Source organism: Oleidesulfovibrio vietnamensis (assembly GCF_055388115.1).
This window is the reverse complement of the sequence record NZ_AP042419.1, coordinates 2717860-2775065: the sequence shown is the minus strand read 5'-3', so window position 1 is coordinate 2775065 and position 57206 is coordinate 2717860. Positions and strand designations below refer to the sequence as shown.

The window sequence follows — 57206 nt, the reverse complement described above, 5'->3', positions numbered from 1 at the left end:
CGCAGAGCTGCGGACATGCTGCACGGTGTGCGTCAATGGGCGGAAGGACAGGGCGTTTTGCCTGCAGATATTGAAACGCTGGTGCTGCCGCGCCGGTACGGCGTGCTGCGCGACATTGTGGATACCGCCCGCAAAGGACTGTACGATGCCGTGGTGGTGGGGGGGCGTTATCTGAGCAGACTGGAACAGATGTATGAAGACAGTGTGAGCCGCGGTCTGCTGTGGGAGTCCGTTGATTTTCCCGTATGGATATGCCACCAGCCGGACGCTTCAAGACGTAACGTGCTGCTGTGTCTGGACGGCGAAGAGCCTTCTTACCGCATTGCGGACCATGCGGGGTTCATGCTGCGCGACTGTGCGGGGCATGCGTTCACTCTGCTGCATTTCAACCGTGCCCGGACCGCTGCGGAAGAAGTGCTGGAACGCGGCCGCATGCTGCTGGAAGAAAACGGTGTGGGCAAAGACCGCATTGAAACGCTGGTCATGGAAAGCTCCGATCATGTGGAGAGCATTTTGAATGTGGCGGACCGGGGGCACTATGCCGTTGTGGCGGCGGGCCGTAACAAACGTCAGCCGGATTCTTTTTTCAACAGGCTGTTCACGCGTTCCGTCACCATGCGGCTGCGTGATAACACCCAGCGGTTTGCCCTGTGGGTGAGCCAGTAGGGGACAGCGTGGACAATAACGGATATCTGACGCACTGCGGGCGGCCTGATACTGAACGGGAACGTCCCGGCGTGCTGCTGGACACCTCGCCCGTGGGGGCTTTTCTGGTGTCGTGTGACGGAGCACTGCTGGAGTGCAACCGGACCTTTGCATCACAGGCCGGGCTGGGTGCCCGGCAGGCTGCAGGACACACGCTGCGCTCTCTGCTGGGCGATGCCGACTGGCCGGTGCACGCAGCCGCGCTTAAACGGTGTGCCGAACATGCCGAGCCCGTGCGTTATGAAGTGCTGCTGCCGCAGGGCTGGAGGGCGTTCGCCCTGTATCCTGTGGCTGCCGCGCTGGGACGCGTGGCCTGTGTGGCCGGATATGCGCTTGATCTGTCAGGTCCGTCTGGGCGCCGTCCGTCCGGCTTTGCACCGGATTCCGCCTTGCATCCCGAGGAGTGTGCAGGGAGCGGTCAGGATGATGAACAGCCCCCTGAACCGGCTCCTGAACTGGCGGCTGCTCCGGCCGGTGTTTTGTCCGGCGGCGCAGTGCGCCGGGCTGATGCTGCCGGACAGCCGGTACATGCGGTGCAGAACTCCGGCGGTGCTGCGGTGGGGTATATTTCGCCCTCGGGGCGGCTGCTGCAGCTCAGCGCTGCCCTGTGCACCATGCTGGGCGGCTCGCACGACCAGTTACGCGGCAGCGATTTTGCGCTGTCGTTTAATGAGAATGACCGCCCCGCAGTGCGCGAGCGTCTGCGGGCCGGGGTGGGTTCCGGCGTGGAAGGAGTGGCTTTCGAGGCGCGTCTGAACGCTCTGCAGGATGAGGACAAATGGTGCCGGGTGCATTGTCTTGGCGTATGTGCCGCAGAAGACAAGCCCCTGTTCGGCATCGTGGTGGCGGAGGATGTTTCGCACATCCGCAGACTGCGGGCCGAAGCAGTGCGTGCCGGACAGCTTGCTTCGCTGGGCGAACTGGCTGCGGGTGTTGCTCATGAAATCAATAACCCCGTGAACGGCATCATCAATTACGCCCAGCTGCTGCTTGATGCAGCGGAATCGCGCAAGGCACAGGCCGAAGCGGGGATAGCCAGAAAAATTATCAAGGAAGGCAGCAGAATAGCAGATATCGCTCATAATCTGCTGTTTTTTGCCCGGGACAGGCGTCAGGAGATGACCCTGCTGCGTCCCGAAGCCGTGCTGCTTGAGTCGCTGGACCTTACCCGTGCCATGATCAGCCGTGACGGCATAACCCTGCAGATTGCCGTAGAGCCTGATCTGCCCATGGTGCGGGGACGCAGCCGTGAATTGCAGCAGGTTTTTCTGAATGTCATCAGCAATGCGCGTTATGCACTTAACAGGCGCTTTGCAACGCCGTGTCCGGAAAAGCACCTTGCCATATCGCTGCGCAGCCGCCGCGGGGGCGAAGGCATGGTGGTGGCGGAATTTGTCGATCAGGGCGGAGGAATTCCCGGGCATCTGCGTGCCAGAGTGCTGGAACCTTTTTTTCCACCAAGCCGGAGCGTGAAGGCACCGGGCTTGGGCTGTCCATCAGCCAGAGTATTATCAGAGCACATGGCGGCCTGCTGGAACTGTACAGCGACGGGCACACGTATACGCGGGTGCAGATCAGCCTGCCCACCCCCACAGGAGCGCAATAATGGCCTTTATTCTGGTGGTTGATGATGAAGAATCCATCTGTTTCACGTTCCGCCTGTTTCTGGAACAGGCGGGATATGACGTGCAGACGGCCTCGTCCTGCGCGGGGGCGCTGACGGTTATTGACGGGCAGACACCCGACCTGATTTTTGCCGACATCATGCTGGGCGGACCCAGCGGCATAGACCTGCTGCGCGAAGTGCGCCACCGCGGGCTGACAATGCCCTTTATTCTCATAACCGGTGAACCCAGCATGGAAACCGCGGTGGAGGCTCTGGCTCTGGGGGCGGACGAGTATCTGTACAAACCGGTGGATAAAGACAAGCTGCTGCTGGCTGCGGAGCGCTGGCTGCGCTACAAGTACGTGGTGGATCAGAAACAGCGGCTGGAACGGGAAAAAGACGAACTGCGCAGACATCTGGAAACGGTGTTCAATGCCGTGCCTGATGCCATTGTGACAGTCTCTTCGGGCTTTACGGTGCTCAGTGTCAATGAAGCCTGCCGGAACATACTGGGCATGGATACGGCAGCCGCAGGCGGACAGCCGTGTGACAAGGCGCTGGGAAGCGCTGCGGCGGAATGCATGCCGCTGCTGCGGGAGGCCGTGCGCGCGGGGCACATTGTACAGCGCGGCGGTGTGGCTGTTCAGCATGACCGTGGCGAGATAATTGTTGATATAAGTGCCGTGCCGCTGGCCTGTGCAGCGGCCGCTACTGAGCACCCCCCCGGGACCGACGCTGCCGGCGGAGTCATGCTTATAGTGCGTGATGTCACCAGACTGACCGGTCTTGAGCGTGCTCTGGCGGCGCAGCATATCCGGCGCAGCATGATCGGGCGCAGCAGCGTGATGCGCGGTGTCTTCCGTCTGGTGGAAAGTCTGGCCGACACGGACACCACCGTGCTTGTCACCGGTGAAAGCGGAACAGGTAAGGAACTGGTGGCCGATGCGCTGCACCATTCCGGTGCGCGGGCGCAGGGACCGTTTGTCAAAGTCAACTGTTCGGCTTTATCCGAAACGCTGCTTGAAAGTGAACTTTTCGGCCACGTGCGCGGGGCGTTCACCGGTGCCACAAAGGACAGAACCGGCCGCATACAGATGGCTCACGGAGGAACTCTTTTTCTGGATGAAATAGGGGATATTTCACCCTCGGTGCAGCTTAAACTGCTTCGGGTGCTGCAGGAAAAAGAAATTGAGAGGGTGGGTGAAGGGCGCCCCGTGAAAGTGGACGTACGCGTGGTGGCCGCAACCAATAAAAGCCTGCGTGCACTTGTGGCCCGCGGCAAGTTCCGCGAAGATTTGTATTACCGGCTGAAAGTGGTCGAGGTGCACCTGCCCGCACTGCGCGAACGGCGCGAAGACATTCCGCTGCTGGCAGAACATTTTATTGAGGAATTCAACGAGCATTTTCACCGGCGTGTGAGCGGGCTGGACAGCAGCGCGCAACAGCTGCTGGTGCAGTATGACTGGCCGGGCAATGTCCGTGAACTGCGGCACGCGGTGGAACATGCGTTCATCATGGCCGGCGGCAATGTCATTCCCGCTGCGGCATTGCCTGCAGAGCTCATGCAAAGCGGCCGTTTTTCGGCACAGAGCGCCGGTACGGGCGCCTTGCGTCATGATGCTCCCGATGCCGCCGCGCAGGGGGCGGAGTGGAAACAGCGTCTTTCGGCAGCGCTTAAGGAAACAGGCGGCAATAAAGCCAAGGCCGCCCGTCTGCTGGGTATTTCGCGCCAGACCATGTACCGCAGACTGCGCGAACTGGGTATGTGATTCCGCAGGGCGCCTGCGGCTGCAGCCGGTTGGCCGGTTGCACGGCCTGCCGGAGCTGGCAAGTCGGACAGCGGGCCTGTCAGATCTGGTAAGTCCGGCAGCTCCGCTGCTGCGGTGAGTACTGGTTTTCAGTTATGGCTGTTTTCCGGTGGCAGATGATATTCTGCCGCCGTTTTTCTGTGCTGGTCCGGCAGACGGAAGGCTGACGGGCCGTATCCGGATGCCCGGGTGCATAGCCTGTCAGATCTGGTAAGTCCGGCAGCTCCGCTGCTGTGGTGAGTACTGGTTTTCAGTTATGGCTGTTTTCCGGCGGCGGATGGTATTATGCCGCCGTTTTTCTGTGCTGGTCCGGCAGACGGAAGGCTGACGGGCCGTATCCGGACGGCATCCGGCTGTTTTTTCCGGTGCTGCCGCGGCGGATATGGTGTCATCGGCCGTGTTTTCGCCGGTGTTTTGCCTGAGAAGCCGGTTGCTGCGGTGGTGCATGTCTGAGGTCTGTGCCGCTTTTTTTTGTGCTGTTTGCGGAACGGGGAGGCCGGCTGCCGTTATCACATTGATTTTATAGTTGGTTGTGTAACCAAAAAAATACTGACTGCAAAAGTAAGTACTTGTATGGGGTGAGTAATCAGTCATTCAGGTAAAATATGTAAAAACATAAGCTTGTCGGAGTATGTTATTTTTTTCACATTGTGCTTGACTGATTTTTCGGGCGGTCGTATAAGGAAGTCAACGTGATTGAGCGCTCAGTTTGAAAGGTGTTCAGTCAGACTTCGCAGAATCAAAGTGAGGATATGCTCATGCGTACAAGAAGAAGAATGAACAGAGACGACCGTCAGCAGATTTACCGTTGGGTTACCCGTGCTGTCATGGGATGTCTTATTCTCGCACTGGCAGCCGGATGTTTCTCTTCCCGTTCTGACAACAGCAAGCTGGTTCACGGCATGCCTGTAGCTGCCATGTCGGCTTTGCAGTCTCCTCAGACAAATTTCTAGCAGTTTAGCCATTGCCGGCCATGGGTTTTTGTACCCGCCAGCCCGCCCGATGTTATCGGGCGGGCTTTTCTTATGCGGGTAAAAAATGGGGTACGGGCGGGTGATATCTGTACGCGGCACAGTGCATGCCTGAGGCGGGTGCGGCGCACGTGCACGCAGGGGTCAGATGTCCGTGCTCAGGGTGGAAAGGTCGCCGGTGGACTGTCCGGTACTTTCGGCGCGCAGCAGGCGTCGCATGATCTTGCCGTTTTTATTTTTCGGCAGGGCGCTGCGGAATTCAACCTCGCGGATGACGGCCACGGGGCCGAGTTCGCGCCGGGCGTGTTCTATGAGGTCCTGATCGGTTTCTCCGGTCATCATCATGGTGGCCACGGGGGGCTGGTCGTCATGCAGCACCACAAATGCTTTGGCCACTTCTCCGCGTATTTCGTCAGGCACGCCCACTACGGCGCATTCTGCCACGGCAGGGTGCGAAGCCAGTGCGGCTTCCAGTTCGGCGGTACCTATGCGGTGCCCCGCTATAAGCATCACATCATCGGCACGGCCCTGTATCCACAGGTAGCCGTCTTCGTCTTTGCGGGCCACGTCGCCGGAAAAATACCAGCCGGGAAAGCGCTCCCAGTACAGCCTGCGATAGGCTTCCGGATCGTTGAAGATGGTGGTCAGCATGGCGGGCCACGGTTTTTTGATGACCAGATATCCGCCTTGTCCGTGCGGTACCGGAGCACCGCTTTCGTCCACCACGTCCACTTCCACCCCCGGCAGCGGGCGTGTGACGGAACCGGGCTTGAGCAGCGATACCGGCAGCGGGGAAATCATGAACATACCCGTTTCTGTCTGCCACCATGTGTCGAGCACAGGGCAGCGGCTGCGGCCGATATGCTTGTGAAACCACGTCCACGCTTCGGGGCTTATGGGTTCGCCCACGGTGCCCAGCAGCCGCAGGGTGCCCAGCGTGTGGCGGTCGGGGTTCTGCCGCCCGAAGCGCATCAGCATGCGTATGAGCGTGGGCACCGTGTACAGCACCGTGACACCCCAGCGCTGAACGACGGACCAGGCCCGGCCGGCTTCGGGGTACAGCGGATGTCCCTCGTAAAGCAGCGTTGTGGTGCCCGCCATGAGCGGCCCGTATACCACGTAGCTGTGTCCGGTGATCCACGCGGGATCGGCCGTGCACCAGAAAATGTCAGTGGGTTTAAGGTCGAACACCCAGTCCAGAGTGCGGTTGACGCCTACCATGTACCCGCCGTGAGCATGTACAATGCCTTTGGGAGCGCCCGTGGTGCCCGATGTGTACAGGATGAACAGCGGGTGAGCGGCATCCAGTGATTCGGTGAATGCTTCATCGGGCTGGTCGCGCACAAAATCGTGGTACCAGACGTCTCTGTCTTCTTTCATGGCGGTTTCCACCAGCACGCGGTGCACCACCACAACTTTTTTCAGCACGGCAGCCGCCGCGCCGGAACATTTGGCCACCGCGGCATCCACGGTGCCTTTCAGCGTTATCACCCTGCCGTTGCGGTAGAACCCGTCTGCGGTGATTATGGCAGCAGGTGTGGCGTCATTAATGCGGTCGCGCAGGCTGCGGGCGGAAAAACCCCCGAAAACAACGGAATGTACCGCGCCGATTTTTGCCGCAGCCAGCATGGCTATGACGGTTTCCGGCAAAGGCGGCATGTGGATGAGCACCCGGTCGCCTTTACCTATGCCCGCGGCCCGCAACGCATTGGCGGCTTTATTCACTTCGCGGTACAGTTCGTAATAGGTAAGCTTGCGTGTGTCTCCGGGTTCGCCTTCCCATATGAGCGCCAGTTTATTTTTGTTTGCGGTTTCTATGTGCCTGTCCAGCGCATTGTAGACAATGTTGCAGCGGGCACCGGCAAACCAGCGGTAGAAGGGAGCTGCGGAATCATCCAGCACGGTATCCCATTTGCGGAACCACGAAAGTTCTTCCGCCGCTTCCTCCCAGAATCCCAGCCAGTCGCTTTCCGCGCGGGCGCGGGCGATGGCCACATCCTGCGGGTTCATGTTCGCCTCTGCCACGATGCGCGGCATGGGCCGGAACACACGTTCTTCGCACAGCAGGGTGTCCAGAGTTCCTGAACCTTCAGGGGCGGTGCATAGCGGTTGTTTGGCGGACATGGTTACAATCCCAGAACCTGTTTGAGTTCGCCGATGCGCCGGCGGCTGATGGGCAGTTCGATCCGTGTGCGGCCTGCGGTGCGCAGCATAAAGCTGGAACCGGGCAGCGAAGCGATTTCCGTGACCATATTCAGATTGACCAGATACTTGCGGTGCACTCTGAAAAAACGGTGCGGTTTGAGTTTGCCTTCAAGAATTTTAAGCCGGTACGAGGTCAGATACTTCTGCTCGGCCGTGTGTACATAGGTATAGTCTTCGTAGGCTTCCACAAAAACTATTTCGTCATAGGGCAGCAGCAGGGTTTTGCCTTCGTAAGTGATGGCCAGTTTTTCTATTTCTACAGGGCGGTAGGTGCTGTTGTAGTCCCATGCCTGTTTCAGCGCATCCAGAAAGCCGTCCTGTTCGTCGTCAGCCAGCGGTACCTGAACTGTTGCATCGTCTTCTGCCGTGGTATCGGTCTGAAGGCCGTGTCCCGCTGCACCGGCGGGTGCGGGCGCGGCTTTTTCGTTCCAGCGGGTTTCCGGGTCGGGCGCCAGCTTGAAGTGGCTGCAGAACTGCCGCAGCCGGGCAATTGTTCTGGAAAAACGCTGCGCCGTACATGGCCAGATGAGGTAGTCGGTGGCATCCAGCTCGAATCCGGCAAAGGCATGGGTTTCGTCGGAAGCAATGAACACCAGTGCCGGACGGTGCCTGCGGCCCATAAGTCGCTGGGCGAATTCCAGCCCCTGCTCCGGCTGCTGCAGGTCTACCCCGCAGAACACCGCACCGTAATGGATGGCGTTCAGCAGTTCCTGCGCCTCGTTTGCACATACCGCTTCGCCCACCACGCGCAGAAAGGGTACCTGCGAAACATGCGCACGCAGGCTGTGCCGGACGGCAGCGTCCGGATGCAGAATGAGCGATGTCAGTCTGGGCATTGATATCCTGACAGAAGAATAAGGTTTTCAAGACTGTACACGGCCTGCCGACTTCTGTGAAGCATAATGGACTGTTTGTGCAGGCAGTCACCTGTCTCGCAGCGGGATGGCGCACAGGGTGCCGGGCCGGTTTTTGTGACATTTGCGCGACATTCGCCCGCCGCCGGGGGTACGTTCTTTTGTTACGGCCTGTCGGGGTGTAAGCTGTACGGCATAACGCAAGGAGGCAGAGCATGCCGATGAAGAAAACCATATTGTTTCTCTGTACGGGCAATTCGTGCCGCAGCCAGATGGCCGAAGGGTGGACCAGAAAGCTGAAAGGCGATGAATTCGAGGTGCGTTCCGCCGGAGTGGAAACTCACGGACTCAATCCGCTGGCGGTGGAGGTCATGGCCGAGGCCGGAGTGGATATTTCCGGCCACCGGTCAAAGCTGGTTTCCGAACTGGATGTGGATACATTCGACTATGTGGTCACTGTCTGCGACCATGCCAGTGAGCACTGTCCGTTTTTTCCTGCCGAAAGCCGCAGAATTCATGCCGGATTTCCGGATCCGCCGGCTCTGGCGCGTACGGCGGCAACGCATGAAGAAGCGCTGGAGCACTACCGCCGGGTGCGCGACGCCATACGTGATTTTGTACAGAGCCTGCCTGCGCCTCTGCTGTAATCCGTGTCCGGAATTCCGGCCGCAGAAGCACGCAGAAAAGCCCCCTTGCGGGGGCTTTTGTTTATTTGCGGGCAAGACGGGGGCGCCGCGGGAGTTACAGTGCGAAAGAGACGGCCACAGGCTCTGCCGCCTGATTGCGGTGTCCGCCGTTGCTGCCGTGGCCCAGACCGTTCATGCGGGATCCGGAGCCGCCGCCGAGGCAGGCCACAAGATTGCTCTCTGCATTGTTCAGCTGTGCGGACTGTGCATTTTTATGCATCATGCCTTTCTGCATGTGTGCGCCTTTGTGCATCATGCCTTTCATGCCTTTCATGCCTTTCATGCCGCAGCCCTGCGCGCCGCCGGTCAGAAACATGCCGTGCCGCAGAGGCAGGCTGATACCCAGCGCCTTTTCCAGCTTGTCATTCATGTCCATGCGGGCAGTATCCAGAGTGGTACGCAGCCCTGCTATGGCGTCGGCCAGCGGAGCAAACATTTCAGGCGAAGCGTTGGGGTTCATACGCAGTGCATCCAGTTCAGCGGAACGTGCCCACAGTTCACTGCGTACCTTGGCCGTGTCGGCGTAGGTTTTTTTCACAATGGCATCGTACTGCTTCTGCTGTTCTTCCGTCAGCATGAGCCGGTGTGCGCCCATGCCGTGGCCCATCATGTGTCCGCCGGTTTCATGGTTCATATGCCCGGGGGCCTGCTGATGCATCTGGTGATTCATAGCGGGTGACTGGGCAGAACCGGTGGTGGTCTGTGCGGCCACGGCGGCACCGGCGGTGCCGAGAGTGAGTACGAGGGCAAAAGCGGTTACGTTGCGGCGAATGGTATTCATGGTGATACTCCTTGATGGTTGCTTAATGTTGGCAGCAATACAGCAACAGGTGTGCCAAATTGTTAATTGCATATAATTATTGAATAATGTTTTTCGTTGCATCGGGCGCGCATCAATTGTGTACAATTTTTATACACCGGACAGAAGAAGAGCCCTGTATAAAAACAAGACACTGTCTTTTTTTTATACACCGGCGGCCCGCGGCACGGCGCCGGTGTCATGCGGCAGGGCTTTCCTGAGGGCGGGGGTCGTAGTATTAGACTTTGAAAGGCAAATACCGTATGAATTCCTGTTCAACGCGGGGCGGCCATGTGTGCCGGTGCCGCGTTTATTGAATCTATCACCCAAGTCCACACAGGAGGCGTGCCGCTTCGCGCGGCCACCGACATATGGCTAAACAGTCAAATATCCGCAATTTCAGCATTATCGCTCATATCGATCATGGCAAGTCCACGCTTGCCGACCGTATTCTGGACGTGACCGGTCTGGTGACCGAGCGTGACAAACGTGACCAGTATCTGGACAGAATGGAACTGGAGCGCGAACGCGGCATCACCATCAAGGCGCAGGCGGTGCGCATTCCGTACAAGGCCGCGGACGGCAGGGAATATGTGCTCAACCTGATCGACACTCCCGGCCACGTGGACTTCAGTTATGAAGTTTCACGCTCGCTTGCGGCGTGCGAAGGTGCGCTGCTTGTGGTTGACGCCACACAGGGGGTAGAAGCACAGACGCTGGCCAACGTTTTTCTGGCCCTTGATCATGATCATGAAATCATTCCGGTGCTGAACAAGATTGATCTGCCCAGTTCGGATATTGCCCGTGTAAAGGCCGAAATCGAAGACGGCATCGGGCTGGACGCAGCGGAAGCCGTAGAGGTGAGCGCCAAGACCGGTCTTAATGTGGACAAGGTGCTGGAAGCCATTGTGGAACGTCTGCCCGCGCCCGAGGGTGACTCCGATGCGCCGCTTCAGGCGCTGATTTTTGACTCGTGGTATGATTCGTATCAGGGCGTCGTGGTTATGTTCCGCGTGATGCACGGCACCATCAGAAAGGGTGACAGCATCCAGATGATGGCCACCGGCAAAAAGTACGAAGTGACGCGGCTGGGGGTGTTTTCTCCCGAAGCAAAAGACGTCGACTGCTTTACCGCCGGTGATGTGGGCTTTTTATGCGCTGCCATCAAGGAACTGGGCGACGCCAAAGTGGGCGATACCGTAACCCATTCGTCCAGACCGGCCGCCACGCCGCTGCCCGGATTCAAAGAAGTCAAGCCCATGGTGTTCTGCGGACTATATCCCACTGATTCCAGCGAATACGAACAGTTGAAGTATGCGCTGGAAAAACTGCAGCTTAACGACGCGGCGTTTTCGTTTGAGGCGGAAACATCGCAGGCGCTGGGGTTCGGGTACCGTTGCGGCTTTCTGGGACTGCTGCATATGGAAATCGTGCAGGAGCGGCTGGAGCGTGAGTTCAATATAGGGCTTATCGCCACGGCTCCTTCTGTCGTCTACAAGGTGCTGACCGTGGACGGCGAGGAAAAATACATAGAAAACCCCGCAGCCCTGCCCGATCCCACCAAAATCGAAGGGCTGTATGAGCCCTATGTGCGGATGGAAATTCACGTGCCCAACGAATTCGTGGGCAACGTATTTAAGCTGTGCGAAGAAAAACGCGGTATCCAGAAGGATATGCGCTACCTTGCGGTCAACCGTGTGATCATCACCTATGAGCTGCCCTTTGCGGAAATCGTGTATGACTTCTTTGACAAGCTGAAGTCGCTTACGCGCGGGTACGCCTCCATGGATTACGAGATCATCGACTACCGCCAGTCAAACCTTGTGAAGCTGGATATGCTGATCAACGGCGACCCCGTTGACGCGCTGGCATGCATTGTTCACAGGGACAAAGCCTATTATCAGGGGCGCGCCATAGCGCTCCGGCTCAAACGTACCATACCCCGTCAGATGTTCGAGGTGGTGGTGCAGGCGGCCATCGGCAACAAGATTATAGCCAGAGAGCGCAACGCCCCCCTGCGCAAGAACGTGACCGCCAAGTGCTACGGCGGTGACATTACCCGTAAAAGAAAACTGCTTGAAAAGCAGAAAGAGGGTAAAAAACGCATGAAGCGCATGGGCAACGTCGAACTGCCGCAGGAGGCCTTTCTTGCCGCGCTGCAGGTGGATGACGAATAGCGGCAGGGCGCCCGGCACAGCAGAAAACGATGCAAAACAAGCACGGCGACTTCTGCGCCGCCGCGCGCATGAGAAAGGAAAAACCCATGTCGGAACCGAGAAAGCATCCCTTTGTGGAATTTCTGGAAGCTATTTCCGTGGCCGTGGTGCTGGCCCTTGTCATACGCACCTTTATTGTGCAGGCCTACACCATCCCTTCAGGCTCCATGCTTGAAACATTGCAGATAGGTGACTACCTGCTGGTGAACAAATTCAGCTACGGTGTGAAGATTCCCTTCACACATGACTATCTGCTGGAGCGTTCCGGCCCGGAACACGGTGATATCATTGTCTTTGAGTTTCCCGACAATCCCGATGTCGATTATATCAAACGTGTCATCGGCGTGCCCGGCGATGTCATAGAAGTGCGTGACAAAGAAGTATACCGCAACGGCCAGCGGCTGGAAGAACCCTATGCCGTGCACGGTGACCCCGGCTACCAGATGCGCCGGGACAACTTCGGCCCTGTGACCGTGCCCGGGGGCAGCTACTTCTGCCTTGGTGACAACCGCGACTTTTCGCAGGATTCGCGCTTCTGGCAGAACACCTTTGTGCGTAAGGAAGCCATCAGAGGCAAGGCGCTGTTCATTTACTGGTCCATGGACGGCTTCACCGACATCCGCTGGGGCCGCATAGGCTCTTTTGTGCATTGACCCCGCCTGCGGGGCGGCTGCCGTACACAGGTTGCAGCCGCCGCAGCCCCGCAGCATATGATACGACAACGCCCCGCCGTCCCGTGTGACGGCGGGGCGTTTCTGCATCTGCCGTACGGCGGTCACGTGGCGGAACACACTGCGACAGTTGCCGGTTATGCGCCTTACTCCGGCCGCAGCGGCAACGTACGGCAGGCTCGATTGCACATGCCGCGCGGGGCTGCAATGCCGTAATCTGCGATGTCCGCGTTTTTCAGACTGGCTGTGCACCGCGGACTGACCGTCCGCTGTTCATGGTGTGCCGTGTGCAAGCGCCCCGCGGGCTGTTCTGTCCTGTTGCGTGCTGCATGAGCGGAAGCAGAGTGCGGCGGCATGAAAAAGCCCCGCCAAAGCGGGGCTGGAAAGGCTGCGGAGTCTGTCATGCGCGTGCGGGGCGGCTGTTCAGCGCACGCCTTTGCGCACCAGATAGCCGCTGTATTTTTTGTCCGTGCCCTTGATATGTCCCGTGAGCCAGTTTTTAAGAAACCGCATGACATCCATGGTCACGGTAACCTTGCCCTGCTGCAGGTCTTTTTCAAAGGCCAGTACATTCTCCACGAACTTGCGGTGTTCCTGTATATGTTCCGCCGTGGCCGGGTAGCCGTGTTTGTGGAAGAGTTTTTCTTCGGTATCGAAATGGTACACGGTATAGTCTTTAAGCCTTCCGACTATGGCTATGAGATGGCTTGCGCTTTTGCGCCGGCGCATGGCTTCGTGCAGTTCGTTGATCAGGTTTACCAGTCCTTTATGCTGTTCGTCGATGGAACTGATTTTGACCGAGAGATCATCCGTCCAGCGGAAAAGCTGCCCTGTGTCCGCCGTGGCCGCACCGGTTACAGTCGAGCCGTTGCCCCGCGCGGCAAGGTCGCGCAGTATGCTGTCCAGCTCTTCCACAAGGCCGGATACCTCCATGAGGGCGTGCGCCGCCGCATTCATGCCGTCTGCTGTTTCCGTGGCCACGCGGGTCACGTCGGAAACGGCGCGGTTTATCTGTTCCGACGCGGCGGATTGTTCTTCCGACGCGGCGGCGATGGACTCCACCTGACCGGCTGTGTCTTCCACAAGATGCACTATTTCTTCCATGAAGCGACCTGATTCACTGGCGGTGCGGGTGCTGTTTTCCAGGTCTGCGGCGGTCTGTTCCACGGCGGTCATGTTTTCGCGTGTGCGTTCCTGAATCAGCAGCACGCTTTCGCTTACTTCCTTGGTGGCGGTCATGGTTTTTTCGGCAAGCTTGCGGACTTCATCGGCCACCACGGCAAAGCCGCGGCCTGCATCGCCGGCGCGTGCAGCTTCGATGGCTGCGTTCAGCGCCAGCAGGTTGGTCTGGTCGGCAATATCGTTGATGGTGGTGATAATGGTGCCGATGCTTCTGGCCTGTTCGCCCAGCTGCCCCATGGTTTCCTTGAGATGCAGAAAACGCTTTTCGATGATTGTTATGGATTCCACCGCGCTGTGCACACCCTTTGCGCCTGTCTGGGCGTTTTCTTTGGAACGCGCGGCGCTGCCGGCTGCATCGGCGGCATTGCGGGCCACTTCGTACACGGTGCCGTTCATTTCTTCCATGGCGGTGGCTGTTTCCATCATGCGGTCGCGCTGGATGTCCACGTTGGCGTTCACCTGCTCGATGCGTGCGGAAAGCTCTTCCACTGCCGCGTATACTTTTTCGGAAAAGCCTCTGGCATTGGTGCTGGCATTGTTTACCGCGGCAAGCAGTTCCTGCGCCTGTGCCTGATGTGCATGGGCTTCTTTCAGAGCTTTTTGCGCCTGCTGTGCGCTGGCGTCCGCTTCCTGATGATTTTTGCGGGCTTCCAGCATGGTGGCCTTCAGGCTTTCCACCATGGTGGTCATGTCGTGCTTCAGGTCGGCCAGTTCGCATACATATTGCCCCTGCGCCTGCGCGTCCAGATTGCCGCCTGCTATGTCGCGCGCGTAGGCCCGCAGCCTGTCCAGCGGCGCCAGCAGTGAACGCATGCAGGCATACAGAGTGACAAGCACCAGCAGAACAATGGCGGCAGACCCTGCCGTCTGCACGGCTGTGAGCGTAGATGTGCGCTGTTCTGCCTCCTGCTGCAAAGCCAGCACCACGTCGTTCAGAGTGGCACGCAGGCGCGGCGTTATCTGCAGCAGGTCCGGTACTGCACGGCTGTCGCCTTTCAGTGCGCGCTCCACCAGTTTTTTATGCTGCGACCACAGCGTGTCGGTTCTGTGCAGCAATGCCAGCGTGGCGGCGGAAGGCTGCCCCAGCGTTACCGAAGGGCCGGAAGGTTCCAGAGAAAGGGGCGCCTGCCCCCTGCCCGAAAGAGCATTGTGCGTGGTTTCAAAAGCGCTGACGGCCCGGCGGAGCAGCTTTTCGGAGGCGGTATCGTCAGTGCCGGACTGTGCGCTGTGTATCAGCGCCACGGCCCGTCCGGTAATCAGTTCGGCCAGCATGCGCTGCCGTCCTGCAAGGTTTATGGAAACACTGTCTGACCGCTGGCCGGCTATCACATACAGATTGGCCGCGTACATGACGGCGGTAAGTGCCAGCACGCCGGCAAGCGATGCTATGAATCTGGTTCGTATGGTCATGGTATCCTCGCGCAGAAGGGCAAGGGAGAGTGTGTTCGGCGAACTGTGGAACGAAGCGGCATTCCTCCCCCCGGAACGGTCTGCCTTGTTATATTATGAGAAGGTTTCTTGATTAGCACCGAAGCCCGCAAACCGCAACAATCCGGTAGGCGACAGGCAGGCGGAACCTATGTTTTAAGTCTTATTTTACGGTATGTTCTGTTCGCATGACGCGGTGGCGCAACCGATAGTGACGTATGTTGCGGCAAAAAGCTGCAATGTTACGGCGCATTGCGCATGGCGCAAAAAAAAAGTGCCGCCGGCGGTTGACGGACTGCCGTCGGGCGTGACCGGCAGGGCGGACAGTCCCGAGGCAGACGCGGACGGGCGGTTGGTTTTCTGCCGCTGAGTTGCGGACCGGACGCTGAAAAACTGCTGACCGGCTGCTGTCGGGCCTGCCTCATAAAGCCGGAATGTCATGCTGCGGGCAGGGCAGACGGATAACAGGCAGTTTTTTTATATTGCATGTATCCCGATGCGGGCTGTTGACGGAACCCCCGCTGCGACTTATCAACGGGTACGGGCGTGATCCGGCCAGTACGGCGGGACACCACATCGTACAGGTTCAGCCATGAAGTTACCACCGCAATACAGAGCATGCACCGGCGCCGTGCTGCTGATGCTGTACCTGCTGCCAGTGGCGGCGGGTGCCTCTTTTGTTGCGTTCCGCGGGCCTGATGCTTCTTCCGGTCCGGCGGTTCTGGCTTCGGCGTTTATGGATCATGCGGCCGGTATTACGGCCGTGAAGCCCCGGACAGACATCAGAGCGGCAGCGGAACTCTCCTGCGTCGCGCTGGTTTGCTCATTGGCCGGCGCGGTGCCCCCGTACGGATTTGTATCTGCCGTACCGGCACCTGCCCGTGTCCTTTCTTCCTCTGCTTTTTCCTCTCTTTTCCGGCCCAGAGCGCCTCCGGCATTTTCTGTGTGATTCAGACACTGAGAATGCGTCTCCGGCCGTGACGGGCGGAGAATTTTTTCCTGACGGAAGATAACGGAGGCATTATGCTGCAGAATGACAAAGCGTCTTCTGAAGCCGCTCCGGAGTCCGGTCCCCTTCCTGTGCCCGATTATTCGCCCCGCAGTTACTCCGCGGGCGAACTGCTGCGCATGGGTCTCAGACTGGCGGCGGCCGCAGGCGTCTTTTTCCTTATCATTTGGCTTTGTGAACGATAATGCGTTAGCCTGCCGGTAAAGGCAGGATGCCGCGGCCCGGACGGGTAACCTTCCGGGCCTTTTATGTCTTTCTTTTGCTGCTTACCGCCCGTACGGGCATAACTGATACGGAGAACACGGATGAAGGGTACCGGACCACGGGTATGGCTGACGGAATATGCGCTTACGGTGGCGGCAGGAGTGCTGTATGCCATCGCGCTGAAATATTTTGTACTGCCTTCCAGAGTCATTCTGACAGGCACGGAGGGAATCGCCTCTGCTCTTTCATACTATTTTGAAAGTTATCAGCTATTTATCATTCTGTATCTTGTTTTTCAGGCCATGCTGCTGCTGTTCGCCTTTGTGCGGGTAAGCCGGATTTTTGCCACCCGTTCTTTGCTGGTGGTGGGCACCGTGGTGCTGGGGCTTGCTTATCTGCCGGAACTTACCTTTGCCCAGCCGGAGCCGCAGAACGAGCGGATTATTCTGGTGCTGTTCGGCGGCCTGCTGGCTGGGGTGGCCAAGGCCATAGCTTTTCGCAACCGTGGTTCCACCGGCGACGAAGATATTCCCGGTGCCTATTTCGCCATGAAGTTTCTTAAGCCTGTCGGTTCGGTCTCTGTGGTGGCGGCGGTTGTTTCCACCTCGTTCGGCATGCTTATGGACCTGCTGAAAACAGGCGACTTTGAAACCGCGGTGAATACGTTGATGTACACCTGCATTTATATTTTTGCTTCCACCCAGACGCTGAATACGCTGTACCGCAAGTTCAAGATAACCATGGCAGTGGTGCTTACACAACGTTATGAAGCTGTGACGCAGGCCATCAGCGCGGCGTTCAGCCATCGCACCTATACCGTGCAGCAGGGCATAGGCGGCCGCAGCGGCGAAGTATTCTGGATGGTACGCTCCATCATCACTTACGAAGAACTGCCGCAGCTGGTTGAGGTCATCGAACAGGCAGACCCCGGCTGCTTCTATTACCACCACGATCTGGAAGGCATTTCGAGAGGATACTACATCGCGCCCATCGGCTGAAGCAGGGCATGCCGGGCCATGACAAAAACACCTTGTGCGGCACAACACCGCAGTTGTTGTCCGCCATAGTTTGGTGTACGTATGAATATCCATATGTTACAGCATTTTGTGTTTTGCGCGAGGGGTAGAAAAAAGTATGCTTGCCGGAATAGCCAGCGCCGCCCTGCTGGGTGTGGACGCTTTCAGGGTGGATATCGAGATTGATCTTGCCAGACAGGGTATGCCGTCTTTTTCCATGGTGGGGCTGGCGGAAGGTGCTGTGCGCGAGGCAAAGGAACGTGTTTTTGCCGCGCTGCGCAATACCGGCCACAAGCTGCCTCCTTCGCGCATAACGGTTAATCTGGCGCCGGCGTCATTGCGCAAAGGCGGCAGCGGATATGACCTGCCGCTGGCACTGGGCATGCTGGTGGCAGCCGGTGTGCTGCCACAGCAGCGTCTGGACGGGTTGTTTGTGGCAGGTGAACTTTCGCTGACGGGTGAAATAAAACCGGTTACGGGCATTCTGCCGCTGACGCTGCTTGCACGGGATTCCGGAGCGCGCGGTGTTATCGTGCCGCGGGCCAATGCAGCGGAAGCCGCCGTGGTGGAAGGGCTGGAAGTATGGGGCATGGAGACTCTGGGCGAGGCTGTGGAGTTTGCGGCGGGGCGGTCCGAGGCGCAGCCCGAACCGTGTTCGGCGTCTGACCTGTGGCGGCGCGGGGACAGCTGGCATGTGGATTTTGCCGAGGTGAAAGGGCAGGAGCACGCCAAAAGAGCCATCGAAATTGCTGCCGCCGGTGCGCACAATATGCTGATGATCGGCCCTCCCGGCAGTGGCAAGACCATGCTCGCGCAGCGTATTCCCACGGTTCTGCCACCGCTTTCGTTTACCGAGGCGCTGGAGGTGACCAAGATTTATTCCGTGGCGGGACAGCTGGGGGCTGAAACCGCGCTGGTAACGCAGCGGCCGTTCCGCACCCCGCATCATACCATATCAGACCCCGGACTGGTGGGTGGCGGTACGCATCCGCGTCCGGGCGAAGTTTCCATGGCACACAGGGGCGTGCTGTTTCTGGACGAGTTGCCGGAGTTTCGTAAAAGTGTGCTGGAGGTTATGCGTCAGCCGCTGGAAGACGGCACGGTAACCATCTCACGCGCGGCCCTGTCGTTAAGCTATCCCGCGGATTTTATGCTGGTGGCGGCCATGAACCCCTGTCCTTGCGGGTATCTTTCCGATGATCGCCATGTGTGCCATTGCACGGCGGCTCAGATACAGCGCTATCGTTCGCGTCTTTCAGGGCCTTTGCTTGACCGGATTGATCTGCATGTGGAAGTGCCTGCCGTGCAGTACGATGACCTGCGCCATACCGGCAGGGGGGATTCTTCTGCTGCCATGCGCGAGCGCATTCTGCAGGCCCGTGAACGGCAGGACAAACGGTATCAGGGCACACCGTGTGTGACCAATGCCGACCTTTCCGGCCGGTGGCTGGAAGAATACTGCCGGCTGGGCTCTGCAGAGCATGTCTTTCTGGAAAAAGCGGTCAGCGCGCTGGCTCTTTCCGCCCGCGCCTATACCCGCATTCTGCGCATTGCGCGCACCATCGCAGACCTTGCCGGGCACGATGCCATAACCTGTGCCGGACTGGCCGAAGCCGTCAATTGCCGGACTCTGGACAGACAGCGTCTGTAACCGGTCATCATTCAGAGACAGGCTGTTATGCAGGCAGGGTCTGTGCGGGGCAGCAAGAAAAAGCACCCGCCGGAAACCGGAGTGGCATGTGTCAGACGGTTGCGGCGTCTGCGGGCCAGATGCCCAGCCCCAGCGCTTTGTCATGCCGCTGCAGTTCAGCCAGCGTTGCATCGGGCGGCATGTTGAAAATGGCGTATGTATGCTTCAGGTACAGGCCTGTGGCTGCCGCGGCTTCTTTTTGTCCGTTTTTCAGCTGGGTGAGAAACAGCTGGTAGTAAGACGGTGCCGAAGGCTGCACGCGTATGAGCGTGCAGGCTGTGGCAAGAGCGGCTTCGGGTCTGCCCGCCGCAAGCAGTGCCAGCGTGGCGGCATGCAGATATTCAGGTACCTGTCCGTAGCGCTCTTCGGCCAGAATGACGTACAGCAGCGCACCGGCCGCATCACCGCGGGTCAGGCTGTCTCTGATGTGTTCGACAATTTCATACAGCTTCATGCCGTTAACCTGCCGCAGGGTGATGTGCTGCGTTGCGGAAGTCTGCGGTCCTTTGACCGCGGCATGTACCAGAGGGGCACGCCGCAGTGCCGTGTAGTCCTTTGCGCCGTCTTCGGCTGCCTGTTCATAAAATTCCTGCAGGCTGCGGCTGCTGCTGAGGGCAAAATTATCCGCCCTTCCTTTGTTCATTTTTTCTTCATAATCCTGCTGTGATTTATAGTGGTAGTGGTTCAGCTGCGCAGTGCCGGCGGTGAAAGGGGCCAGCGCGTTAGTGACGGGCATGCGGTTTTCGTCCACGCAGTGGCTGCCCGCGCAGAAGCGGAAGCAGTGCGGGTCGCGGACATCGGTTGTGCGGTCGGGCCGTACGATGCATTTGACATGCAGCCTTTTCTGTTCATCCCGCAGTGTCTGGGTATAATTTTCGATGACCAGCCCGTGCGGCCGCACGATGTGCCCGCCGGACCCGAAAGGAACCCAGTGCAGGGCCACGGCGGCATAGTCGTTGTATTCTGCCAGAAACAGCCGGACATCCTGATGGGCTTTCAGTACCAGAAATTCGTCGAGATCAAAGAACGCCAGCCAGCGGAAGCGGGCACCGTGCTGCTGCAGGCATTGCCTGTAGCTGGGAATCTGCATGCTTCTGCCGGCAACCTCATGCACGGTGACCAGCCCTGATTCGATATGGTGCCGCAGCGTGTCGCGCAACGGACGGGCACTTTCATTATCAAACAATATGAAATGCTCGAATCCGAGCAGCCGGTGATAGTGCAGCCACTCTTCCAGATACAGGTCTTCGTCTTTGACTATGGCGCATAATCCGGCTTGGTAGTCTGGCATGGACGGCTCCGCGGGGTGCAAAAAAAAGAATCATGCCCGATGGCTGAAGTATGGACTATAGCTGACTATATCAGGTACGCTGGCAGATGTATATTGTGCGGTGCCTGCCGGAGGCGGGGAAAAATCATCGACGACGTTTCTTTTTGTCTTAATTTGAATCATGTACAACGGTGCTGTTTCGTTCTGTAGTGATGCTTGGGGGATAGAAAGGGCTATGCCAGTTTCCGGTCATATCAAAGCAACCAACGGGAGGTTTCTACATGCAACACCACGACATACCCGGGGCCGCCCCCCAGCCCATCGACAAACTGCTGGCGCCTTTCAGGCGTTTCTTTGCCATCGAGGCATCCAGCGGCATTCTGCTGATGGCCGCCACCGTGCTGGCGCTGGTATGGGCAAACTCGGGCTTTTCTGCATCGTACCATGCGCTGTGGAGCAATAAAGTAACCGTGGGCTTCGGCGACTACGCCTTGTCCAAAGCTCTTATCCTGTGGATCAACGACGGTCTGATGGCCATATTTTTCTTTGTGGTCGGACTGGAGATAAAGCGCGAAATTCTGGCGGGTGAACTGGCATCACCCAGGCAGGCAGCGCTGCCTATTGCCGCGGCCATAGGCGGCATGCTGGTTCCCGCAGGCATTTATCTGGCGCTTAACGGCGGTACCGCTGCCGCCAGCGGCTGGGGCGTGCCCATGGCCACCGACATTGCTTTTGCCCTTGGTATTCTTTCGCTTCTGGGTGACCGTGTACCGCTTAGCCTCAAAGTGTTTCTTACGGCAGTGGCCATTGTGGATGATCTGGGTGCCATTCTGGTCATCGCATTTTTTTATACTGCAAACCTGTCGTTCAGCTTTCTCATGCTGGGGTTTGCGGCGTTTGCGGTCATGCTGCTGCTCAACTGGCTGGGCGTGCGCAGGGTAACCCCGTACCTGCTTGTGGGGCTGGTGCTGTGGTTTGCCCTGCTGAAATCCGGCGTGCATGCCACCATAGCCGGCGTGCTGGGTGCCATGGCCATACCGGCCCGCTCCGCACTGGCACCGGCTGTTCTGCGCGGTACTGCCCGTCAGGCGCTTTCCGTGTTTGAAAACGCCCTTCAGGGCGATACGCCTGTGCTTGCCAGTCAGGATAAATCGCATGCCATACATCATGTGGAAATGCTGACCGAAAAGGCGGGCACACCTTTGCAGCGGCTTGAGCATGCCCTGCATCCGTGGGTGGCATGGTTCATCATGCCTGTCTTTGCTCTTGCCAACGCAGGTGTCACCGTCAGCGCCGAAATGGTGAGTATGCTGTTTGAACCGCTTTCCCTCGGCATATTCTTCGGCCTGCTGCTGGGCAAGCAGGGCGGCGTCACGCTGGCGGTGTGGCTGCTGGTAAAGACCGGTATCGCCAAGCTGCCGAAGGGTGTCGGTCTGGGGATGTACTACGGTATCGGCTGGCTTGCCGGTATCGGCTTCACCATGGCCATTTTCATCGCCACACTGGCGTTTGAAGACCCTGCACATATTGAGGCCGCCAAGATGAGTATTCTTTGTGCCTCGTTTGTGGCCGGTTTCGGCGGGTATATGCTGATGCGTGTGCTGCTGCGCGGTCGCGAGCCTGAAAAGGCTTAGTATCCTCCTGGTTATGAAGGGCGCGGCAACGCGCCCTTTTTTTGTGTCTGCCGCCGGTCAGACCGGTGCGGAAGACCGGTGCCCCGCGCCGGTACGCCTTGCGCGGCGGGCCTGCTGCGGATACAGTCCGGTGACACATTCTGCCATAAGGAAGACAGTACCATGCATATAGCAACAATGGCTGCCAGCGGCCTCAGGCCCATGTATGCCGCTGAGCGGCTGGAAGATTTCATGGCCGCCCGGGGCGGAAATCTGGGCGGCACGTTTCATTGCGGGGTCTACATGGGCACAAGGGTGCTGTGGGATGCCCGGACTGACGAATGCCTTACCGCCGAAGGCGTGGTGGAAACCGCTGCCGGGCATCTGAAACCGCAGTTGCGGCTGATAGCGGAAAGGATTGCCGCCGAAACCGGCACGCTGCCTTCCATGGACGGTATTCTGGTAAGGGTGAAGGACAGCCTGTGCCAGTACCGCATTCTGGATATGGTGGCACCGCTGCCTGTGTGGCGGCAGGTCAATCTGCTTGCCGATGCGGCGGCATTGCTTGAGCCGCAGTTGCCTCATGTCCGTCCGGCTCAGCATTTTCACACTCCCGTGCTGAAAACGGAAAAGCAGATCGCCCGCTGGCTGAAAAGCTGGAAGCGCCCCGGTCTGAGCGGAGTGTTGGTGAAAGACGCGGAAATGTTGTACGCCGCCGGTGAGCATAGCCGCGGCTGCTGCCTCATACCGCTGTAGACGCTGTGCACAGGCTTCGCGCAACGGCTTCGCTGCTGGATTCGGCGGGGACGCTGCTGGTATGACCGGCCTTTGTGTGCCCGTACGGACATGCGGTGGCGCGGCCGGTATACCGTTTTGCCTGAAAGCTGCCTGCGGATGCCGTGCGATGGTTTCGGGCCGTGTATGGCGGGCGGCTGCCGGTGCCCTATTTTCAGTCCGCCTGCTTCGGCCATCTGCTGCCGGTGCCGCTGTCGTCTGAAGGCCGCCGGACAGCTGCTGCGGTTGCCGTGGGAGGGGGTGCACTGCCGGTGCGCGTCTGGCCGGTTGCGCCTCCGGCCGGTGCCCGGGGCGTACAGGCTGACCGTTAGGCGCCGGAACCGGAATGCGTGGCACCGCCGCCCGCACAGCTCTGCAACGCAGTCAGCAGTGCTTTGCGTGTGACGGGTTTTACCAGATGGCCGTCGCAGCCTGCCTGCCTGTATCTGATGATGTCCTGTTGAAAGGCATTGGCTGTCAGCGCTATGACCGGTGTGCGTCTGCCGCTTCCGTGTTCCTGCCTGCGCAGTTGCCGTGTGGCTTCCATGCCGTCCATCACAGGCATGTTGATGTCCATGAGCACAACATCGATATCGTATTGCCCGAAGAGGTGCAGTGCCTGCTGTCCGTCTTCTGCTTCAATGACGGTACAGGGGGTGTCCTGCAGCATCATGCGTACCACGGCCCTGTTGCTGGGGGTGTCTTCGGCCAGCAGCACGGTCAGGGCTGGCAGCGCGGTTGCGTCGTCGCCGGCGGTATCCGGCTGTTCCGCCTCATGGCCGGTCCGTGCTGTTTCTTCCGGCACGGCTGCAAAGCGGGCGGTAAAGGTGACGGTTGTCCCCACCCCGGGTTCGCTTTCCAGTCTTATGGTTCCGCCCATAAGGTCCACAAGGTGTCTGGATATGGCAAGCCCGAGCCCCGAACCGCCGTAGCGGCTGTGGATTGCTGTGGAAGCCTGCGAAAATTTTTGAAAAAGTCTGCTCTGTTCGGCAGGGGTTATGCCTATGCCTGTGTCCCGGACCGTGAAGAGCAGCTCTCCGTCGTGCACGGCATCGGGAGCACGGCTGACATGCAGTGAAACTTCACCGTTGTCGGTAAACTTGACCGCGTTGCCCAGCAGGTTCACCAGTATCTGCTGCAGACGCTGGGCATCGCCCATATGGTTTTTGCGCACATCGGGAGCAATGGTCGCGGCCAGCAGAATGTTTTTCTGACGGGCCTGCAGCGAGAGCATGTCACGCACGCCGTATACCACGGCATGCACGGTAAAAGGCGCACTGGCCAGTGCCAGCTGGCCGCCTTCCACCCGTGTAAGATCCAGTATGTCGTTTATCAGGTGCAGCAGCGATTCACCGGAATTTTTCAGCACATCCATACATTCTTTCTGTTCTGCCGAAAGCGGCGTGCGCAGCATCTGCTCGGCCATGCCCAGTACCGAGTTCATAGGGGTGCGTATTTCGTGGCTCATGTGCGCCAGAAAATCACTCTTTGCCTTGTCGGCTTCTATCATGGCGGTGCGGGTCTGCTCCAGTTCGCGCAGGCGTCTGTGTTCGGTGATGTCTTTGACAAACCCTTCGTAGCGGAATGATTCCGGCTGGCCGGTTTCTTCTTTTGCAATGGTGCGCGCCGAAACAGATATCCACGTGATACCGCCGCCTTTGGTGTAGACCCGGGTTTCGTACCCGTCCACTGCTCCCTTTGCGCGCAGCATCCGCAGCATGCGGGCCAGATCGCGTCTGTTGACCAGCGATTTAAGCGGGGTTGTGCCGCGTTCGGCCAGCAGCTCCATTACTGAAGAATATCCCAGCATGCGTGCAAGGGCGGGGTTGGCGTTAATCAGATAACCGCGGCCTGTGATCTGGAAAATACCTTCCAGCGCGTTTTCAAAGATATCTCTGTATATGGTCTGGGCGTGCCGCAGTGACGATTCGTTGCGTTGCAGTGTGGCTACCATGGCGTTGAATGATTCCGCCAGCCGGCCCACTTCGTCCTGTGCTTCGATGGGGGCGCGGTGCTGCAGTTCGCCGCTGCGTGCCCGGTGCATGGCATCGCGCAGGGCTGTGAGCGGCCGGCGTATGTGCTGCGTAATGAAATGACTGCACACCATGCCCGCGGCAATCACTGTGCCCAGCAGCAGGATTGTAAGCATGGCCGACAGCAGTATGGTGTCGCGCCGTACATGCGACAGGTCGTAGGCTACGGTTACAAATCCCTGCAGTTCGCCTATGACCATAAGTGCCGAAGTATGATAAAGCAGCGGGACACCGTTTTCTGTTCCGCGCGCATCCACATCGCCCTGTGCAAGGATGGCCATCTCGGCACCGGTGAGAGGCAGCGGGCGTTCGGGGCGGGTATGTATGAGCGGTTTACCTGATTTGTCGTACACGGTGATGGAATAAACATCGTCGGTTTCCTGCAGGTCGGCAGCGGTGCTGCGCAGCGCGCGGATGTGTCCCACGAAAATCTGATTTGCCAGATCATTTTCGCGCTGGAGCACAAGAGCATGCAGCAGCCGCTCGGTGCGGGAGGTTATCTGGGCGTTGTGATAATGTATGAAACTGCTTGCCGTCACAGTGTACAGAGCACAGCACAGCAGGGTGAACAGCATGAGGGTGACGGTGAATCTGCGTTTGAGAGGGGTTCGGTTCATTGAGCCTCCCGCGGGGAAAGCGTGACAGTCTGTACCGGCCGGGCCGAACCGTTGCGCAGCTGCAGGATATGAACAGGTCCGGGGGGCGGTGCACCGTCGGCGTCAAAGTGCAGCGGACCGGTCAGCCCGTGCCAGTAAGTCTGCGCCAGAGCTTCGCGCACCGCGCGCGGGTCGCACGAACCCGCACGGCGGGCGGCGGCCAGCAGCACACAGGCCGCATCGTAGCCCAGCGCTTCCAGACTGCCGGCAAAGTCTCTGCCCAGATAACGCAAGGCATGGGTGCGGGCCAGCAGCCACGGTGCCTTGCAGAATGCACGCATGGGAGTGATATGCCCGCGGCACCGGTCATGATGATTTTTTGCGGCACCGGCCGGTTCTTCGGGTATCCATTGTGCCATATAATAGGCATTTTCCGCAGCGGCGGCCGCGTAGCGGGGCAGGGTGGCGTCCCATGCATCGCCCCCTGCAAATACTGTCTTCAGCCCCATGCCGGCGGCCTGCTGAATGAACAGTCCGCTGGAACGCATGAAGTCGGGCAGGAAGACGCATTCCGGCTTCAGCCGCAGCAACTGGTGTATAATGACGGAAAAATCCTGCTGACGGTCCAGATATTGTCCCCGCCAGACGACTTCACCGCCCTGCCTGATGGCTTCATCCACAAACGATTCCGACATGGAAATGCTGTAATCGCTGCTGATGTTGGTTATGATGGCCACGCGTGAAAGTCCCAGATGCCGCGTGATGAACCGCGCCATGGCGTTGGCGTTGGCTGTGTCGCCGTTGCAGATGCGGAAAATGTACGGCCTGCCGCGGATGACAAGCGGGTGGGATGCCGAAGGCGTGATGGTGGGTATACGCGCGCGGTCCAGCACTTCGGCCATGGCAAGGGCCTGCGTGCTGGCAGACGGCCCGATGATGCCCAGCGGCGGTGTATGCACCAGTTGTCTGGCGGCATGGCGTGCTTCCAGCGGAGAAGACCCCAGCGGAATGAGCACGGTGCGTATCGGCTGCCCCATGAGTCCGCCCAGAGAGTTGAACACGGCCACGGCAACACGCACTCCGTGCTGGAAAGATACTTCGGCGGGGTCGGTCACGGGGGATACGGCGGCTATGCCCAGCACTGCCGGACCCTGTCTGCCGCCGGCAAAGGCCGGAAGAGCAGCCGCAAGGCACAGCACAGCCAGCAGGGCTGCCGTCAGAACATCTGCGGCCCTGTACCGGACAGAATATACCGTACTGCGTCCCCCCATTGTCACTCCCCACAAAAAAGAATCATTCTTAATACATGCAATGGCGGAATCAGGCAAGAGGGTTAGATACTTGCCTTGACCGGTGGAGTATGCCAAATGAGCGCAGCAGCTTTGCGCCACAATGTTTTTTATCAATATTCCGCAGCATACACCCGCAACTCAGGAGCTTTGCCATGACAGTCATCGGTACCCCTTTAAGTCCTGTTAGAACCAGAATAATGCTGCTCGGCTCCGGCGAGCTGGGCAAAGAGGTCGCCATTGAGGCAATGCGGCTGGGAGCGGAAGTTGTGGCGGTGGACCGCTATGCCGGTGCTCCCGCCATGCAGGTGGCCCACCGCTCGCACGTTATTTCCATGCTGGACGCGGATGCGTTGCGGCGGCTTATTGCCGAAGAACGCCCTGACTTTGTGGTGCCGGAGATAGAGGCCATCGCCACGGACGTGCTGGAAGAACTGGAAAGTGATTCTCTTACCGTGGTGCCGACGGCCCGCGCCGCCCGCCTGACCATGAACAGAGAAGGCATACGCCGTCTGGCTGCGGAAGAGCTGGGACTCAGAACTTCCCCGTACCGCTTTGCGCAGACAGAAGATGAATACCGCCGCGCAGTGGAGGAGCTGGGCATGCCCTGTGTGGTCAAGCCGGTCATGAGCTCTTCGGGCAAAGGCCAGAGCGTGGTGCGCAGTGCGGATGACATCGCAGATGCGTGGGCGTATGCCCAGTCCGGCGGCAGAGCCGGCGGCGGACGGGTCATCGTCGAATCATTCGTCGATTTTGATTACGAGATCACACTGCTTACCGTGCGGCACTGCAACGGTACTTCTTTCTGCGAGCCCATCGGCCACAGGCAGGAAGACGGAGACTACCGTCAGTCGTGGCAGCCGCAACCCATGAGCGCGGCCGCGCTGGAGCAGGCCCGGCATATGGCGCAGGCCGTGACACAGGCGCTGGGCGGTTACGGACTGTTCGGGGTGGAGCTGTTCATCAAAGGTGATACCGTCTGGTTCAGCGAGGTGTCCCCGCGGCCTCATGATACAGGGCTTGTTACGATAGCTTCTCAGAATCTTTCGGAATTTGCGCTGCATGTGCGTGCCGTTCTGGGGCTGCCGGTGCCGGTCATCCGCCAGTACGGGCCCGCTGCATCCAGCGTTATTCTGGCAGAAGGCAGTTCTGCCCGGACCCGCTTCGGTAATCTGCAGGAAGCGCTCGGCGAGCCGGATACTTCTCTGCTGCTGTTCGGCAAGCCGGAAGTGCAGGGCCGCAGACGCATGGGGGTGGCTCTGGCTCTGGGCGAAACAGTGGAGCAGGCTGTGGAAAAGGCGTGCCGCGTTTCAGACGCCGTCAAGGTCATGCTGTAATCCGCATTGTTCCGGAACGCCCGCGCAGCCGCGCGGGCGTTTTGCGTTATGCCGTGCTTTGTGCGGCACAAATGTTACTGACGCGGCAGGAGCCGTGCGGTACATGGTGCGTATGAAGATATTGTTCGTTCATCCCAATTTTCCGGCCCAGTTCCGCCATATGGCAGCCGCACTGGGACGGGCCGAGCACCGGCACGAGGTGGTTTTTCTTACCGCTGCCCCGCGTCGCGACTGGTCTATTCCCGGTGTGCGCACGGTGCGTTATGCGCCGGATTCCTGCGGCGGAGCGTTGCCGCAGCAGGGAACGGGGGCGTATTTCGCACGGTGTACCGCTGTGGGAAGCGGGGTTTTCAGCGCCTGCAGGGCGTTGCGTGCAGAAGGCTTCGAGCCCGATGTCATGGTGGCCCACTCGGGATGGGGCAGTTCATATTTTTTGCGCGACGCTTTTCCTCAGGCACGGCTGCTGTCTTATTTTGAATGGTATTACAACGCCGCGGGAGCCGATGTGGGCTTTGACCCGCAGGAGCCGGTCACGGATGCCATGCGTCTGGCGCTGCGCACCCGCAATGCTGTCATTCTCAACGATGCGGCGGAGTGCGACTGGAGCTATACCCCGACCCGCTGGCAGGCGTCGCAGTTTCCTGCCGTGGCCAGAGCGCGCATGAGCGTGCTGCATGACGGTGTGGACACGGGATTTTTTATCCCTGCCGCCGATAAAGCGCAGACCGCGGCCGCACTGCTGCGCGGGCTGGGTGTGGCGTGGACGCCGCGCACACGCCTTGTCACATGGGCGGGGCGGGGCATGGAGCCTTACCGGGGCTTTGTGCAGGTTATGGAAGCTCTGCCCGCCATCGTGGCGCACAATCCGGATGTTCATGTGCTTATGGTGGGTGAAGACCGCGTGTGTTACGGCAGGCGGCCGCCGTCGGGTAGCGGCTGGAAACAGGTCATGCTGGAGCGGATAGCGCCGCTGATGCCCGCCGGAGAAGCTGTGGAGCGGCGGATTCATTTTACCGGCGCACTGCCGTACGGCGTGTACAAAACGGTGTTGCAGGCTTCCGATGTGCATATGTACCTGACACGGCCTTTTGTGCTGTCGTGGTCAATGCTGGAAGCCATGAGCTGCGGAGCGTTGCTTGTCGGATCGGACACGCAGCCTGTGCGCGAGGTGCTGACCCACGGCGAAAACGGTTTTCTGGTGCCTTTTTTCGCTCCGCAGGCTCTGGCCGATACGGTGTGCGCATGCCTTGACCGGCTGGATGATCTGGCGCCGGTGCGTGCACGCGCGCGGGAAACCGTGACAGGGCGCTACGCTCTTGCGCGCACTCTGCCTGCCCAGCTGCGCATGCTGCATAATCTTGCAGAAGGAAAACCTGCGCTGGACGGCCTGCTGCCGGTTTCCGCAGGGCGGGGGTGAGGTGCGGGCACCGGCTTTCCGTAAATTGTGCAGGCTGATCTGCCATACAGGCAGGCGCCCCGTTTTCACAGGGCGCCTTTTTCTTTTCTGTCGGTGCGGATACGGGCAGTACATACTGCCGCAGCAGGCCTACATGACCAGATTGACTTTTTCCGGGCTCAGTCTGCGTTCCAGCCGCGCGGCGTATACCGACATGGCATAGCAGCAGACAAAATAGAGCACTGCCACGGTTGTCCATATTTCAAAAGGATAGACCATGAGCCTGTTATCCAGCCCCTGTGCCACAAAGGTCAGTTCAAGCACGCCGATGACAAAAGCCAGCGACGTATCCTTGAAGATGGCGATGAACTGGCCGACAATGGCGGGAATCATCTGTTTGAGTGCCTGCGGCAGTACAATTCTGCGCATGGTCTGAAAATAGCTAAGCCCAGTGGAGTAGGCGGCCTCCACCTGACCTGCAGGTATGTTCTGCACGCCGGCGCGCACTATTTCTGCCAGATACGCACCGGTGAATACGGTCAGGGCGATGGTTGCCGACCAGAACACATCAAAATATGCGCCGAACACCACCGGCAGGAAAAAGTAAATCCAGAAAATGACGATGATCAGCGGGTTGCCGCGGATTATTTCGATGTACACAAGACAGGGGAGCCTGAATATTCTGTTGCGGGCGCACCTGCCCAGCCCCACAGCCAGACCGATGAAAAAGCTGACGGAAATGGCGATGAGCGCCATGAGCAGCGAGCTGGCAAGGCCGCCAAGACCCATGAATATTTCGTTTTCTGAGCCGTTTGGAAAATGCCAGATAAGCAGTGCGCTGATGTTGTCGGCAATGACGCTCCACTCGAATCCCATCAGCCCCCGGACTGCCGTGTACAGCAGGCCCGCCAGCAGCGCCAGATATGCTCCCTTGAGTGAAAGTACAAGCATGCTGCGGGCCCTGACTGCAGCCGCACGCCATGCGCTGACTCTGGGGGCAAGCCCCCCTGCGCGGCGGCCTGCGCGGCGCGCGTTCAGGGCGCTGCGCACGGGCCGGTACAGCAGGTTGCGCAGCGCGGCAAGAGGTGCCAGCAGCGCGTTGATGAACATTACGGAAACACTGCGGCCCTGCATGGTATCCAGACGCAGCTTGCCGTTCACCCCGTTCATGATGAACGAGATGATGAGCGAGAGAGACAGATAGAGCACCGTGGCCGCGGTGGTGGCTTCAAAGCCTCTGAACGTCAGTGACTGAACCTGCTGTGAGTGCCATGTGAGTTCGGCAACGCCGATGACCATGGCCAGCGAGGAGTTTTTCATGTTGTTCAGAAACTCGCTGCCCAGCGGCGGAATAATGGTGCGGAAGGCCAGCGGCAGAATGATGCGTGTGAGCACCTGAAAATAGCTGAGTCCCGAAGAGTAAGCGGCTTCAAGAAGCCCTTTGGGAATGGATTGCAGGCCGGCCCGGATGACTTCGGCCATGAAAGAGCCTGTATATACGCCCAGTGCCGATACGGCGCACCAGAATTCAAAATTCTGCTCAAAAACCCATTGGCGGGCCGCTTCGGGCAGCACGTTGGGAAAAGCGAAATACCAGAAAAAAAGCTGTACCAGCAGAGGGGTGTTGCGGAAAAATTCCACCACAACGGATGCGGAAATACGCAGCGGTCTGAAAGCGGACAGGCGGGCCAGCCCGAGCATTGTTCCCAGCCCCAGCGCCAGCGCCGAACTGATAAGCGAAATGTTGACGGTGGTTACCAGCCCGCGGAGCATCTCCGCGCCCAGATTGAGCTTGTATGTTTCGTTCTGCGTGTACAGAACCGACCATTCGAACTGGTAGCCGAAGTTGAAGACCCATCCGAAATAATAGATGCCGAGCAGTGTCGTGGTGCACAGCAGGGTGTATTGCACCCATGTTTTATCAAGCCAGTATCGTAGCATGGTGTCGCCGGAACGTTGGGGAAGGGCAGCCTTCCGTTAGCCTTGAAAGCTGCGCAAGCCCGGCATGCCGGGCTTGCGCTGAACATTAATCGGGATGCGGCGCCGCAGAGGCTACGGCCACAGCTCGATCTGATCGCTCATGGGCATTTCAAAGGGGGTGCCGGGGCCGTACCACTTGTTGTAGATTTCCATGTAGGTGCCGTCGCGCCACATGTCCTGAATGGCCATGTTGACGGCGTCACGCAGGGCCGAATCATCCTGCGGCAGACCCATGCCGTAGGGTTCGTCGCTCAGGAAATCTCCCACCAGTTCGTAGGCGCCGGGGGTTTTGGATGCATAACCCAGCAGAATGGTGGCGTCGGTGGACCAGCCTGCCACGCGGCCGGACTGCAGTGCCTGAAAGCACTGTGATTCCTTCTGGTAGGAAATTACGTTTTTGTCGTAGTCAGGATCACCGGCTGCCTTCAGCGCTGCTTTCAGGTTCAGTTCCGACGTGGTGCCCTGCATGGTGGCTATTTTTTTGCCGACCATGTCGTTAAGCGAGGTGAACTGCCCTTTTTTTGCCAGCACTTTCTGGCCGTCAAAGAAGTAGGTGATTGAAAAATCGATTGATTTGTCACGTTCGCGGGTGTGCGTCATGTTGGCCACGGAAATGTCAATGCGGCCCTGCTGCAGAAACGAAATACGGGTCTGGTTGTTTACTGCCACGCGGTCGATTTCCACACCCATCCGCTTGGCCACTTCAGTGGCTATGTCGTAGTCAAAGCCGACCCATTCACCTTTTTCGTTGTAAAAGGCGCCGGGGATGGAGTCGGTCATGATGCCGACCCGCACTTTTTTGGTCTGCATGATTTTGTCGTATACGGGGCCTGCAAAGGCCGCCGATGCGACAAACATGGTCATAGCCACTGCCAGAGCGACAATTTTCGCCATACGCATGTTGAATAACTCCCTGTTTGGATTCCCTGTGCGGCGGACGGGCATGCCGTGCCGTCGTGGTAATGCGAAAACCCCGCCGCACCGGCGCGGACGGGGTGAATCACGTATTGCTAGTGCGCAAGGATTTTGCTCAGAAACTCCCTGGACCGTTCATGACGGGGATTGCTGAAAAACTCTTCCGGCGTGTTTTCTTCCACCAGTACGCCGTAATCCATGAATATGACCCTGTCAGCCACTTCACGGGCAAAGCCCATTTCGTGGGTGACACACACCATGGTCATACCCTCGCGTGCCAGTGTTTTCATCACGTCCAGCACCTCGTTGATCATCTCCGGATCAAGGGCGGAGGTGGGCTCGTCAAACAGCATTATCTTGGGTTTCATGGCCAGCCCGCGGGCAATGGCCACGCGCTGCTGCTGACCGCCGGAAAGCTGCCCCGGATAGGCATTGGCCTTGTCGGGAATGTTCACTTTTTCAAGCAGTTCCATGGCTGTGCGTTCTGCTTCGGCTCTGGGAATGCCGCGCACCAGCTGGGGCGCCAGTGTAACGTTTTCCAGCACGGTCATGTGCGGATACAGATTGAACTGCTGAAAAACAAAACCCACCTCGGCCCGCAGCAGCGTCAGATTCACCCGCGGATCGCTCATGTTCATGCCGTCGACAATTATGTCACCCTTCTGCACGGGTTCCAGTTTATTGATGCAGCGTATGAGCGTTGACTTGCCGGACCCGGAAGGCCCGCAGATGACCACGACTTCGCCTTTGTTGATGTGCAGGTTGATATCTTTGAGCACATGCAGCCCGCTGTCGAACCACTTGTGCACATGGTCAAACCGGATCACGTAATACTCCCTGTATTGAATGGAAGAAGCCTCTGGCCCTTCACGGAATGGAGAGGAAAAAATGTTCCCCGCTCAAAGCGAGTAGCAAAAACGCGGCCCTTGGGCAAGAAGTCATGAGCCTGAATTACAAATTTGTTATCACTTTGCAGGTGCGAAATATTTATGGGGAAATTCAGTAAAGACAAGGCGCTGTGTGCGCGATCAATGAATGGCCGGGCACACAGCGGCCGCACCGGGCGGCAAAAGAAGGCAGAAAGGGGTCGGGGAAGCTGCTTTTACCCTGTCAGATGAACAGTGTTGTAAAAATCAGTCTGCTGTTGCGCAGGGAAGGATGAAATAGAAATTGTTACCGTCGGGCCACGGCTCGTATCCGGTCTCGCCGTCGTGCAGGTCTACAATTTCGCGGACAAAAAAAAGTCCGTGGCCGGTACCGTATTCGTGGTCGGTATTGTTGCCGCGAAAGTCTGCAGTGAACAGGTTGGGCACATCGGAGGCGCCTATGGCGGGGCCGGTGGTGAAAACATCCACGCGCGCACCGTCTTTTCCCGGGCCGAAATGGTCGGGAACGCGGCTGACTCTGCAGCGGACATACCGCGCAGGGCGGTCGGCAGCCTGAGGCGGGCGGGCGTATTTGACGGCATTGGAAAGCAGATTGGCCAGTACCTGACTTATAAGCCCCATGTCAGCGGGAATCATAAGCGGAGTGCCGCCTGTTTCGGCTTCCTGAAAGATGGCTATGTCTTTTTCGCCGAACCGGCTGCGGAAGCGCTCCACCTGCGGGGTGACAATGCGGCTGTGCAGGTCGAAAAGTGTGCGCTGCAGCACATAGTGCCCTTTTTCAAAATGACTCTGGCGCAGCAACGTTTCCAGAAAAAGACTGGTCTGCTGGAAATGCCTGTAAATTTCTTTGTACTGCTCGCTCAGCCTGTCGTGCACATAGCTCAGTTTGCGAAAGGCGTCCGACTGGCCGGATCCTGCCATGCGCTGGCCCGCCATTTCATTCAGGGCTTCGGAAAGGGCGTGAATCTTGCCGTCCAGCTGGCGGAACAGCAGCTTGAAGTACATGTTGGGCACAATGACATTATGGCCGATGTCGTGCACCAGACTGTTGATGAAGCGTATGTGCTCGCTGTTTTTCATGAACAGCAGCTTGTTGTGCAGCTGAAATCCCAGCCGGTTTGCAAATTTTTCGTAATACAGCTGTTCCGGAGGGGGGGCGCCGTCAGCGGGCAGGATGACAAGCACCCCCAGTCTGCCCCCTGCAAGCGGAGAAGAAGGCGCCGGAGAAGCGGATGTTTTGCCGCGTACGGGCAGGCACAGGTGGTTTTTTATCACCCGCGGGCCGTCGTCGGGCGAAAGCTGGTCCACATCGGCCGCGTTAACGCCGCAGGCAGGCCCCTGAGAGCAGCAGCGCAGCACCAGTTTGCCGGCGGAATCGGCTATGAACAGCGCCGATTCCACTGCAAAGAATGATTTGAGCACCAGAACGGCAAGGCTGTAGACCTCTTCCACGGTTTCAAATTCCTGCGCAAGGTCAAAGAACACATTGAATGCCCGCGTCTGGTGGGTGCTGAAGCCATAGCGTTCATAGTCCCGCATTTTGGAGTCGATGCGCTGACGCACATGCTCGAAGTGCTGTTTGTCGCAGTTCACCTCGGCATCTCTGGGCAGATTCATGGTGTTCATCGCTTCCCCGTCACGGTTCGGTTGCGCTGGATGTTTTTTAAAAATATGCCCCATTTTTTTCTCCGCGCCAACTGTTTGCAAAAAATACATATCCGTGCGGTGCACATCGCGGTGTTTCATTGACTTGTGGCTGCTGCAAAACGTAACAAAAGAACAGCCGTTGCGGGGGTATGGCACGGTGGAACAAGGGGGTGGAATGAACGCTGCGGTGCTGGGAATATATGCACTGGACCTGACAGCCGCGCGGGGCGGGAAAACCGGCTGCGTGGCTATGGACGACGATCCCGTGCTGGTTTTTGTCATGCGCGGAGCGCAGGGCCGTCTGACGGGACAGCCTTTGTGCGCCTGCGGTATGCCCAGCGGGTACCTGCATCCTGTGGATGAAGACGACCTGCTGGAAAACTACCGTCCGGAACTGGGCGCGCCGCTGAAACGTATTCAGACGGTGGCTGCAGGCATACTGCGCAAAATGGCAGCCGAGAGTGCGCGCGCGGGTGCCGTGGACAAGCTGTACCGGCACGGGGCGGCTGTTATAGAGGTTGCTCCCTGCCCGCAGGAATGGCTGGACAACGACGAACAGCTGCTGGTTTCCGGCATGCTGGCCGTCATGCGGCACGAGTTGCTGCCCGCAGTGCCTGCCGTGGCCTGTGATACCGCCGTGCTGCGGCATCAGGGGCTGCATGCCGCGCTGTGTTCACTGGTTGACAGCGGGCAACTGCTTTCGGGGCATCTGCGCTGTGCCGCGGCGTGTGCCATAGCCTGCCGCAAGCGCGGCAACCATGCACGGGCCATTGAAATTTACCGTCAGGCACTGGCACTGCGTGAAGATGATCATATCCTTTTCAATCTGGCCCGGGCATTGTTCGAGTCGGACAGCGTGCAGGAGGCAAAGCATTGTCTGGAGCGTGCGCTGGAAATTAATCCGCGGCTGGAAATGGCCGGCAGATTTCTTTCGTTTCTGCAGGCTGCGGAACAGAATGGCTGAACATGCGCCGGTCTTTGCCTGCGGACAGAGGCCACGGAGGAGAATTTATGGAGTGTAGCGGATATAAACCGGCCGGAGACGAGCGCCGGCTAGAAGAGCGGATTCCGCTGGATGCCCCCGTGTTTGCCACTGTGCGGCATGAAGAGCATACCATTATGGTCATGCTGGACGACGTGAGTCTGGGCGGTGTGCGGCTGCGGCTGGCGCCCGGTCAGACCGCACCGTCGTGGCTGTGCGCCGGTTGCGGCGTACTGCTCGAAGACTGGCCTTTTCCGGCCGGAACCGCTGCTCCGCTGTCTGCCAGTGTCATGTGGCTGGATGGCGGGCTGTGCGGCCTGCAGTTTGATGCGCGGCTGAACCTTACCCGGCAGGAACTGCAGCGTCTTGTGGAAGCATCTGTATAGTCCTTCCGCGGCAGAGTGCAGGCACGCCGGAAAGCCGTGCCCGATGGTGTACGCCGTCAGAAACCGCACCGCCTGCTGTTGCGGCGGACGGCTCTGCCCGCACGGGGGGCGTGTGCGCGGCATCAGTGGCCGGAATATGCCATGACGTGATTCAGGCTGCGGGTGGCCTCGGTCATGGTTCCGGCGCTGATGGTGTAGCGGGTCAGCGTCCATGCATCCATATCTATGTAGTCTATCTTGCCTTCCGTTGCGGGCTGCAGCGCCTGCCTGACAATGTCCACCACCTCTTCAATGGGATAGTACATGCCTTCGTAGGAAATCAGCAGCATATCGCCGTTGCGTTCCAGCACTTCGGTGCCGTCTTCCTTCTGCGGCTGTTCGTTGCGCAGGGCGCATTCAAGGGCTTCTCCGGCGGGCGAGATATGCCCGTAAACTTTGATAAGAATATGTTGCATGGCGGTATGGCAGCGCTCCGGCGGGGCAGCGGCTAAAGGGTGAAGCGTCCGTTTTCGTAAATGGTGCGTTTTTCACCGCTGCGCAGCAGGGCGGTGACGCGTTTTGATTCTGTGTTGACCATATCCCAGTGCAGGGTGGACGTGTTGAAGCCGAAACTGCACCGCAGTCCGGGGGTAAGGTCTTCCGGCGGACCGTCAAAGGTGTTGCTGTATGACTGGCCGAGAGCGATATGCATGGAACCGTGCCGCCCGCCGTGGTTTTCGTCATACAGCGTATTGGCCATGAATCTGCCGATGCGCGAAAAACGTCTGTCCACCAGTGCATATTCTCCCAGCAGGGCGGCACCGGGATCACTGTTCACCTGCTCAACAGCAAAACTGTGTCCTTCTTCGGCTGTCAGTGACGTCACCCGTCCGCCTTTGAACTCAAGTCTGATGCCTTTGACAATGTTGCCCGACCGGTAGGAGGGCAGGTCGGCGTAATACACCCCTTCGGTGCCCCTGCAGTCGGGCGAGACATACATCTCGAAGCTGGGGATGTTCCGCCCCGTGATGCCCGCCCACACCCTGCGTTCTCCCAGAGTCACAAGCAGATCGACCGAATCGGATTCCGTGCGCAGACTGACCATGTCCATGCTGTTCAGCCAGTTGCGGATGTCTTCGGCATGACGGGCAAGCATGCGCCATGACTGCACCGGATCGCCTTCGGTAAGCAGGCAGGCGTTTTTGATTTCGTGTGCATACTCTGCCAGCGAAAGGCCCGCGGCCTGTGCCTGTGCCTCGGTGGGATAGACGCACAAAGTCCAGCCGAAGGCCCCCATTTCTTCGCGGGTGCGTGTTATGTGCTGAACAGGCTGACGCGACTGCTGGTGCATGGCAAGCCGTTCCGGTTCTACGCCGGAAAGGTGCGTAAGCGATTGCGGTGCAAGCAGTGATATGGTGCCGTGCAGGTGATTGTGCAGGTCGCGCTCGCCGGGGATGAGCGTGGTAAGCCGCTTGTTGTTGGCTTTGGTGTACAGGTCACGTTCCATGCGCGGGGTAGGCAGCATGCGCGGTACGGGAATCATGCCTTCGTCGTGGAGAAGCGCGCACAGTTCTTCCGCCAGCGGCAGCGCGGGCAGGTGGTACCGCACAAGTATGAAGCTGCTTTTGGCCAGCGGGCTTTTTTTGCCGCGCTTCAGCCCCCACAGCAGTACTTCGGCATATTTCTCCAGTTCATCGGGGGTAAAGACGGGTGTGAACATGATTGTGCCTCCGGCGCAAGTGTGCGTCATGCCGCGCCGGAGGGCAAGTCTTTTGAAAATGCCTGACCGGACGAAGCAGCCGGCTGCCAGCACCGCGAACCGGCACCCCACACAAAGGCAGAGAGTAAAAAAAGAGCATGCCGCGAGCGGAAGGTTCGCGGCATGCAGGCAGTTGCAGAGCGTTTGCGCTGTATATCGTTTCCGTTCTGTACGACCGGAAGTGATTGCATGATGTTGACGGCCTGCTGCGCGTTGCCGGGGCGGCACACCCGCCCCGGCGCCACACGGCACACACAGTAGCATCGCGGGTATCATAACCCGCAAAGGAAGAAGGTATCACGCTGTTTGTTTGTGCAAACAGTGAAGAGATTCCTACTCCGGCAGACGGTGGACGTCAAGCCCTGTTGCGCAGAAAAATGCTTTCCGGTTTCCTATGATATGCAAGGCGCTCAAAAAATAGCGGAGGGAATGTGACAGCAGGTGATTCCGCATGACATCGTCTTCGGAGATGAGTCCGGCGCTGAGAATGCGGAACAGCGTGGAGCATACTCTGCTAGCGCGTGTTCCGCCGTGGCGGATCGGGGGCGGCCGGAGTGCCTGCCCTGTAGGCGTTGGCAGGCGGTGTGCTGTGCCCGCTATTGCCGGTATGTCCGCTGTGTCCGGTATGACAGGTACAGCGGCAGGGCCGGTGCGGCTGATGCGCCTGCCGCATGCTGCATGGCCGCACTCCGTCCTACCGGATGCCGACTGGCCGGATGCCGACTGGCCGCATGCCGACTGGCTGCATGAGCAGGCGCACGCGCGGCAAGTGTTACGCAATCCGGTGATGACCATGTATGGCGGTGCCTGTCCGTCTGACAGAAAATAATGGCACAAGCCTTGTGGCGGAGTATTCTGGAACAGTGTGAAAAGCGCCGCGTAACCGGCGGCGCGACTTTTACAGCCTTGGCAGCAGGCTGTGAAAGACGGGCGGTGGCAACACTGCCTTCATCCTCCTCCCTTGCACCGCTGGCCGTGTCCTTGCACCCCTTGGGACACGGCCAGCCGCTTTTCGGGCTGCCAAATGCTTCTGCCGCACTGGCTTCTTTGTTCCGGCAAACGGCAAAATCTGTCCGGGAAGACGGGCGGAAAACCGGCTGTGCAGCGTCGGGCGGAATCGTATGGAATCGGGCGGAGGCAGCCGGAAGGAAGCAGGGCTGCGCCCGGGCCTGCAGGCGTGGTGCCGGAACACATGGCGGTGCGTCTGAGGAGCCGGAGCTGACTTCTGTCAGTTTATTGTGCGGTCGTATCTGCAGAGCGGGGGGCGGTGCAGTAATTGCGGGTGCGCGCCCAGTGCAGACTTTCGCAGCGCCCCAGTCCGCAGGCCGTGCGGTAGTCTTCACACATGGCGGAAAAATTTTTGAGCACCAGATAGGCTGCTCCGCGTGATTGCCGGAACTGGGCCATCTGCGGCGCCAGACTGATGGCTGCGGAGTAGTCTTCCACAGCCAGTTCGGGCAGATGCAGTTTAAGGTAGGTTGTGCCGCGGCTGTGCCATGCACGGGCGAAGGCGGGGTCAAGCCGCAGCGCCGTGTCCTGATCGCCTGCGGCTTCCAGCGTCTGTCCCAGTTGAAAGCGTGCTTCACCCAGGGCATTCCACGGCAGCGGATTCAGTCCGTCTTTATCTATGGCCTCGCGCATGGTCTCCACCACTGTTTCCGGTGCCTGCCATACTCCGTCAGCCTGCAGCAGGGGCAGGGCCTGACGGTAAATCCGCATGCTGCGCAGTGACCGGATATGACGGTTGAAGGCTGCCTCGCGCCCGGGTGCGCGGTCTGCGGGAGAACGGCGTGCGGCGGCCAGCGCGACAAACTGGTTCAGGATGTGCTGCTCGCGTTTCAGGCAGGCGGCATACAGATGCAGCAGCATGGGCTGGCTGAGCAGCACCGTCGCCTGCAGAACGGTTTTTTCGGGGTGCAGGGTTGTCTCCATGGTCACGGCCGCCCCTGCGTCGTCCTCGTAGCCGAAAAATTCAGAGCCGGTTATATGCGCTTCCACCAGCGCGTCGGCCACCGGTCTTGCGGAAATTTCTTCAAATGCTCCGTCCAGCTGCGGCCGTGAAGCCAGCCATCGCGCCACCATATCCACAAGGGCATGGCGGGCCAGTACCGCTGCCGCTTCGTGCGCATTTTCTTCTGAAAGATCACCCCCGTACGGTTGCGCCACCGTGTGCGAAAAAGTCAGCGGCGCAGGGCCTGCGGGGGGCGCAGGCTGTGCATGCGCCGGACAGTGTGCCAGCAGAAAAAGCAGCAGTGCAAGGTGCGGGGCCCACTGGAGCCTGTCCGGCGCAGTAAAGAACACAGAAGCAGCCTATCTGCGCGTGGCGGCGACAATTTTATCGGCCAGAGGCGACACGATGTCTCGCAGGGCCTCGGTCATCAGTTCCTGAGTCGCGTCTTCAGTAGGCACAACCCGTCTGGTCAGCGAACCGCGCAGCGTTTCGGAAAAAACCTGTTCGCCGTCGCCGGAGGTCATGGTTACGGTCATTTCCACAGTGGTCTGGTAGTCGATGGCGCTTTTTTCTTCAATCCACACCTTGCGCAGCGTGCCGGTCACCACATACCCCTTGCCCTGTGCACTGGCGGGGTCGGTGACATAGCTTGCAAAAACGGGGCGCCGTGCCAGTTCCTGATACAGTGCGTCAGCTACCCAGTGTGCCATGCCTGAAAGCGGGGTAAAGCTGGTGCCGTCCTTGCGGAGTCCGGCGGCGGTGGTTTCGCGGGCATCGGCAAAGCGCACCACGATAACTTTGGCGGCGTCGGGACCGGGGGCGATGATGGGCGCCTGCGATGTATAGCGCAGGCGGACGTGTTCCGAAGGGCCGCAGGCGGAAAGCAGCATCGCGGCGGCGGTGATGCACACGAGCAGCGGCAGATGGAAAAGTGATTTCTTCACGGGGGTGTCTCCTTATGGGGCAGTCTTGCTTGCTACAAAGGGGCAAGAGGCAGGTACAGGCGTGTTGTCAGCAGTGCCGAAGGGGTGCGCACCGGGTTGCCCATGTATTGTTCCAGACAGGGCAGGGTTGCGGGGCACCGGCCGCTGAAGGGCAGCCAGTCCCAGAACAGACTGAGCCATATGGCCTGCACTTCATGGTAAGGGCCTTTATGTTCGGCCATGGCGTACTCGCACGCATCCATGCGCCGGGCAAACACGCTGCCGTCCAGCCGCAGGTCGGCAGGCACGGCCACCATGGCATCATACCGTATTTTGTCGGGCTGTGTGATATGAATATCGTCATGCATGATACCCCAGTAGCTCAGCTCCGCGCCGGATTTTTCCATGCGCGCCAGCCACGGGGCCAGCGTATTCCACGCTTCCGGCGCTGAAACACTGTACGGCCCGTACGCACGGATACCCGCAACAGTGAAGGCGCTCAGCATGACAACACGTATATCCATGACAACCTCTTGCGCTTTTTGCCTCTATACACCACACTGCGGCGTTGTCCAACAGTCAGGCGTTTTGAGGACGGATTCGTGAGAAATTTGCGTAAAGTGGCCCCTGTTGCGAGTTTGCGGTTGACAAGAGACTGATGGTCTGAAAGAAGGGCTACCTCGTGATATCGCCTTTTCAGGCGGCGCCCGGCGTACGCCTTAATTTAACGTCATATAGAATCGGAGATTGAAAATGACCAAAGCTGAACTGGTTCAGAAGATTGCTGCCAAAGCCGGTATGAATTCCAAGACCCAGGCCGAATCTGCTCTGGACGCCACCATTGCCGTTATCACCGAAGCGCTGAGCGCCGGTGATTCCGTGACCTTCACCGGTTTCGGTTCTTTCAAGGTTGCCGAACGCGCCGCCCGTAAAGGCCGCAACCCCCGCACCGGCGAAGAAATGACCATTCCCGCCAGCAAAGTGGTGAAGTTCACCCCCGGCAAGGCTCTGAAAGACGCCGTTAAATAAGCAGTCTTTCCGGAACCGGAATGCATGAACGCCCCGCTTTGCGGGGCGTTTTTTATTTATGCCTGTGGCGGTCCGCTCCGGCGGCGGAGTCGGGCCATGCGTGCGCCGCACGCGAAACACCGTGTGCACGGCGGCTGCTCAGGCCGCGTCGGGGCATTCTACCAGCAGCAGTGCCATATCCATCACGTTGGTCAGCGTGGGACCTGTTTTCAGCAGGTTGCCTGTTTTTTCCAGAAAAACATAAGAGTTGTTGTCGGCCAGACATGCTCCGGCATCCAGCCCGCAGCAGCGTGCGGCATTCAGCGTGGCCGCACAGGCAAAGCCGCCTGCCGCATCCGTGGGACCGTCGCTGCCGTCCGTGCCTGCGCACAGCATGGTAATGTTGTTGCAGTCCTGCAGGTGCATGGCTCCGGCCAGTGCCATTTCCTGATTGCGTCCCCCCAGACCTGCACCGGTTATGGTCACCGTGGTTTCGCCGCCTGCCAGCAGGCACACCGGACCGGAAAGCGGTTCACCCGCGCAGAGCTGCCGTGCGGCTGTCACCAGTTCTTTTGCTTTTTCGCGTGCCTCGCCGGTCATGGTGCTGGTCAGTATGCGCGGTGTATATCCCTGCCGCGCGGCTTCCTGCGCTGCGGCTTCCAGTGCCTGCCTGTTGTTGGCCACCAGTACGTTGTGCACGCGGTCAAACGCGGCATCGCCCTGTGCCGGAGTTTCGGGCACCCTGCCGGCCGCGCCCTCTTCCAGTCTGCGGGTTATGGCTGCGGGCATGCTGTGCCGCAGTCCGTATCTGTCAAGAATGCCGAGGCACATTTCATATGTGGAAGAATCCGGCGATGTGGGCCCCGATGCAATGACATCCAGATCGTCACCCACCACGTCGGAGATTATCAGCGCCACCAGCGTGGCCGGACTGGCTGCAGCGGCCAGTCTGCCGCCGCCGAAGACAGACACGTGTTTGCGGATGGCGTTGATCTCGTGGATGGTGGCGCCGCATGCCAGCAGCCGTTGCGTGGCTGCCTGCCAGTGGGCAAGGCATATGCCGTCGGCCAGTGCCGGGGTCAGTGCGCTGGCGCCGCCGGTAAGTACACACAGCACCAGATCGCGGCCGGTGGCGGATGCGGCAAGCTCCAGCATGCGTCTGGCTGCAGCTTCTCCGGCGGCGTCGGGCACCGGGTGCGCAGCCTCGTACAGCGTGATGCGGCGCAAGGGTACCGTGTGTCCGTATTTCACGCATACAGCTCCCTGCGTGATGCGCTCGCCCAGCAGTTGCTCCAGTGCTGCCGCCATGGGGGCCGCGCCTTTGCCGGCGCCGGTCACCAGAATACGGTCATAGTCATCCAGATTGTATGTTCTGTTGTCGATGTGCAGCAGGTTGTCCTGTACCTGAACATGGCGGTACACGGCCCTGTCGGGCGCCACGGCCTGCAGGGCCGCATCCAGCAGGCTGCGCAGCACTGCTCTGGGATTTTTTGTCATCAGTATTCTTCCTGTTGCGGCGATGGCCGCCGGTATGTGTGCGGGGCGCTTATGGTAGCTGCGGGAAGTCCGGCCGGTCAAGAAATCCGCTGTGCGGAACAACGCCCGCGCTGCGGGTGACACAGGCTGTGTGGCGTGCTACTACACGGTCAACGTAAGACAGACAAAAGGAATCCGCTGATATGAGATATTATACCGTGCTGCGTCGTTTTTTTGTTTCCGCCATGCTGCTGACAACTGTGCTTGCGCTGCCGGGCTGCATGGGCGGGGGGCTTTTTTCTGCAGACAGTTCCGCTGAGGATGCCGTTCCCGCGTATGCCCGCAATGAAAAAGCCGAACAGGCCGTGCGTGCGGCACTGGCCGCGCTGGGCGACAGAGCGGCGGGGCTGACGGTGTATGCATGGCAGGACACCGCGTTCATTATAGGAGAAGCGGACGATGACACCTTTGCGCAGGTGGTGCGTGAGGCGCGCAGGGCTCCGGAAATAAGCGCAGTGGCCGGTTACGTGTTTCCGCCTGCCGGTGATGCGGCAGACGTGCACGATAACGCGCTGGCAGGCAGGGTTATGGATGCGCTTTCCGGCGTGGAAGGGCTGGATATCTCCGCACTGGTCGTTGATACCGTGCGCGGCGATGCGGTACTGATGGGCCCCGTGCCTTCCGGTGCCGGGGCTGCGCAGGCCGTGGCGGCAGCCCGCGCCGTGGAAGGTGTGGGACAGGTGCGGTCTTTTCTGCATGTGCAGGACGGAATGCGGCGCGACTGAGCAGGGCGTAAAAAACGCACGGCATTCATCGTCGTCTGTGCACGCTGTGCGTGCGGGGCAGACTTTTGCCGTGGCGGTACCGCGGCATGCTGTCCGGCACGGGGCGCAAAAAAAGCCGCCTTCCGGCTGGAAGACGGCCTGACACGGTGCATGCGCCGGTCTAAACTTTTTCAAAAAATTCTTTTTCCGCGCCGCACAGCGGACATACCCAGTCTTCGGGCAGGTCGGCAAAAGCGGTTCCGGGCTGAACACCGTTTTCGATGTCACCCACTTCGGGGTCGTAGACATAGCCGCAGGGGCATTCGTATTTATCCATCATATTCTCCTGTGTTTGCGGGGTTCTGCGTTGAACATGAAGACGCACCCGCGTTGGCGCCGGCAGGAAACAAGACCCGCCTCGTCCGGAGCGCTTTTTTCAGCACGGTGCTTGAAAGGGGCAGCTTCCAGTCTCTGTCCCATAGCTTCCGGTTTGCAGTATTGTCAATGAAATCCGCCGGAGCGGCACGGGACCGTACCGCAGTTCAGACAAACACCCGAAAAGGCCGCATTCTGTGATGAATGCGGCCTTTGTCTTCGGTAACGGCTGATTGTATGGTCAGCCGCGGAATCGGTAACGGAGGTGATGTCGGGACTATGCGTCGCGGCTGCTGCGGCTTCCCCAGCCGGGTATGCCTTCCATCCTGCGGGGCATGCCTTTACCGGCAGGAGCGGTGTAATCATCCAGCCAGGTAGCGGCAGGATTGCGCGGAAAGCTGAGCAGAGAACCGGAGTGGGCCGGATTGGGCGTCCGGTGGCGGCGGAATACCACCTGATCGTGAGTTACCGAGACCACTTCGATTTTGCCGGTGGCGTGCGACATGGCATAGCGTACACGCTTGGCGGGCCCGCTGAGCGTTTTCTGCGCTTTCTGCAGTATGTCGTATCCTTCCTCTATGGGCACCGTGAAGTGTCTGTTGCCTTTGGTGGGACGGCAGACAAACAGGTAATAAGGCGGCACACCGGCTCCCGCCAGCTTTGCGAACAGTTCCGACAGCGTTTCGGGGCAGTCGTTCACGCCGCGCAGCAGCGGTGTCTGATTGGTCATTATGATGCCGGCGCGCTGCAGGGCGTCAACGGCTTCCAGCGCCAGCGGCGAAAGTTCGCGCGGGTGATTGAAGTGTGTCTGCATGTACAGCTTGCGTCCGGGTCTGGAATACCGCGAAAGCAGCTCGAGCAGGCGGGTATTGCCGGCGATGAGACCGGGGTCGAAGACGGGCATGCGCGACCCTATGCGGATGAACTGCAGATGGTCTACGGCGTCCAGACCTTTGAGGATATGTTCCAGTTCAGCCAGGGGCAGCAGCAGCGGATCGCCGCCTGAGATGAGAACGTTGGTAATTTCTTTGTGCGCCCTTATGTAGGCCAGCGCTTTCCCGGTGTCCGGCACGGGCGGTGTGCCGCCCTCCATGAAAATGCGCTTGCGGAAGCAGAACCGGCACAGTCCGCCGCAGGCTTTGCCTGCCAGCAGAATGGCCGTGTCGCGGTATTTGTGCTGCATGCCGGGCACGGCGGTGTAGCGGGCCTCGTCAGAAGGATCCAGTTCGCCCCAGTCCTTTGTCTCGTCGGGGTGCGGCACAATGATGCGGCGGATGGGGTCGGCCGGATCATCCCAGTTGATAAGCGAAAGATAGTAGTCGTTGGCCCTGAATGCGTAATATTCCATCACAGGCCGCAGCGCGCGGGCTTCCTGTGCGTCGAGGGGCAGTGAGTTGATACAGCTCGTGTACGTAGCGTGCTGACGGGTCATGGGCAGTCTCCTTGGGGCGTTGTGTACGCGGCAGCGCACGGGCAACGCATGAGCGGCATGTCTGGGACAGGCCGGCGAAGCCGGAAAACCGGCTGTGCAGCATGAACGTATGCGAAATCGGGCTAACCGCCGGAACCTGCGCGCGAAGGCAGAACCGGCCGGTCACGGATAAAAAAAGCGGTTTATGATGCCGCTGGATGAAAAGGCAGGTGAACCGCCTTTGTATATGACAGGTCTGTGCCGTGTGACCTGCGGGAGGAACGCAGAGAGAATACGCGTTCCCCGTTGTGTGCAGGCAGCACCTTAGAAAAAATAAACTTGATAATCAAGCTTTATTTTGCCGGACACGGCGGGCATTACGGGCTGTTTTCATGCGGCAGAACCCGGCGTGGGCCGGTTTTGGGGCCGCCATGACCGGCAGATGGCACTGAAACTGCCGTGCGCCGCACGGCGCAGAGATGGATTGCGGACCGCTTTTGCCTGCGCGTGGCCGGCGCGGGAGTGAAAAAAAGTCCGGCGCAGCTTGTACGCCGTGCCGGACATTTTTTCAGATAACCATGTGCGCAGCGTCAGCGGCGGGATGCCGCCGGACCCTGTTCCAGCACCTGCGCCATGACCTGCAGGGCTTTTTCCATCAGCCGGGGATGTGCCTGTGTACCCATATGCCCCAACCGGAACACCTTGCCCGCCATGGGGCCGAAGCTGCCTGCGGCGCGCAGACCGCGTGCGGCAAGCGCCTGCAGCCATGCAGCGCATTCCCAGCCTCGGGGAACAAGTGCCGCGGTTACTGTGGGTGAATTCACAGCGTTTTCAGCGGTGAACAACCTGATGCCCATCTCCTGCAGACCGTCGCGGCATTGCCGGGCCACATTGCGGTGCCGCGCAAAAACCTGTTCTGTTCCTTCGGCAACAATGGCCGCGGCGGCGGCATGCAGCGCCGCCGTGCCGTGCCAGTACGGGGTATACGGGCAGCGGCCGTCGCTGTGCACTGTACGGAAAGGTCCCAGTGCGTCGTAGCCCTGATAGGCCCGCTGTTCCACTGCCTCCCATGCGGCGGGGCTTACTCCCACAAAGGCCATGGAAGGCGGTGCGGAGAGGCATTTCTGCGAGCCGCCGAGCAGCAGGTCCACATGCCAGTCGTCGGCCATTACGGGAGCGCCGCCAAGGCTTGCCACGGCGTCAACATAGAAAAGCGGAACATTCATGGCTGCTTTGAGCCTGCCCAGTTCTGCCAGCGGGTTCAGCGTGCCGGACGGCGTTTCACAGTGCACGGCGGTGATCATGTGCGGCCTGAAACGGTCGACAGCCTCTTCCACGGCGGTCAGGTCGTCCAGCGTGGCGTTGAAGGGCAGTGTGATTTTGCGCACTTCGCAGCCCAGACCGGCGGCCATGTCGCCTATGCCGTCGCCGAAGACGCCTGTGGCCACGCTGAGCACCCTGTCACCGGGAGCCAGACAGCTCTTCAGCGCTCCCCACAGGGCCAGCATGCCTTCGCCGGTCATTATCACCATATCGTTGCCGGTACCCGCCAGCGTGCCCAGCAGTTTCTGCGTGTCTGCATACAGCTGCAGGTAGGCAGTTTCTATCTGTCCTGAACCGTAATCACGGCCCATGGCCGCCAGTGCATCGGGGTGCAGGGTGGTGGGCCCCGGAACCATGGGAATTTCAGTGTAAGCGTTCATGCCGTATCCTCCGGCGTTGCCGGTTGTTACAGGTCCACCAGTTCCACTTCGTCGGGGGCGACCGGAGTACCCAGAAAAAGACCGCCGGTGCGTGAAAAACGGGGAACATCGTCCGTGGCCATAAATCTTGTCTCACCGCATTCAGTGGCCCGGCGTTCCAGACCTCTGGCGCGCAGTTCCGCCTCCACCGCTTTTGCAGTGATGGCCGCGCTGTCCACTATGGTCACTCCGTCACCGATGACATTGCGTATGGCACCGGCCAGCAGCGGAAAATGAGTGCAGCCCAGCACCAGACAATCCGGTGTTTCCGGCCTGCCGGAACCGGAGGCGGGATGAAAGATGGGGTTCAGATAGCGGGCGGCTATGCCTTCGACCAGCGGGCCGTCCAGCCAGCCTTCTTCGGCCAGCGGCACAAACAGGGGGCAGGGCGCGCCGGTGGTCTGGGCATCCGGTCTGATGGCGTGGATGGCACGCTCGTACGCGCGGCCGCGGATGGTTGATTCCGTGGCGATAACCGCAATACGCCCCGTGGCGGATGCCCGGCAGCTGGCCTGTGCGCCGGGCTGGACCACGCCTATGACCGGAATGCCCGGATAGGCGTTGCGCAGCGGCTCAAGAGCCGTGGCACTCACGGTGTTGCAGGCCACCACCAGCAGTTTTATATCTCTTTCGACCAGTCTGGCCGAAGCCTGCAAGGCATAGCGGGTGACCGTCTCGGCCGATTTTGTGCCGTAGGGCAGCCGGGCGGTATCGCCCAGATACAAAATGCTTTCACAGGGCATGCGGCGGCGCAGCGCCTTGAGCACGGTCAGGCCCCCCACGCCGGAGTCGAACATGCCGATGGGCAGGTCACGGCGGGAATCGCAGCCGGATTCTATCTGCATGCGCACTGCTCCCCGTCGTTGTCCAGCAGCTCAAACGAACTGCTGGTGACCGGCGCTCTTAGTGTATCAAGCACCCGTTCCAGCAGAATACCGTCGCGGCTTGGCAGGTTGTGCCCGAAGGTGGCTCTGATGCCCATGGTGACAAACTGCACGGCGCGGTCCATGGCTATGGGCAGGCTGTCGCCCTGCAGCAGCGCGCCCGTGACCACGCTGGCAAACGTATCACCCGTTCCCGGGTAATGTGCCGGAATATATGAGCAGTCTACTTTCCAGAACCGGTCATGCCGGCGGTTGTATGCCATAACAGCGCTGCGCCGTTCATCACCGTGCACCGGCACGCTGGTGATGATGGCTATGGATGGCCCCATGGCTGTGAGGCGGCGCAGCCAGTCTTTCACCGTGCTTACAGTGGCTTCGGTGGTGTACTTTTCGTCCAGCAGAAAGGCCGCTTCCGTAAAGTTGGGGGTTATTATGTCTGCCTTGGTGACCAGCCAGCGCATGCGGTGAACCATTTCAAGCGTCATGGTGGGTTCCATTTCGCCGTTGTCGCCCATGACGGGGTCCACCACCGCAAGCCCGTCCGGAGTGCGGAACATGTCGATGCAGCGGGCCACGATGTCCACCTGTTCCGGCGAGCCCAGAAAACCGCTGTAGACGGCATCGAACTTGAGGTTGAGCGACTGCCAGTGGTCAAGGATGGAATGCATCTGTTCCGTCAGGTCCACAAAGCTGAAGTTTTCAAAACCGGACGTATGGGTGGACAGCACCGCCGTGGGCAGCGGGCAAACCTGAACGCCCATGGACGAAAGTACAGGCATGGCCACGGTGAGCGAGGTGCGCCCGAAGCCGGAAAGATCGTGTATTGCCGCCACGCGCGGCACTGGGGTGCGCATTATAGGAACGTCTCCGTTGGATCGGTTGCGTTGAATGTTCGGGGCCGGCGTTTGTGTGCCGGTATCCTGCCACGGGGCATAAGCCCGCGGACGGGCAAAAGCAACATGAGCGGAGCAAAAAAGCAAGCAGACAGAAAAACACTCTGCCGCGGGAACGCAGGCATGGCGGGAGCGGGGGAACGGCAGGGCGGCATCTTGCGGCAGCGGTTTAAAAAAACGTACGCCGTGTGCTGCCGTGTGCTGCACGGGGGCTGTCGCGGCAGGGGATATCACACCCCGATACAATGCATGCGGCCGCCCGGAGGCGGCCGCGTGGATGTCGTTGAAGCAATGCAGATCAGGCTGCTGCCTGCTGGCTTTCTGCCACCACCTTTTCGGTGATATGGGGCGGAGCTTCCTCGTAATGATCGAATTCCATGGTGAACACGCCCTGTCCGCCGGTCATGGAACGCAGATCGGGGGCATAGCGCATGATTTCATTCATGGGGATGTGCGCTTTGATTTCCGTTATGCCGGCTGTGGAGTCGGAGCCAAGCACTTTGCCGCGGCGGCTCGAAAGGTCGCCGATGATGTCGCCCATGTATTCATCCGGCACAGACACGCTGACCAGCATGACGGGTTCAAGCAGTACGGGGCGGCATGATTCCATGGCTTTTTTAAAGGCAAGCGATCCTGCAATTTTAAAGGCCATTTCCGAAGAGTCCACCGTGTGGTACGACCCGTCGTACAGACGCACCTTGAAGTCCACCATGGGATATCCGGCAAGATAGCCTCTGTGGGCGGCCTCCTGAACGCCTTTATCCACAGCGGGTATATACTGGCGGGGAATGGAGCCGCCCACGATGGCGTCTTCAAAGGTGTACCCTGCTCCGCGCTCCTGCGGGCTGATTTCCACCCAGCAGTCGCCGAACTGCCCGCGTCCGCCGGATTGTTTCTTGTGTCTGCCCTGCACCTGCGCTTTGCCCTTGATGGTTTCGCGGTAGGGCACCTTGGGCGTTTTCAGCACAATGTCCGCCTTGTATCGGCGGCGCGCACGTTCCACGGCGGTTTCTATGTGCATCTGCCCCATGCCGGAAAGCAGTATGTCTCCGGTTTCTTCGTCTCTGTTCAGACGCAGGGTTATGTCTTCATCAAGCAGTTTGTGCACGGCCGCGTATACTTTGTCTTCATCGCCTTTTTCCTGCGGGGCCAGCGCATAGGTGATAAGAGTGGGGGGCATATGCGGGCGCGCCAGCGCAAAGGGTGTTTTTTCTTCGCACAGTGTGTCGCCGGTACGGGTGTTTTTCAGTTTGGCCACGGCAATAACGGCACCGGGTTCAAGAGCTTCCTTGCAGGGGGTCTGCTCTTTGCCCACAAGGCACAGCGGTGTGCCCACACGCTCGTTTTCTTCTCTGGCGGGGTTGTACAGCGTGGTGTCGGGCTTCAGCGTGCCGGAAAGAATACGCAGAATACTGAGCTGCCCTGCAAAGGGGTCGGCCAGCGTTTTTATGACAAATGCAGACACCGGCCCGTCGGGAGAGGAGACGCGCTCGTTGCCTTCTTCGTCAAGCCATGCCGCGCGGTCCAGCGGCGAGGGGAAAAGACTCTGGATGAGGTCGAGCACCTGCGCGCCGCCTTTGTTTTCCAGTGCCGAACCGGCAGCAACCGGTATCAGTTCGCCTTTCAGTACGCCTTTGCGCAGGGCAGCGTGTATTTCTTCGTCTGTCAGTTCACCTTCTTCAAGGTATTTTTCCATAAGCTCTTCATCGCTTTCCGCGATGTTTTCCACCATGGTTTCGCGCAGGGCCTGTATGTCGTCTGCCATGTCCGCGGGTATGTCAGCTTCGGTCACGCTGCCGTTTTCGCCGAACAGCAGGGCCTTGCCTGCCAGCACATCGGCCACCCCGCGAAAGTTTTCCTGCTGCCCCACGGGAGAATAGAGCAGAACGGGTTTGATACCCAGTATGTCGGACAATCCCGCAAAGGCCATGTCGAAGTCGGCTCTGTCGCGGTCGGTCTTGTTGATGAAGACCATGGCGGGCAGACCGGCATTTTTCACGGCGTTCCACAGTTTACGTGTCAGGGGGCGTACTCCGTCCACGGCATCGACAACAAAAACGGCGGCATCAACGCCGGCCAGCAGGTAGTTGATGTCGCCGATAAAGTTGTTATCGCCGGGGATGTCAGCAAGAAAGTGCCGGTTCTTGTTCCATGAAAATGTCGCAAAAGCGGGCTGTATGCTGCCGCGCCGCTTCACTTCCTCCGGCTCGTAATCAAGGCAGCTTGTTCCGTCCTCGATTTTTCCCATGCGGCTGACCGCGCCGGACTGGAAAAGAAGCATTTCCGCCAGCGAGGTCTTGCCGCTGCCTCCGGTGCCGACCAGGGCATAGGTTCTTTGATTTTCAAGCGCTCTGGACATGTAGCTCTCCCTTGTAACGTGTGTATCGTGGGAATAGCCCCTGCGCGCAGGGGTTTTGTCCTTTTGCTCAGTGCAGCCCTTTTCCGGTGCTGCGAGTCTAATGCATAGAGAGAGTTAGAGAAAGATGTCAAGCCCTGTGCACAAATCAACCTACTGGAAAAACAAATCGGTTCGATATAAGACGGTAAGATAACCGCATACCGGAGGACGGATGTACATCAATCTGCTGTTGGGAGTGCTGTTCGTTGTTGCCGTGATAATGCTGATACGGGCATGGTGGCAGGAACGCAGACCCGCACGCGAGCTGCTGGAAGAAGAACTGCGCCGCAGACGCGAACGAGAAAAAGCACCGGAAGCGGCGGCCCGCAGACTGCGGGAACTGGGCGTGGAGCGGCTGAAGCCCGTGCTGCGGGCTGTGGAGGACATGCGCAACGCACTGCCGGAAAACACACGGTTTACCTGCATGCTTGATGAAGACGGGCTGCGTATTGAGCTGCCTGCGGCAGAGGGCAGAACCGTGACGCTGCTTGTGCGGCACCGGGTGCAGGCTTTTTCGCTCGACCGCGGCACGCGCGGGCTGGAAGAAGCATTGCTGGAGCATGAGCGTTTTGTGCTGTCGCATCCTGAACATGCCGGCAGGGGAGAAAGCGTGGCGCGCGATCAGGATGAGTGCATACGCATGGTGGCGCGTGAACTGGCACATGAGCTGGCACATGAACCGGCGCATGACCCCGCGGGAGAACCTGAGCAATAGCTGCGGTGACATGGGAACGCAGGCACTGCCGTGTGCCTGCATTGTCATCTGTTCCGGCCGCTGCTATGTTGCCGGTGATATCAACCCTCTCAGAAAAGGAAGCACCATGGCGGAAAACAGCGACGTGCGACTGTATGCCCTGTCCACCTGCATCCATTGCAGAAAATGCAAGGAATTTCTTGAAGAGCATTCCGTGCCCTTTGAGTGCGTCTATGTGGACATGCTGTCCGGCGATGAACGCAGTGAGACCATTTCGTTCATCAAAAAACACAATCCCAAACTTTCGTTTCCCACGCTGGTCATAGACAACGGCGGCACGGTGATTGTGGGCTTTCACAAAGATCAGATCGAGGAGGCTCTGGACTTATGAGCAAAACCATGACTCCGGAAACCCTGTACGAAATGCTCAAAAAATTTCAGGAGCCCAAAGGCTTTTATTTCAACGCGGACATGGGCATGACCATGCCGTTGCTCGAAAGCCTGCTGCAGACCAAGGAACGTTACGGTTACATGGCCTGTCCCTGCCGTCTTGCGCTGGGTGAATACGAAGCGGACAGAGATATCATATGCCCCTGCGTGTACCGCGAACCGGATATGGAGGAGTACGGGGCCTGTTTCTGCGGACTGTATGTGACAAAGGAATGGAACGAAGGCACCATAGAACACAAGGTGGTGCCCGAGCGTCGTCCGCCGGAAAAACTGCTGGGCTGACGTCTTCGTTCCGCAGGCGGCAGATTGTGTCCGTGCGTTCATGGTGCAAGGTACGGAGACTGCCGCCACTGTGACGGCAGGGCGGGGGACCGGTACATGCCTTTGCCGGTTGTCTGCCGCTGCCTTTCGTATGCCGTTTGCGGCTGCCGTGTCGCCCCGGTGCTGCCGCAAGGTATGACGCGCCCGGCGCAGACGGGCCGCCACCGGTGCGCCGGTGGCTTTTCATAATGCCCGTATGGCGGTTATGCTGTTGTTGCCCCAAGCACCGGCGGTACAGTGCAGGTTTGCCCGCCGGTATGTTCATGCCTGTATGTCAGACACAAAAAAACACCGCATTCATTAAGGATGCGGTGTTTTTTTGTGCAAGGTTCCCATGCGGAACGCAGTGTTTCAGTCCTGCGCCCTGAGCCCCAGTGCCAGCGCACCGTTGCCCATGAGATCGGCCAGAGCGCTGTCGCTGATGCCCAGCCGTTTCCGGAGCATTTTCTGTTCCGATGCAGGATCAAACAGCGGCCAGTCACTGCCGAAAAGCCATTGTTCACGCGGGTGCTTTTTCCATAGACCGTGCAGGGTGTCATCGTCGATGAACGCCAGTGAGCTGGAAGTATCCATGTAGACGTTTTTGCCCGCCAGTGCTTCCAGCGCATACTTCCAGTGGCGGTAGCCGCCCATGTGTGCGGCGATGAACCGCACGCGGGGAAATTTTTTAATCAGTGCCGCCAGCTTGTACGGGCATGAAGGGTTTTCATCGGGCGGCAGTGTGTCGCCGATGTGACACATGATCATCATGCTGTCGCCGATGGTTTCAAAAATAGGTTCCAGCCGCGGGTCATCCAGCCAGAACCCCTGAAACTCGGGGTGCAGCTTGATGCCGCGTATGCCGTGCGCCTGCAGACGCTTCAGCTGTGCCTCCCATTCTTCATAATCGGGATGGATGCTGCCGAATGCCACGGCACGGGGGCAGGTGAGGCTGAGCGCCATGGCAAAGTTGTTGGCAGGCACAACCTGTGCCGCAGCGGTGGCCGCGTTGTGCACCACATAGCCGTCCAGTCCGGCTTTGCGGGTTACCGCATCAAGATCTTCCAGCAGGCCGGAGCCGCTCATGGTGATGCCGTAGTGGCTTTCCAGCTGGGCCACGGCTTTGGAGGCTATTTTGGGATGAAACGCGTGGGTATGTATATCAAGCAGCATGACAGTAAGAGTGTGGCCGCTGCCTCCGCGGTAAACAGCGGGGCGCGGGCGGTTTGGCGTAGCGGCGGGGTTACGCGGTGAACAGGGCGCGGAGCCATTCGGGAACGGAAACGGGTCGCCCGGTGCGGTTTACACAGGCGTGCTGCGTGCTGCCCGTGCACAGCAGAACGGTTTTATCCTCGTTCCAGATTTCATACACAAACGTCAGTGATGCCCTGCCCCATTGCGAGATACCGGTGCGGATGCGCACCAGATCATCAAAGCGGGCGGGACGGCGGTAGCGGCAGGCCGCTTCGCGCACGGGCAGCATGATGTCTTTTTCTTCCACCTGCGCATAGCTCATGCCGCGGGCGCGGATGAACTCGCTGCGGGCCCGTTCGAAAAAGTGCAGGTACTCGGCATAGTATACAACGCCCATGGTGTCCGTCTCACCATAGGATACGCGGTGTGCGAGCCAGGTTTCCGGCGCGGGAAAGTCGGTCATGGGCATACTCCTGAATGCGTCCCTCATGGGATGCGTCGGGCAAAGTGGTTACATACCCCAAGCCGCCGCATGTGGCAAAGTATGAAAAGAGCTGTCTTTTAATGGTGTGGTGCGCTCTTGTGCGCATGCGGCACTTCATACATGTAAAAAAAGCCGCGCCCGCCGGTGGGGGGGCGCGGCGTACGGTCAGAACTGCGTACGGTCAGCTGCGCAGCTTGCGCACCATACCCGTCAGCGATTCGCTCAGCCCTGTCAGCCTGATGATGGCCTCGCGGGCCGATTCCATGTCTGTGGCGGTTTCCGCGGCTATGCGGCGCACTTCTTCCACAGCGCCGGTCACCTCTTCGCTGGCGTGCGACTGCTCCGAAGTGGCTTCGTGTATCATATCGACCTGATGCGCCGCATCGTCAGAGCGGGTAACTATTGTTTCCAGCGCTTCTCCGGAGTGCTGCACCAGACCGGTGGCTCTGCCTATGGCTTCGGCCGCCTGCTGGGCGTTATCCATGTTTCTGTTTGTGGCCTGCTGTATGGCGTTTACGGCCTGTCCCACCTCACCGGTGGCGCTCATGGTTTTTTCAGCCAGTTTGCGCACCTCGTCGGCCACCACGGCAAACCCCCGTCCGGCGTCTCCGGCGCGGGCTGCTTCAATGGCGGCGTTCAGCGCCAGCAGGTTGGTCTGGTCGGCAATGTCGGTGATGACGGTCATTATGCGTCCTATGGCCTCGGTCTGCGCTCCCAGAGCGTTCATATCGTTTTTCAGGTTTTCGGCCATGGTCTGCACCTGTTCCATGGCGGCCACGGAATCGCGGACCACCTCCGCGCCTTCCTTTGCCTTGTTGCGGCTGTCGGACGAAGCCTCGCTGGCGTTGCTGGCATTCTGTTCCACACGCTGCATGCTGGCGTTCATCTGTTCTATGGCATCGGCTGTGCGGCCCAGCTTGTCAGATTGCATCTGCGCACTGTTGGCCACTTCGTCTATCTGATGAGAGAACCCTTCCGTGGTCATGGCCAGTTCTTCAACAACACCCTCCAGTGCTGATGCGGCATCGTGCAGCGCCTGCTTGCGGGCCTGTTCGGCCATGCCCCGGGCTTCTTCCGCTTCCTGCATGGCCAGCCGTGCACGTTCGCTTTCTTCTTCGCTTTTGCCGGCCAGTGCTGCTGCTTCGTGTATTTTTTCTTTCAGGCTTACGACCATGCGCACCAGATCATTGCGCAGCACTTTCAGTTCACCGCGAAATGTGTCGTGGGTCTGTGCGTCCAGATTGCCGTTGGCAACGCTGGCCGTGTATTCCAGCAGAGAACCCAGCGGCCGTGAAAGATACACACGTATAAGCAGCACGCTGGCAACAAGCATGACGGCCAGAAATATACCGGAAAACAGCAGGGTCTCCATGCGCAGGGCGGCGGCTTCCGTGCGCAGTTTACGGCCTTCTTCGGCCACGGCGGCGTCTATGTCGTCTGTATACACTCCCATACCCACTACCCAGCCCCACGGTTCGAACAGGCGGATATGGGACACTTTGGGAAACTCTCCCTGCTGCCCGGGTTTGGCCCACCAGTACTCCACAAAACCCCGTCCGGATGCGGTGATGACTTCTTCCATTGCCTTGAACAGGGCTGTGCCGCGTTTATCCTGCACGCCGGAAACGTCTGTACCGTCCAGTTCGGGGCGCAGGGGGTTGCGCACCATGTGCAGCGAGGTGTCGTGAATCCAGAAGTAGTCGCCGTTTTCCAGCACGGAACCAGCCACTGCTTCCATGGCTTCCTGCTGCAGACGTGCGGTTTCGTCTTCCACCCATGCTCCGGTGCCCAGTATCCAGCCGAGTTCGGGCAGCATGCGGACCCATGTTATTTTCTGCGTGGGTTTTGCATCGCGGTTTTTGGGCCACACATAGCTTACGCTGCCTTCTCCTTTTTGCTGTGCGGTTTTGATGATCTCGCGAAACAGGTACACGCCGTTCTTGTCCTGCATGTCGTAAAGGGTGCGGCCTTCCAGCGAGGGGTTGGGATGCGCCAGCAGCGTGCCCGCCGCATTGCAGATGAAAAAGTAGTTGTCGCCGTCGTAACGTATGCCCCGCACCATGGAAAGCAGGTCCGAACGCAGCGATGGTTCCGGCACGATGATTTTGTTGCGGTCATAGTGTTGCATCATCTGCGTGGCGGTAGCGTCCACCAGCCGTTTAAGGGGGGCGGAGGCTTCCTTTTTCAGCGCTTCCATGTCCACCGAACGCTCGTAATATGACCGGATGGTGTTCTCGGCCACGCTGACCATGTTTGCCAGCTGGATTTTGCGTTTTTCGGTTTCACTGGCGCGGAAGCGTTCGCCTTCCGTTTCTGCAAAGCCCATGAGGCTGCGTGTGGAGGACGCGGCAAAAATACCGGCCTGA

At 59.3% G+C, this 57206-nt stretch carries 47 protein-coding genes and 1 pseudogene (2 of these 48 only partly in view); 22 read left to right on the top strand and 26 right to left on the bottom strand.

Annotated features, from left to right (window positions below):
- From ACZ5D1_RS12470 to ACZ5D1_RS12450, 5 genes and pseudogenes are all read left to right on the top strand, one after another.
- Positions 1–666, top strand: the 3' portion of a protein-coding gene (locus tag ACZ5D1_RS12470; RefSeq protein WP_011368627.1) for a universal stress protein. It extends 162 nt beyond the left edge of the window; only the last 666 of its 828 coding nucleotides appear in the window; its start codon lies beyond the left edge, outside the window; the stop codon is at positions 664–666.
- Positions 651–2255, top strand: a pseudogene (locus tag ACZ5D1_RS12465) (PAS domain-containing protein); the annotation flags it as partial. The gene ACZ5D1_RS12470 and the pseudogene ACZ5D1_RS12465, both read left to right, overlap by 16 nt.
- Positions 2213–2311, top strand: a complete 99-nt coding sequence (locus ACZ5D1_RS12460) for a hypothetical protein (RefSeq protein WP_464556552.1) — start codon at positions 2213–2215, stop codon at positions 2309–2311. The pseudogene ACZ5D1_RS12465 and the gene ACZ5D1_RS12460, both read left to right, overlap by 43 nt.
- Positions 2311–4080: a sigma-54-dependent Fis family transcriptional regulator gene (locus tag ACZ5D1_RS12455; RefSeq protein ID WP_027182467.1), complete on the top strand. Its 1770-nt coding sequence runs from the start codon at positions 2311–2313 to the stop codon at positions 4078–4080. The genes ACZ5D1_RS12460 and ACZ5D1_RS12455 overlap by 1 nt, the downstream gene beginning before the upstream one ends.
- 797 nt (positions 4081–4877) lie before the next feature.
- Positions 4878–5072: a hypothetical protein gene (locus ACZ5D1_RS12450; RefSeq protein ID WP_011368624.1), complete on the top strand. Its 195-nt coding sequence runs from the start codon at positions 4878–4880 to the stop codon at positions 5070–5072.
- A gap of 162 nt (positions 5073–5234) precedes the next feature.
- Here the strand turns inward: ACZ5D1_RS12450 and acs are convergent, their stop codons facing one another.
- Together acs and ACZ5D1_RS12440 are read right to left on the bottom strand one after the other, a co-directional pair.
- Positions 5235–7214 (bottom strand): acetate--CoA ligase, encoded by a 1980-nt coding sequence (gene acs / locus ACZ5D1_RS12445; RefSeq protein ID WP_455696856.1) that lies wholly within the window; start codon positions 7212–7214, stop codon positions 5235–5237.
- Between the two features lie 2 nt (positions 7215–7216).
- Positions 7217–8131, bottom strand: a complete 915-nt coding sequence (locus ACZ5D1_RS12440; protein WP_464555024.1) for a LytR/AlgR family response regulator transcription factor — start codon at positions 8129–8131, stop codon at positions 7217–7219.
- Between the two features lie 233 nt (positions 8132–8364).
- Here ACZ5D1_RS12440 and ACZ5D1_RS12435 point away from each other — a divergent pair, with 233 nt between their 5' ends.
- Positions 8365–8796 (top strand): arsenate reductase ArsC, encoded by a 432-nt coding sequence (locus ACZ5D1_RS12435; protein WP_011368621.1) that lies wholly within the window; start codon positions 8365–8367, stop codon positions 8794–8796.
- Between the two features lie 94 nt (positions 8797–8890).
- Here ACZ5D1_RS12435 and ACZ5D1_RS12430 read toward each other — a convergent pair whose 3' ends face one another.
- Positions 8891–9616 (bottom strand): Spy/CpxP family protein refolding chaperone, encoded by a 726-nt coding sequence (locus ACZ5D1_RS12430; RefSeq protein WP_464555023.1) that lies wholly within the window; start codon positions 9614–9616, stop codon positions 8891–8893.
- A 389-nt stretch (positions 9617–10005) separates the two neighbouring features.
- On the opposite strand from ACZ5D1_RS12430, the gene lepA reads away from it, so the two are divergent.
- On the top strand, positions 10006–11811 hold the full coding sequence (gene lepA / locus ACZ5D1_RS12425) for a translation elongation factor 4 (protein ID WP_011368619.1): 1806 nt from the start codon (positions 10006–10008) through the stop codon (positions 11809–11811).
- Between the two features lie 86 nt (positions 11812–11897).
- Positions 11898–12503, top strand: a complete 606-nt coding sequence (lepB, locus tag ACZ5D1_RS12420; protein WP_027182471.1) for a signal peptidase I — start codon at positions 11898–11900, stop codon at positions 12501–12503.
- Positions 12504–12944: 441 nt separating this feature from the next.
- Here the strand turns inward: lepB and ACZ5D1_RS12415 are convergent, their stop codons facing one another.
- Entirely contained in the window at positions 12945–15113 is a 2169-nt protein-coding gene (locus tag ACZ5D1_RS12415) for a bacteriohemerythrin (protein ID WP_464555021.1), read from the bottom strand.
- 1041 nt (positions 15114–16154) lie between these two features.
- Here ACZ5D1_RS12415 and ACZ5D1_RS12410 point away from each other — a divergent pair.
- The 3 genes from ACZ5D1_RS12410 (at position 16155) to ACZ5D1_RS12400 (ending at position 19011) form a co-directional block, all read left to right on the top strand.
- Positions 16155–16325, top strand: coding sequence for a hypothetical protein (locus tag ACZ5D1_RS12410; RefSeq protein WP_155891409.1), 171 nt, complete (start codon positions 16155–16157; stop codon positions 16323–16325).
- A gap of 120 nt (positions 16326–16445) precedes the next feature.
- A complete protein-coding gene (locus ACZ5D1_RS12405; RefSeq protein WP_011368614.1) occupies positions 16446–17342 on the top strand; it encodes a YitT family protein in 897 nt (298 codons plus the stop codon).
- 136 nt (positions 17343–17478) lie between these two features.
- Positions 17479–19011 carry a YifB family Mg chelatase-like AAA ATPase gene (locus tag ACZ5D1_RS12400; RefSeq protein ID WP_464555020.1) on the top strand — a complete coding sequence of 511 codons (1533 nt, stop codon included), beginning with the start codon at positions 17479–17481 and terminating at the stop codon, positions 19009–19011.
- Between the two features lie 91 nt (positions 19012–19102).
- Here ACZ5D1_RS12400 and ACZ5D1_RS12395 read toward each other — a convergent pair whose 3' ends face one another.
- Positions 19103–20341, bottom strand: a complete 1239-nt coding sequence (locus ACZ5D1_RS12395; RefSeq protein WP_455696859.1) for a glycosyltransferase family 92 protein — start codon at positions 20339–20341, stop codon at positions 19103–19105.
- A 260-nt stretch (positions 20342–20601) separates the two neighbouring features.
- Between ACZ5D1_RS12395 and nhaA the strand changes: the two genes are divergently transcribed.
- Together nhaA and ACZ5D1_RS12385 are read left to right on the top strand one after the other, a co-directional pair.
- Complete coding sequence (gene nhaA / locus ACZ5D1_RS12390; RefSeq protein ID WP_011368586.1) at positions 20602–21954, top strand: Na+/H+ antiporter NhaA; 1353 nt, start codon at positions 20602–20604, stop codon at positions 21952–21954.
- A gap of 162 nt (positions 21955–22116) precedes the next feature.
- Entirely contained in the window at positions 22117–22689 is a 573-nt protein-coding gene (locus ACZ5D1_RS12385; RefSeq protein ID WP_011368585.1) for a hypothetical protein, read from the top strand.
- A gap of 346 nt (positions 22690–23035) precedes the next feature.
- Here the strand turns inward: ACZ5D1_RS12385 and ACZ5D1_RS12380 are convergent, their stop codons facing one another.
- Positions 23036–25357, bottom strand: coding sequence for a hybrid sensor histidine kinase/response regulator (locus ACZ5D1_RS12380; protein WP_464555018.1), 2322 nt, complete (start codon positions 25355–25357; stop codon positions 23036–23038).
- On the bottom strand, positions 25354–26607 hold the full coding sequence (locus ACZ5D1_RS12375; RefSeq protein WP_464555017.1) for an ABC transporter substrate-binding protein: 1254 nt from the start codon (positions 26605–26607) through the stop codon (positions 25354–25356). Before ACZ5D1_RS12375 ends, ACZ5D1_RS12380 begins: the two co-directional genes overlap by 4 nt.
- Positions 26608–26780: 173 nt before the next feature.
- Between ACZ5D1_RS12375 and purT the strand changes: the two genes are divergently transcribed.
- The gene (purT, locus tag ACZ5D1_RS12370) at positions 26781–27962 is read left to right on the top strand and encodes a formate-dependent phosphoribosylglycinamide formyltransferase (RefSeq protein ID WP_464555015.1); all 1182 of its coding nucleotides are present in this window, start codon (positions 26781–26783) and stop codon (positions 27960–27962) included.
- Positions 27963–28065: 103 nt separating this feature from the next.
- Positions 28066–29379: a glycosyltransferase gene (locus ACZ5D1_RS12365; protein ID WP_464555014.1), complete on the top strand. Its 1314-nt coding sequence runs from the start codon at positions 28066–28068 to the stop codon at positions 29377–29379.
- A gap of 129 nt (positions 29380–29508) precedes the next feature.
- Here the strand turns inward: ACZ5D1_RS12365 and ACZ5D1_RS12360 are convergent, their stop codons facing one another.
- The 4 genes from ACZ5D1_RS12360 to ACZ5D1_RS12345 all read right to left on the bottom strand — a co-directional run bounded on the left by ACZ5D1_RS12360 (position 29509) and on the right by ACZ5D1_RS12345 (position 34766).
- Complete coding sequence (locus ACZ5D1_RS12360; RefSeq protein ID WP_011368580.1) at positions 29509–31299, bottom strand: amino acid ABC transporter permease; 1791 nt, start codon at positions 31297–31299, stop codon at positions 29509–29511.
- Between the two features lie 111 nt (positions 31300–31410).
- Complete coding sequence (locus tag ACZ5D1_RS12355; protein ID WP_011368579.1) at positions 31411–32238, bottom strand: transporter substrate-binding domain-containing protein; 828 nt, start codon at positions 32236–32238, stop codon at positions 31411–31413.
- Between the two features lie 110 nt (positions 32239–32348).
- On the bottom strand, positions 32349–33080 hold the full coding sequence (locus tag ACZ5D1_RS12350) for an amino acid ABC transporter ATP-binding protein (protein WP_011368578.1): 732 nt from the start codon (positions 33078–33080) through the stop codon (positions 32349–32351).
- 306 nt (positions 33081–33386) lie between these two features.
- A complete protein-coding gene (locus tag ACZ5D1_RS12345; protein WP_027181872.1) occupies positions 33387–34766 on the bottom strand; it encodes a sensor histidine kinase in 1380 nt (459 codons plus the stop codon).
- Positions 34767–34962: 196 nt separating this feature from the next.
- On the opposite strand from ACZ5D1_RS12345, the gene ACZ5D1_RS12340 reads away from it, so the two are divergent.
- Positions 34963–35751, top strand: coding sequence for a tetratricopeptide repeat protein (locus tag ACZ5D1_RS12340; RefSeq protein WP_011368576.1), 789 nt, complete (start codon positions 34963–34965; stop codon positions 35749–35751).
- A 47-nt stretch (positions 35752–35798) separates the two neighbouring features.
- Positions 35799–36155, top strand: coding sequence for a PilZ domain-containing protein (locus tag ACZ5D1_RS12335; protein WP_011368575.1), 357 nt, complete (start codon positions 35799–35801; stop codon positions 36153–36155).
- 122 nt (positions 36156–36277) lie between these two features.
- On the opposite strand, the gene ACZ5D1_RS12330 is transcribed toward ACZ5D1_RS12335, so the two are convergent.
- The 5 genes from ACZ5D1_RS12330 to ACZ5D1_RS12310 all read right to left on the bottom strand — a co-directional run bounded on the left by ACZ5D1_RS12330 (position 36278) and on the right by ACZ5D1_RS12310 (position 41291).
- Positions 36278–36610, bottom strand: a complete 333-nt coding sequence (locus ACZ5D1_RS12330; RefSeq protein WP_464555012.1) for a hypothetical protein — start codon at positions 36608–36610, stop codon at positions 36278–36280.
- A 32-nt stretch (positions 36611–36642) separates the two neighbouring features.
- Positions 36643–37854, bottom strand: coding sequence for an aminopeptidase (locus tag ACZ5D1_RS12325; RefSeq protein WP_464555011.1), 1212 nt, complete (start codon positions 37852–37854; stop codon positions 36643–36645).
- 1272 nt (positions 37855–39126) lie between these two features.
- A complete protein-coding gene (locus ACZ5D1_RS12320) occupies positions 39127–40194 on the bottom strand; it encodes a hypothetical protein (RefSeq protein ID WP_464555010.1) in 1068 nt (355 codons plus the stop codon).
- A 9-nt stretch (positions 40195–40203) separates the two neighbouring features.
- Positions 40204–40788 (bottom strand): hypothetical protein, encoded by a 585-nt coding sequence (locus ACZ5D1_RS12315; RefSeq protein ID WP_011368571.1) that lies wholly within the window; start codon positions 40786–40788, stop codon positions 40204–40206.
- 32 nt (positions 40789–40820) lie between these two features.
- The gene (locus ACZ5D1_RS12310) at positions 40821–41291 is read right to left on the bottom strand and encodes a GyrI-like domain-containing protein (protein WP_455696866.1); all 471 of its coding nucleotides are present in this window, start codon (positions 41289–41291) and stop codon (positions 40821–40823) included.
- A 229-nt stretch (positions 41292–41520) separates the two neighbouring features.
- Here ACZ5D1_RS12310 and ACZ5D1_RS12305 point away from each other — a divergent pair, with 229 nt between their 5' ends.
- Positions 41521–41796: an HU family DNA-binding protein gene (locus ACZ5D1_RS12305; RefSeq protein ID WP_011368569.1), complete on the top strand. Its 276-nt coding sequence runs from the start codon at positions 41521–41523 to the stop codon at positions 41794–41796.
- A gap of 138 nt (positions 41797–41934) precedes the next feature.
- Here ACZ5D1_RS12305 and ACZ5D1_RS12300 read toward each other — a convergent pair whose 3' ends face one another.
- A complete protein-coding gene (locus tag ACZ5D1_RS12300; RefSeq protein WP_464555009.1) occupies positions 41935–43272 on the bottom strand; it encodes a glycerate kinase type-2 family protein in 1338 nt (445 codons plus the stop codon).
- Between the two features lie 182 nt (positions 43273–43454).
- On the opposite strand from ACZ5D1_RS12300, the gene ACZ5D1_RS12295 reads away from it, so the two are divergent.
- Positions 43455–44036 carry a BON domain-containing protein gene (locus tag ACZ5D1_RS12295; RefSeq protein ID WP_464555007.1) on the top strand — a complete coding sequence of 194 codons (582 nt, stop codon included), beginning with the start codon at positions 43455–43457 and terminating at the stop codon, positions 44034–44036.
- A 160-nt stretch (positions 44037–44196) separates the two neighbouring features.
- Here ACZ5D1_RS12295 and ACZ5D1_RS12290 read toward each other — a convergent pair whose 3' ends face one another.
- The 6 genes from ACZ5D1_RS12290 to fusA all read right to left on the bottom strand — a co-directional run bounded on the left by ACZ5D1_RS12290 (position 44197) and on the right by fusA (position 51679).
- Positions 44197–44352: a rubredoxin gene (locus ACZ5D1_RS12290; RefSeq protein ID WP_011368566.1), complete on the bottom strand. Its 156-nt coding sequence runs from the start codon at positions 44350–44352 to the stop codon at positions 44197–44199.
- 315 nt (positions 44353–44667) lie between these two features.
- The gene (locus tag ACZ5D1_RS12285) at positions 44668–45822 is read right to left on the bottom strand and encodes a KamA family radical SAM protein (protein ID WP_464555006.1); all 1155 of its coding nucleotides are present in this window, start codon (positions 45820–45822) and stop codon (positions 44668–44670) included.
- Between the two features lie 569 nt (positions 45823–46391).
- On the bottom strand, positions 46392–47504 hold the full coding sequence (locus ACZ5D1_RS12280) for a pyridoxal-phosphate-dependent aminotransferase family protein (protein ID WP_464555005.1): 1113 nt from the start codon (positions 47502–47504) through the stop codon (positions 46392–46394).
- Positions 47505–47530: 26 nt separating this feature from the next.
- Positions 47531–48388, bottom strand: a complete 858-nt coding sequence (gene murI / locus ACZ5D1_RS12275) for a glutamate racemase (RefSeq protein ID WP_011368563.1) — start codon at positions 48386–48388, stop codon at positions 47531–47533.
- Complete coding sequence (locus tag ACZ5D1_RS12270; RefSeq protein WP_011368562.1) at positions 48379–49281, bottom strand: pyridoxamine kinase; 903 nt, start codon at positions 49279–49281, stop codon at positions 48379–48381. The genes murI and ACZ5D1_RS12270 overlap by 10 nt, the downstream gene beginning before the upstream one ends.
- 337 nt (positions 49282–49618) lie before the next feature.
- Positions 49619–51679: an elongation factor G gene (gene fusA, locus ACZ5D1_RS12265; RefSeq protein WP_011368561.1), complete on the bottom strand. Its 2061-nt coding sequence runs from the start codon at positions 51677–51679 to the stop codon at positions 49619–49621.
- A 211-nt stretch (positions 51680–51890) separates the two neighbouring features.
- On the opposite strand from fusA, the gene ACZ5D1_RS12260 reads away from it, so the two are divergent.
- The 3 genes from ACZ5D1_RS12260 to ACZ5D1_RS12250 are packed head-to-tail and all read left to right on the top strand — an operon-like array spanning position 51891 to position 53144.
- Entirely contained in the window at positions 51891–52433 is a 543-nt protein-coding gene (locus ACZ5D1_RS12260) for a hypothetical protein (protein WP_273193676.1), read from the top strand.
- Positions 52393–52803: a glutaredoxin family protein gene (locus ACZ5D1_RS12255; RefSeq protein ID WP_464555003.1), complete on the top strand. Its 411-nt coding sequence runs from the start codon at positions 52393–52395 to the stop codon at positions 52801–52803. The genes ACZ5D1_RS12260 and ACZ5D1_RS12255 overlap by 41 nt, the downstream gene beginning before the upstream one ends.
- On the top strand, positions 52800–53144 hold the full coding sequence (locus ACZ5D1_RS12250; protein ID WP_011368558.1) for a ferredoxin-thioredoxin reductase catalytic domain-containing protein: 345 nt from the start codon (positions 52800–52802) through the stop codon (positions 53142–53144). The genes ACZ5D1_RS12255 and ACZ5D1_RS12250 overlap by 4 nt, the downstream gene beginning before the upstream one ends.
- A 390-nt stretch (positions 53145–53534) precedes the next feature.
- On the opposite strand, the gene ACZ5D1_RS12245 is transcribed toward ACZ5D1_RS12250, so the two are convergent.
- The 3 genes from ACZ5D1_RS12245 to ACZ5D1_RS12235 all read right to left on the bottom strand — a co-directional run.
- Positions 53535–54335 (bottom strand): amidohydrolase family protein, encoded by an 801-nt coding sequence (locus tag ACZ5D1_RS12245; protein WP_464555002.1) that lies wholly within the window; start codon positions 54333–54335, stop codon positions 53535–53537.
- Between the two features lie 70 nt (positions 54336–54405).
- Positions 54406–54819 carry an acyl-CoA thioesterase gene (locus ACZ5D1_RS12240; protein ID WP_027181865.1) on the bottom strand — a complete coding sequence of 138 codons (414 nt, stop codon included), beginning with the start codon at positions 54817–54819 and terminating at the stop codon, positions 54406–54408.
- 202 nt (positions 54820–55021) lie between these two features.
- On the bottom strand, positions 55022–57206 hold the 3' portion of the coding sequence (locus ACZ5D1_RS12235; RefSeq protein ID WP_034618953.1) for a methyl-accepting chemotaxis protein. Its footprint extends 71 nt past the window's final position; the window shows 2185 of its 2256 coding nt (coding positions 72–2256); the start codon falls outside the window, past its right edge; it ends in the stop codon at positions 55022–55024.

Bases quoted from the DNA above. Each gene is read 5' to 3' on its own strand.
- nhaA (WP_011368586.1), top strand. From the start codon at position 20,602: ATGCAACACCACGACATACCCGGGGCCGCCCCCCAGCCCATCGACAAA.
- ACZ5D1_RS12290 (WP_011368566.1), bottom strand. From the start codon at position 44,352: ATGGATAAATACGAATGCCCCTGCGGCTATGTCTACGACCCCGAAGTG.
- ACZ5D1_RS12440 (WP_464555024.1), bottom strand. From the start codon at position 8,131: ATGCCCAGACTGACATCGCTCATTCTGCATCCGGACGCTGCCGTCCGG.
- ACZ5D1_RS12450 (WP_011368624.1), top strand. From the start codon at position 4,878: ATGCGTACAAGAAGAAGAATGAACAGAGACGACCGTCAGCAGATTTAC.
- acs (WP_455696856.1), bottom strand. From the start codon at position 7,214: ATGTCCGCCAAACAACCGCTATGCACCGCCCCTGAAGGTTCAGGAACT.
- murI (WP_011368563.1), bottom strand. From the start codon at position 48,388: ATGCAGATAGAATCCGGCTGCGATTCCCGCCGTGACCTGCCCATCGGC.
- ACZ5D1_RS12335 (WP_011368575.1), top strand. From the start codon at position 35,799: ATGGAGTGTAGCGGATATAAACCGGCCGGAGACGAGCGCCGGCTAGAA.
- fusA (WP_011368561.1), bottom strand. From the start codon at position 51,679: ATGTCCAGAGCGCTTGAAAATCAAAGAACCTATGCCCTGGTCGGCACC.
- ACZ5D1_RS12430 (WP_464555023.1), bottom strand. From the start codon at position 9,616: ATGAATACCATTCGCCGCAACGTAACCGCTTTTGCCCTCGTACTCACT.
- lepA (WP_011368619.1), top strand. From the start codon at position 10,006: ATGGCTAAACAGTCAAATATCCGCAATTTCAGCATTATCGCTCATATC.
- ACZ5D1_RS12410 (WP_155891409.1), top strand. From the start codon at position 16,155: ATGCTGCAGAATGACAAAGCGTCTTCTGAAGCCGCTCCGGAGTCCGGT.
- ACZ5D1_RS12295 (WP_464555007.1), top strand. From the start codon at position 43,455: ATGAGATATTATACCGTGCTGCGTCGTTTTTTTGTTTCCGCCATGCTG.
- ACZ5D1_RS12415 (WP_464555021.1), bottom strand. From the start codon at position 15,113: ATGACCATACGAACCAGATTCATAGCATCGCTTGCCGGCGTGCTGGCA.
- ACZ5D1_RS12255 (WP_464555003.1), top strand. From the start codon at position 52,393: ATGAACCGGCGCATGACCCCGCGGGAGAACCTGAGCAATAGCTGCGGT.
- ACZ5D1_RS12400 (WP_464555020.1), top strand. From the start codon at position 17,479: ATGCTTGCCGGAATAGCCAGCGCCGCCCTGCTGGGTGTGGACGCTTTC.
- ACZ5D1_RS12355 (WP_011368579.1), bottom strand. From the start codon at position 32,238: ATGCGTATGGCGAAAATTGTCGCTCTGGCAGTGGCTATGACCATGTTT.
- ACZ5D1_RS12455 (WP_027182467.1), top strand. From the start codon at position 2,311: ATGGCCTTTATTCTGGTGGTTGATGATGAAGAATCCATCTGTTTCACG.
- ACZ5D1_RS12375 (WP_464555017.1), bottom strand. From the start codon at position 26,607: ATGGGGGGACGCAGTACGGTATATTCTGTCCGGTACAGGGCCGCAGAT.
- ACZ5D1_RS12325 (WP_464555011.1), bottom strand. From the start codon at position 37,854: ATGTTCACACCCGTCTTTACCCCCGATGAACTGGAGAAATATGCCGAA.
- ACZ5D1_RS12240 (WP_027181865.1), bottom strand. From the start codon at position 54,819: ATGACCGACTTTCCCGCGCCGGAAACCTGGCTCGCACACCGCGTATCC.
- ACZ5D1_RS12385 (WP_011368585.1), top strand. From the start codon at position 22,117: ATGCATATAGCAACAATGGCTGCCAGCGGCCTCAGGCCCATGTATGCC.
- ACZ5D1_RS12330 (WP_464555012.1), bottom strand. From the start codon at position 36,610: ATGCAACATATTCTTATCAAAGTTTACGGGCATATCTCGCCCGCCGGA.
- ACZ5D1_RS12305 (WP_011368569.1), top strand. From the start codon at position 41,521: ATGACCAAAGCTGAACTGGTTCAGAAGATTGCTGCCAAAGCCGGTATG.
- ACZ5D1_RS12300 (WP_464555009.1), bottom strand. From the start codon at position 43,272: ATGACAAAAAATCCCAGAGCAGTGCTGCGCAGCCTGCTGGATGCGGCC.
- ACZ5D1_RS12435 (WP_011368621.1), top strand. From the start codon at position 8,365: ATGCCGATGAAGAAAACCATATTGTTTCTCTGTACGGGCAATTCGTGC.
- ACZ5D1_RS12340 (WP_011368576.1), top strand. From the start codon at position 34,963: ATGAACGCTGCGGTGCTGGGAATATATGCACTGGACCTGACAGCCGCG.
- purT (WP_464555015.1), top strand. From the start codon at position 26,781: ATGACAGTCATCGGTACCCCTTTAAGTCCTGTTAGAACCAGAATAATG.
- ACZ5D1_RS12345 (WP_027181872.1), bottom strand. From the start codon at position 34,766: ATGAACACCATGAATCTGCCCAGAGATGCCGAGGTGAACTGCGACAAA.
- ACZ5D1_RS12310 (WP_455696866.1), bottom strand. From the start codon at position 41,291: ATGGATATACGTGTTGTCATGCTGAGCGCCTTCACTGTTGCGGGTATC.
- ACZ5D1_RS12280 (WP_464555005.1), bottom strand. From the start codon at position 47,504: ATGAACGCTTACACTGAAATTCCCATGGTTCCGGGGCCCACCACCCTG.
- ACZ5D1_RS12365 (WP_464555014.1), top strand. From the start codon at position 28,066: ATGGTGCGTATGAAGATATTGTTCGTTCATCCCAATTTTCCGGCCCAG.
- lepB (WP_027182471.1), top strand. From the start codon at position 11,898: ATGTCGGAACCGAGAAAGCATCCCTTTGTGGAATTTCTGGAAGCTATT.
- ACZ5D1_RS12360 (WP_011368580.1), bottom strand. From the start codon at position 31,299: ATGCTACGATACTGGCTTGATAAAACATGGGTGCAATACACCCTGCTG.
- ACZ5D1_RS12405 (WP_011368614.1), top strand. From the start codon at position 16,446: ATGAAGGGTACCGGACCACGGGTATGGCTGACGGAATATGCGCTTACG.
- ACZ5D1_RS12270 (WP_011368562.1), bottom strand. From the start codon at position 49,281: ATGCGCACCCCAGTGCCGCGCGTGGCGGCAATACACGATCTTTCCGGC.
- ACZ5D1_RS12395 (WP_455696859.1), bottom strand. From the start codon at position 20,341: ATGCCAGACTACCAAGCCGGATTATGCGCCATAGTCAAAGACGAAGAC.
- ACZ5D1_RS12260 (WP_273193676.1), top strand. From the start codon at position 51,891: ATGTACATCAATCTGCTGTTGGGAGTGCTGTTCGTTGTTGCCGTGATA.
- ACZ5D1_RS12285 (WP_464555006.1), bottom strand. From the start codon at position 45,822: ATGACCCGTCAGCACGCTACGTACACGAGCTGTATCAACTCACTGCCC.
- ACZ5D1_RS12245 (WP_464555002.1), bottom strand. From the start codon at position 54,335: ATGCTGCTTGATATACATACCCACGCGTTTCATCCCAAAATAGCCTCC.
- ACZ5D1_RS12380 (WP_464555018.1), bottom strand. From the start codon at position 25,357: ATGAACCGAACCCCTCTCAAACGCAGATTCACCGTCACCCTCATGCTG.
- ACZ5D1_RS12250 (WP_011368558.1), top strand. From the start codon at position 52,800: ATGAGCAAAACCATGACTCCGGAAACCCTGTACGAAATGCTCAAAAAA.